The sequence below is a fragment of the Pseudomonas sp. GW821-FHT05H12 genome (assembly GCF_059419385.1).
Genome location: NZ_JBWKRS010000020.1, coordinates 55,391 through 113,061, shown reverse-complemented (window position 1 = coordinate 113,061; position 57,671 = coordinate 55,391). Strand labels below are relative to the sequence as shown.

Here is a 57,671-nt window from a genome sequence, read left to right as displayed (position 1 = left end):
TACGGCACCGAGCACGCCTCATCCAGAAACTTCACCACCGTGCCCATGCACGCCTGGCGTTCTTCCACGTGGGGCATGTGGCTCGAGTCTTCGAACAGCGCCCAGCGTACATCCTCGATCTCATCCAGGAATGGCTTGACCACCAGCGGTGTGGCTTCGTCGTGACGGCCGGAGATCACCAGGGTCGGCACCTTGATCGCCGACAGCCGGCCTATCACATTCCAGTCCTTCAAGCTGCCGATCACGTGGAACTCGGTGGGGCCGCTCATGGCGTGGTACACCGTTGGGTCGGCATCGACCTGGGCGAAGGTGCGCGCCACTTCTTCCGGCCACGGGTTGACCCGGCACACATGCTGGTCGTAGAAAATCCGTGAGGCCGCCTGGTACTCGGGGTCGCTGTAGGTGCCGGCCGCTTCGTGCTTGAGCAGGGTTTCATGTACGCCTTCGGGCAGCAACTGGCGCAGGCGGTTGGCTTCGCTGACCCAGGTGCGCATGCAGGTCGGCGAGTTGGCCGGGATGAATGCGCGCAGGCCCTTGGGTTGCAGGATGGCGTGTTCGCTGCCGAGCATGCCGCCCCAGGATTGCCCGAGGATCGCGTAGTTGTCGCTGATTTGCAGGTGGTCCAGCAAGTTGTTCAGCTCTTCGAGGAACAGGCCGATGGTCCAGAAAGACGGGTCTTTGTCGGGCAAGTGGGTGGAGCGGCCATTGCCGATTTGGTCGTAGTGAATCACCGCATGGCCGCTGGCGGCGACGTCCTTGAAGGCATCGACGTAGTCATGGGTGCAGCCGGGGCCGCCGTGAATGATCACCAACGGTGTACGGCCGGTGGTCAGGTCGCCGGTGACGCGATACCAGGTCTGGTAGGCGCCGAAGGCCGCAAAGCCTTCGCGGATTTTCTCGATGAATTCCATTTCGTACCCTGCTCTTAAAAAAAGGATCAGGGACACCATAGTCGGCAGGGCAGGTTTAGGTAACTAGCAAAACAGCTAGGTTTTGCCGAAGGGTCAGTCTTCCAGCAGGCGGTAATGGGTGGCGCGCACCACCGCTTGCACGCGGTTCTTGGCCCCCAGCTTGTGCATCGCCGAAGCCAGGTGCAGGGTCACCACCGCCAATGACCGGCTCAGTTGCGTGGCGATTTCAGCGGCGGTCAGGCCGTCGGCGGCCCATTTCAGGCATTCGCGTTCGCGCTTGGTCAGGTGAATGTGCGGGTAGGTGCGTAGCTCTTTGCTGAACAGCGGGTAAGCCGCTTCCTGCAACGCATGGGTAATCAGGCTGAAATCCGCCAGGGTCTGCTGGGCATCCTGCAATACGGTGCGCGCCTTGCCGGTGCGCAGGCCGGTCAGCGAGGCGAAGCCGCCACGGGGCAGGTGGATGGGCACACTGACGCCACAGGTGAGCTGGCGCTCGTGCAGGTAGGACGACACCGGGGCATGGCAAGGGTCGATGATCTTTTGCAGCGCGGTCTCGGCCTTGGCCTCATAGGACCAGACAAACGGCGATACCGTGCTAAGGGCCAGGTGCTGAACCGGGTCGATCTGGTAGAACCCTTCGCTGCACCACAAGGCGTGCCAGTCCGACGGGGTGTTGCGCAGCTCCAGCACCGACGGCGTGATGAGTGAGCCATCCTGGTCGATGGGCACCGGGGTGTAGTCGTACACCAGTGCATCGAAGCCCAGTTGCTGGGCGAGAATAAACGTATTGTCCATCTGCTCGTCCAGGCTCCTGCCCGGCATCAGACGATTGTTGAAGGCAGTAAGCTTGGCCAGCATCCGTTCTGCTCCCGAATTCATTTGAATCTCGACTTGCGGCAAGTAGAATGCCACGCCCCGGCGAAGGACTGCCAGGCCAAACCTATAAGAAATACTAGGTTATGGACGCACGGCATCCTCGGTAGTGTTGGCCTGATAAACGGCCGCTACCTGCCAGGCCGATACAACACAAGGAATGTATGCATGTGGCGTGAAATTGCCCCCGACCAGCAGTACAACGTGCAAGTCGACGGCCATAACCTCGTGGTCTACAGCTTTGGCGAAGGCGATGAGGTGCTCTTGTGTCTCAACGGCGGCCCGGGCCTGCCGTGTGACTACTTGCGCGACGCCCATGGCTGGCTCAAGGACCATAACCTGCGAGTGGTTGCATTCGACCAGCTTGGCACGGGCGCTTCAGCCAGACCGACCGACGTTTCGTTGTGGGATATCCGCCGTTATGTCGAAGAAGTCGAAACCGTACGCCAAGCCCTGGGCCTGGGCCGCGTGCACCTGCTGGGGCATTCCTGGGGCGGCTGGCTCGGCATCGAGTACGCCATTTATTACCCAGACGCGCTGAAAAGCCTGATCCTCGAAAACACCGTCGGCGACATTCCGCACCTGTCCCAGGAACTTGAACGCCTGCGCGGCGCCCTCGGCAGCGAAACCGTGGCCATGATGCAGCGCCACGAAGCCATGGGCACCCTGGATCACCCGCAGTACCAGGCCGCAATCACCTTGCTCAACTACCGCCACGTATGCCGCCTGGACGAATGGCCGGAGCCGGTTAAACGCTCCCTGGGCGACTGGAACATGGGCCCTTACGAGGCCATGCAAGGCCCCAACGAATTCCTCTACATCGGCAACCTCAAGGACTGGAACCGCATCAGGGAGATGGGCGAGTTCCGGATGCCGATCCTGATCACCACCGGCCAGCACGACGAACTCACCCCGGCCTGCGCCCACCGCATGAAGCTCGCGGCCAGACACGCGGAGTTGCACGTGTTCCCCAACAGCAGCCACATGCCTTTTTATGAAGAGCCCCAGGCGTACTTTCCAGTGCTGCTGGACTTCCTCGCTCGTCACCGGGGCTGACGGATGAACCTGGCGCGTTACCGTTTTGTGCTGTCCCGGCCGCTGCAATTGCTGCCGGTGCTGTTTGGCATCAGCCTGATCACCTTTGTGCTGGTGCGCTCGATCCCGGGCGACCCGGCGCGCGCGTTGCTCGGCTCGCGCAGCACGCCGGATGCCTTGCTGAAGATTCGCGCCCAGTACGGCCTGGATCAGCCGTTGTGGCTGCAATATTTCTACTTCCTCAAGAACCTGCTCAAGGGCGACCTTGGCCAATCCCTGTTGTACAAGGTCGATGCTTTGAAGCTGATCGTCACGCGCATCGAACCCACCCTGGTGCTGGTGCTCGGCAGTGTGGTGCTGGCGCTGTTGATTGCGCTGCCGCTGGCGACTCTGGCGGCACGCAATAAAGGTGGCTGGGCGGACAACCTGATCCGCGTGTTCACCACGGTCGGGCTGGGCATGCCGGCGTTCTGGCTGGGCTTGATGCTGATTTTGTTGCTGAGTGTGCAGTGGGGCTTGTTTCCGGTGTCTGGTTACGGTCGCACCTGGCTCGACAAGGCCCACCACATGGTGCTGCCATGTCTGACCATCGCCCTGGCGCTGTCGGCGGTGCTGGTGCGCAACCTGCGCGCAAGCATGCTGATGGAGTTGCAGGCCGACCATGTCACGGCGGCCCGGGCCCGTGGGTTGTCGGAAGCCGCGGTGTTTCGTCGGCATGTGCTGCCCAATTCCCTGGTGCCGGCGGTCAACCTGCTGGCGGTGAATATCGGCTGGCTGATCAGCGGCACCGTGGTCATCGAAAGCCTGTTCGCCATTCCCGGCATCGGCCAATTGCTGGTGCGCGGCATCTTTACCCGCGACTACATGGTGGTGCAGGGCGTGGCCATGGTGCTGGCGTGTGCCACGGTGCTGGTCAACTTCATCGCTGACGTGGTCACCGTAACCCTCGACCCACGGGTGAAAATGCAATGAGCAGCCGCCCGTTGATTGCACCCTGGCGCCTGCGCTTGCGTTTCGGTTTTCGCAATGGCCGCCTGACGGCCGCGTGGGGGTTGCTGATTCTGCTGGCGTGGTTGGGGCTGGCGCTGTTCGCCCCGTGGATTGCACCTTATGACCCGATAGCACAGAACACGGACATCAGTTTGCTCGGGCCGAGCCTGGCCCATCCGTTCGGTACGGATAACTACGGCCGCGACATTCTGTCGAGGGTAATTTGGGGCGCGCGCATCGACCTGCAACTGGCCATTGTCGGCGTGATCTTCCCGTTCATGATCGGCACCTTCGTCGGCGCGGTGTCCGGTTACATCGGCGGGCGCTTCGACAGCTTTTGCATGCGCGTGATCGACGTGATCCTGGCCTTTCCCTTCCTGGTGCTGATGCTGGCGATCATGGCCATCCTGGGGCCGGGCTTGAAGAGCTTCTACATCGCCATGGCGCTGGTGGGCTGGGTGTCTTACGCGCGGCTGATTCGCTCGCAGATCCTGGTGCTCAAGGAAAGCGACTTCGCCCTGGCGGCCAAGAGCCTGGGCTTTGGCCATGGGCGCATTCTGTTTCGGCATTTGCTGCCCAACGCGATGTTTGGCTCGATCGTGTTTTCCATGTCGGACGCCGTGCTGGTGCTGCTCAATGGCGCTGCCGTCAGCTACCTGGGCCTGGGCGTGCAACCACCGACCGCTGAGTGGGGAACCATGGTGGCTGAAGGGCAAGCCTTCATCACCACTGCGTGGTGGATCTGCACCTTTCCCGGCCTGGCCATCGTGACCCTGGCCATGGGCTTCAGCCTGCTGGCTGACGGTGTGGCGCAGGTATTGGGAGATCGCTCATGAGCCTGCTGCAAGTGCGCGACCTCAGTGTGATTGCCCATAACGCCGGGCGTGATGTCACCCTGGTCGAGCGCGTGTCGTTCGACCTGGGCGAAGGTGAAATCCTCGGCCTGGTGGGCGAGAGCGGCTCGGGCAAGACCATGGCCTGCCGTGGGCTGATGCGCCTGCTGCCGTCGCCCAACCTGCGCGTGCAAGGCGGTTCGGTGCGCCTGGCCGGCCAGGACCTGCTGCAACTGGATGATGCCGGTATGCGCGCCGTGCGGGGCGGGCAATTGGGCATGATCTTCCAGAACCCCAGCAGCCACCTGGACCCGTTGATGCGCATCGGCGAGCAGATCGCCGAGGGCATCCGCCTGCATCAAGGCGCCTCGAAAAAAGACGCACGCCGGCAGGCCATCGAGGTGCTGCGTCAGGTCGGCATTCCCGACCCCCAGGCCCGCGTCGACAACTACCCCCACGAGTTTTCCGGCGGCATGCGCCAGCGCGCGATGATCGCGGTGGCGCTGGGCTGCAACCCGAAAGTGCTGATCGCCGATGAACCGACCACGGCCCTGGACGTCACCGTGCAGGCGCAGATTTTGCGGTTGTTGCTGGCGCTGCGTGACGAGCGCGGCCTGTCGATCATCATGATCACCCACGACCTGGGCGTGGTGGCACAAACCTGTGACACCATCGCGGTGATGTACGCCGGGCGCTTGTGCGAGCACGGCAGCAAATACGAAGTGCTGGCTCATCCGCAACATCCGTACACAGCGGGTTTGATCGACTGCCAGCCCGCCCATAGCAGCGGTCACGCCTTGCTGCGCACCATCGCCGGTCAACCGCCGTTGCTCGATGCCTTGCCCTCGGGGTGCCGCTTCAACCCGCGTTGCCCGCAGGTCGGCGCGTTGTGTACCCGCGTGTTGCCAGAAGGTGCGCGGGTGGCGTGCCACTATCCCCTGGGAGGCCAGCCATGAGCTTGTTGCAGATCAAGGACCTTGAGGTGAAGTTTGCTGCGTCCGGCACGGGCGTGTTCGGCCTGAACAAGCAGTGGGTGAGGGCGGTCAATGGCGTGTCGCTGAACCTGGCGGCGGGCGAAACCCTCGGGCTGGTGGGCGAGTCCGGCAGCGGCAAAAGCACCCTGGGCCGGGCGATCCTGCACCTCAACCCCATCAGCGCCGGCCAGGTCTTGTTTGATGGCATCGACATGGCCCATGGCAGCGCCATCGACATCGCCCGCCTGCGCCATGAAACCGCGATGATCTTCCAGGACCCGTACGCCGCGCTGAACCCGCGCCATACCATCGGCGAAACCATTGCCGAGGTGCTGCGGGTGCAACGCAAAGTCGCGCCAGGGCAGATCCCAACACGCGTGAATGAGCTGCTTGACCTGGTTGGCCTGCGCCCCGAATTGGCCAGCCGCAAGCCTGGCTCCCTCAGCGGCGGCCAGTGCCAGCGCGTGGGTATCGCCCGGGCGCTGGCAGTGGAGCCGCGCCTGATCATTGCCGACGAATGCGTGGCGGCGCTGGATGTGTCGATCCAGGGCCAGATCATCAACCTGTTGCTGGAACTGCAACAGCGCATGAACCTGGCGATCCTGTTTATTGCCCACGACCTGGCCATCGTGCGGCGCCTGTGCGACCGCGTGGCGGTGATGTACCTCGGTAAGATCGTCGAGGAGGGGCCGGTGGAGGCGGTGTTCACGGCGCCGCGTCATCCCTATACCGCCGCGTTGATCGAGGCGATTCCCGAGATCGATCCGCATCGGCCGTTGCCTGCCGAACCCTTGCCGGGTGAGCCACCCAGCCCACTGAATTTGCCCACAGGCTGCGCCTTTCACCCCCGTTGCCGGCATGCCCGGACGATGTGTTCCGTGGTGTTGCCGCCTACCCATTTCCTGCACGAGCATCGGTACAGTTGCGTGCTTGAAGAACCGTTGCTCTAACCCTCTGCCATTCATTAACAAGGAGTTGTGATATGCAATCGCGCCATTTGAAATTGCTCGCCGCCGCTACATTGACTGCATGGTCCCTCACTGCCGGGCTGGCACACGCCGCTGGCGTACTGACCATTGGTTGCCGTGAAGACAGCACCACGTTCGACCCGATCAAAAGCGCGCAAAACCGCGACACCTGGGTGTTCGCCAACGTCTACGACACCCTGGTACGCGTGGATAACCTGGGCACCAAGATGGAGCCGGGCCTGGCCGAAAGCTGGGAGATCTCCAAGGATGGCCTGACCTACACCTTCAAGCTGCGTGATGCGAAGTTCTCGGATGGTTCGGCGATCACCGCCGATGACGCAGCGTTCAGCTTGCTGCGTATCCGCGACAACAAGGCGTCGCTGTGGGCCGACCCGTTCAATTTGATCAATACGGCCAAGGCGTCAGACCCGAAAACCCTGGTGGTCACGCTGAAGACTCCGGCTGTAGCCTTCCTCTCGCAACTGGCGTCGCCGACGGTGTCGATCCTGTCGGAAAAAGCCATGACCAAAATGGGTGAAGACGCCTACTCGGAAAATCCGGTGACCTCCGGCGCGTTTACCGTGGATGAATGGCGCAAGGGCGATCGTGTGATCCTCAAGAAAAATCCGAACTTCTGGCAGGCCAAGAACGTGAGCCTGGATGGCGTGGAATGGGTGTCCGTCACCGATGACAACACCCGCATGCGCATGGTGCAGAACAATGAGCTGGACACGGCGATCTTCGTACCGTTCTCCCGCGTTGAAGAGCTGAAGAAAGACAAGAACGTGGTCATCCACGCCGACCCGTCCACCCGCGAAGATCACCTGCTGATCAACCACGCCCACGGTCTGCTGGCCAAGCAGGAAGTGCGTGAAGCGCTGGACATGGCCATCGACAAGCAGTCGCTGGTCAAGACCGCGACTTACGGTCAGGGCACCGTGGCGTATTCCTACATTCCAAAGGGTTCGCTGTACCACTACGCCAACAACCTGCAGCGCCCGTACGACCCGACTGCTGCCAAGAAGCTGCTGGAACAAGCCGGTGCCAAGGACTTGAAGCTCAACTACGTGGTCAACGCCGGCAACGAAGCCGACGAGCAGATTGCGGTGATCATCAAGGACCAACTGGCCAAGGTCGGCGTGACTGCCAACCTGCAGAAGGTCGACCCGACCCAGAGCTGGCAGATGCTGGTGGACGGTGAGTACGATATTTCGGTGATGTACTGGACCAACGACATCCTCGATCCGGACCAGAAGACCACCTTCGTGCTGGGCCACGACACCAACCAGAACTACATGACCCGCTACAAGAACGACAAGGTCAAGGCGCTGGTGGCGCAGGCGCGGATCGAGGCGGACCCGGCCAAGCGTGAGCAGATGTATGTCGAACTGCAGAAGCTGGCGAAACAGGACGTTAACTGGATCGACTTGTACTACAGCCCGTACATCAACATCTCACGCAAGAACGTGAGCAACTTCCTGCAGAACCCACTGGGCCGATTCACCCTTGAAGAAGTGGTGAAAAACTAAGCTACAAACCAATGTGGGAGCCCGGCTTGTGTGGGAGCTGGCTTGCCTGCGATAGCATCGCCTCGGTGTATCAGGTACACCGCGGTGATGCCATCGCAGGCAAGCCAGCTCCCACACAGACCAGCTCCCACATTTTGTTTTGCGTGGTGTCAGGTGTTACTGCGCGTCAAACGCCTGCCCATTGATGCCGGTACTGTCCGGCCCCATCAGGTACAGGTACACCGGCATGATCTCTTCCGGTGTCGGGTTGTCCGTCGGGTTTTCCCCAGGGTAGGCCTGGGCCCGCATGCTGGTGCGCGTGGCGCCCGGGTTGATGCTGTTGGCCCGTACCGGTGCGACTGTGTCCAACTCATCGGCCAGGGTTTGCATCAGGCCTTCGGTGGCAAACTTCGACACCCCGTAAGCCCCCCAATACGCCCGACCCTTACGCCCGACGCTGCTGGAAGTGAACACCACCGAAGCATCCTGGGACAGCTTGAGCAGCGGCAGCAAGGTGCTGGTCAGCATGAACATCGCGTTGACGTTCACGTGCATCACCCGCATGAAGTTCTCACCGGACAACTGCTCGATCGGCGTGCGCGGGCCGATGATCGAGGCGTTGTGCAGCAGGCCGTCGAGGTGGCCGAACTCTTTCTCGATCATCGCGGCCAGCTCATCGTATTGATGGGGCAGGGCGGTTTCCAGGTTGAACGGGATCACCACTGGCTGTGGCTGGCCTGCGGCTTCGATCTCGTCGTATACCTGGGCCAGGTTGGCTTCGGTCTTGCCCAGCAGCAGCACGGTGGCGCCGTGGGCGGCGTAGGTTTTCGCGGCGGCCGCGCCGATCCCGCGACCGGCACCGGTCACCAGGATCACCCGGCCTTTGAGCAATTCTGGGCGTGCGGAGTAATCAAACATAAGCATCCTCGGCAGAGTTCAAGGCAATACACCTCTCAACATGGAATCCATTTCCTGTAGGAGCTGGCTTGCCGGCGATGACGGAGTACCTGTCACCAAAAGTGTTGGCTGACAGACCGCCATCGCCGGCAAGCCAGCTCCTACATCGACATCAGTGTTTTTGAGATTTGTGAACAATCAGCAACTGCACAGTGCGTTATCCAGCACCTTGCGCAGTTCCAGTGGGTGGTCCACCACCACGTCGGCACCCCAGTTGCGCGGGTTGTCGTCCGGGTGGATGTAGCCAAAAGTGACCGCGGCGGTGCGCGTGCCAGCGTCGCGGCCGGATTCGATATCGCGCAGGTCATCGCCCACGAACAGCACGCTGGCCGGGTCCAGGTCGAGCATCTTGCACGCCAGGATCAGCGGCTCCGGGTCCGGCTTGCTGTTTTTCACATGGTCCGGGCAGATCAGCAGCGCCGAGCGCTCGGCCAGGCCCAGTTGCTGCATGATCGGCTCGGCAAACCGCAGCGGCTTGTTGGTGACCACGCCCCACACCAGCTTGGACTTCTCGATGTCTTCCAGCAGCTCGGCCATGCCGTCGAACAGTTTGCTGTGGATCGCGCAGCCTTTCAGGTAGCGCTCCAGAAACTCCTGGCGCAGTTCTTCAAAGCCTGGGGATTCGGGGTCCATCGAGAAGGTCACGGCGACCATCGCCCGTGCACCGCCGGAAATTTCATCGCGGATGTGCTGTGGGTTGATCGGCTCAAGGCCGCGGTCGGTGCGCATGGCCTGGCAGATGGCGATGAAGTCCGGCGCGGTGTCCAGCAGGGTGCCATCCATGTCGAAGAGTACGGCTCGCAACTTCACAGGCTCACTCCTCGCGCAGGGTCTGGATCATGTAGTTGACGTCCACATCGTTGGCCAGCTTGTAGTGCTTGGTCAGCGGGTTGTAGGTCAGGCCGATGATGTCCTTGACGGTCAGGCCGGCCTGGCGGCTCCAGGCACCCAGCTCGGACGGGCGGATGAATTTCTTGAAGTCATGGGTGCCGCGCGGCAGCAGCTTCATGATGTATTCGGCGCCGATGATCGCGAACAGGTAGGCCTTGGGGTTGCGGTTGATGGTGGAGAAGAACACCTGGCCACCTGGCTTGACCATGCGGAAGCAGGCGCGGATCACCGAGGACGGGTCCGGTACGTGTTCGAGCATTTCCAGGCAGGTGACCACGTCGAACTGCTCGGGCATTTCTTCGGCCAGGGCTTCGGCTGTGATCTGGCGGTACTCGACGCTCACGCCGGATTCCAATTGGTGCAGCTGGGCCACGGCCAGCGGCGCCTCGCCCATGTCGATGCCCATGACGGTGGCGCCGCGCTGGGCCATGGCTTCGCTGAGGATGCCGCCACCGCAACCGACGTCCAGTACCTTCTTGCCGGCCAGGTTGACGCGTTCGTCAATCCAGTTGACGCGCAGCGGGTTGATGTCGTGCAGCGGCTTGAACTCGCTCTCGCGGTCCCACCAGCGGTGGGCCAGGGCTTCGAATTTGGCGATTTCGGCGTGGTCGACGTTGCTCATGGTGAATCCTCTAAACCTGATAAATCGTTTGGTCAGTCCTGAACCCGTGGGTTCAAAACCTTCGTTATTCGCTGTGCCCGCTGATGCGTTGGCCCCAGGCGATGGCCGTGGCGGTCAACTGTTGTTCATCCATGCGGGTCAATTGCAGGTCGTCGAGCAACTGCTTGCCGGCGACCCAAAGGTGTTTCACGCAATCGCGTCCGGTGGCATATATAAGCTGTGAGACCGGATCGTAGATCGGTTGTTGCGCCAGCCCCGACAGGTCGAAGGCGACGATGTCGGCGGCCTTGCCCACTTCCAGCGAGCCGATCTCGCTCTCCAGGCCCATGGCCCGCGCGCCGTTGAGGGTGGCCATACGCAGGGCGCGATGGGCATCCAGGGCGGTGGCCGAGCCGGCGACGGCTTTGGCCAGCATTGCGGCGGTACGGGTTTCGCCCAGCAAATCCAGGTCATTGTTGCTGGCTGCGCCGTCGGTGCCGATGGCCACATTCACGCCAGCCTGCCACAGACGCTCCACCGGGCAAAAGCCGCTGGCCAGTTTCAGGTTCGATTCCGGGCAATGGATGATGCTGGTGTTGCTTTCTACCAGCAAAGCCAGGTCGTCCTCGCTGATTTGGGTCATGTGAACGGCCTGGAAGCGTGGGCCGAGCAGGCCGAGCCGACCCAGGCGCGCCAGTGGGCGCTCGCCGGTCTGTTCGACAGCTTGCTGCACTTCGAAGGCGGTTTCGTGAACGTGCATATGGATCGACGCGTCCAGCTCTTCGGCCATGACCCGGATCTTTTCCAGGTTTTCATCGCACACGGTGTACGGGGCATGGGGGCCGAACACGATTTTGATGCGCGGGTGGTGCTTGAGGTCGCCGAACAGCTCGACACCCTGGCGAATGGCCTCATCGGCGGTGCTGGCGCCCGGGATCGGGAAATCGAGGATCGGGAATGCGATCTGGGCGCGGATGCCACTGTTGTGCACGCAGTCGCTGGCAACCTTGGGGTAGAAGTACATGTCGGAGAAGCAGGTGATGCCGCCCTTGAGTTGCTCGGCGATGGCCAGGTCGGTGCCGTCGCGCACGAAGGCTTCGTCGACCCATTTGGCCTCGGCGGGCCAAATGTGCTTTTCCAGCCAGGTCATCAGCGGCAGGTCGTCGGCCAGGCCGCGAAACAGGCTCATCGCCGCGTGGCCATGGGCGTTGACCAGGCCGGGGCTGAGCAGCATGCCCGGCAGCTCGCGGACTTCGCTGGCCGCGAGCTTCAAGGCAGCGGCCCGTGGCCCGATAAAGGCAATGCGCCCGTCCCGGATGCCCAGGGCATGCTCCTTGAGCACCACGCCGGCAGGTTCGACGGGCACCAGCCAGGTCGGCAGCAATACCAAGTCAAGCGGGGCGGCAGTGGCGGTCATCGCGGGCTTCTTCCCAGGCAGCTATAAAAGAAGGGCGAAGTATACCCGAGCGTCCCCGCTGGCGGATCGCTATAATCGGCGGCTTTGTTCATGAGTGCGGGGTAAGGGATGCGCGATCGACTGTTGGCAGCGGAGAAGGTGAAGGCCATCGATTGGCGTGATGGCGCACTGCACCTGCTCGATCAGCGTGCCTTGCCGGCCGTTGAGCGCTGGGTGACCTGCACCTCGGCCGACGAGGTGGCTGCGGCCATTCGCGCGATGGTGGTGCGCGGTGCGCCGGCCATCGGCATCAGCGCCGCCTATGGCCTGGTGCTCGCTGCGCGTGCGCGGATCGCCGAGGGCGGCGACTGGCAGGCTGCCTGGGAAGAAGACTACGCACTGTTGGCTGATGCCCGACCTACCGCGTCGAACCTGTTCTGGGCGTTGAAGCGCATGCGCGACCGCCTGGACCGGGTCAAAAAGCACGCCGACCCGCTGGCGGTGTTGGAAGCCGAGGCCATTGCGATCCATGAAAGTGATCGGGAAGCCAACCTGACCATGGCCCAACTGGGCGTCGAGCTGATCCGCAAGCACCAGGGCAATGCCCAGGCGATCCTCACCCACGGCAACGCCGGTGCCCTGGCGACGGGTGGTGTGGGTACGGCGCTCGGGGTGATTCGTGCGGCTTACCTGGAAGGTATGGTCGAGCAGGTGTATGTCAACGAGACCCGGCCGTGGCTGCAAGGCTCGCGGCTGACGGCCTGGGAGCTGACGGGCGAGGGCATCCCGGTGACGGTGAATGCCGATTCGGCCGGTGCGCATATCCTCAAGACCAAAGGCGTGACCTGGGTGATTGTCGGCGCCGACTGCATAGCGGCCAATGGTGATGTGATCAGCAAGATCGGCACCTACCAGCTGGCGGTGTGCGCCATGCACCACGGTGTGCGCTTTATGGTAGTGGCGCCGAGTTCCACGCTGGACCTGATGATGGCCACTGGCGATGACGTTGCGCTGGAAGAGCGGGGTTCGGGGGAGTTGCTGGACATTGTCGGGCAGCGATTGGACGTGGAGGCCTTCAATCCGGTGTTTGATGTAACGCCGGCTGACTTGATTGACGTGATCGTGACGGAAAAGGGCATTGTCGAGCGGCCGGATACGGCGAAGTTGGCGAAGTTGATGTGCCGTAAGCGGTTGCATTGAGGGGTGTGGCGCCTGTGGAGTCGCCATCGCAGGCAAGCCAGCTCCCACACGAAATGTGTTCACAGAACAACCTGTAGGAGCTGGCTTGCCAGCGATTGACCGCCAGCGTCAACAAAACCTTTGGATCCAGCCCCAAAAAATACCGCGAATTCGCCTCTGAGCCCCTCTCGTCCCCCTCAAGCCTGTCATCCGTCAACTAACTATGCTCCATGCGCATCAGGGGGATAGGTGCGTGGCGGCGATTGTGATAACATCCGGCGGTTTCCAGGGTTGCCCCGAGGGGCTGCCTATAACGTGCAGATCCGTGTCATAACTCGTTGATTTGTCGTAAGTCGTTGTCAGGCACTTGCCGGCAGCGGCGAGCTTCGTTCGTCCCATATGGATGTGACGAGGTTTCACCCGAAAAAGGAATCAGGCTTCTCATGGGCGAACTGGCCAAAGAAATCCTCCCGGTCAATATCGAAGACGAGCTGAAACAGTCCTACCTCGACTACGCAATGAGCGTAATTGTCGGTCGGGCACTGCCTGATGCGCGCGATGGCTTGAAGCCCGTGCACCGGCGTGTGCTGTTCGCGATGAGCGAGCTGGGTAACGACTGGAACAAGCCGTACAAGAAATCTGCCCGTGTTGTCGGTGACGTGATCGGTAAGTATCACCCTCACGGCGACACTGCGGTGTACGACACCATCGTTCGGATGGCCCAGCCGTTTTCCCTGCGCTACCTGCTGGTAGACGGCCAGGGCAACTTCGGTTCGGTCGACGGCGACAACGCCGCGGCCATGCGATACACCGAAGTGCGCATGACCAAGCTGGCGCACGAGCTGCTGGCCGACCTGCACAAAGAAACCGTGGACTGGGTGCCGAACTACGACGGCACCGAAATGATCCCGGCCGTCATGCCGACCAAGATTCCCAACCTGCTGGTCAACGGCTCCAGCGGTATCGCCGTGGGCATGGCCACCAACATCCCGCCACACAACCTCGGTGAAGTCATCGACGGTTGCCTGGCCCTCATCGACAACCCTGAGCTGACCGTCGATGAGCTGATGCAATACATCCCCGGTCCGGACTTCCCGACCGCCGCGATCATCAACGGTCGTGCCGGCATCATCGAAGCCTACCGCACCGGTCGCGGTCGTATTTACATGCGTGCCCGCTCGATCATCGAAGACATCGACAAGGTCGGTGGCCGCCAGCAGATCGTCATCACCGAACTTCCTTACCAGTTGAACAAGGCGCGTTTGATCGAGAAGATCGCCGAGCTGGTTAAAGAGAAGAAGCTCGAAGGCATCACCGAACTGCGCGACGAGTCTGACAAAGACGGTATGCGCGTGGTGATCGAGCTGCGTCGTGGCGAAGTGCCTGAGGTGATCCTCAACAACCTCTACGCCCAGACCCAGCTGCAAAGCGTGTTTGGTATCAACGTGGTTGCCCTGATCGACGGCCGCCCGCGCATCCTGAACCTCAAGGATCTGCTCGAAGCCTTCGTGCGTCACCGTCGCGAAGTGGTCACCCGCCGCACCGTGTTCGAACTGCGCAAGGCCCGCGAACGCGGCCACATCCTGGAAGGCCAGGCGGTTGCGCTGTCGAACATCGACCCGGTGATCGCCCTGATCAAGGCCTCGCCAACGCCGTCGGAAGCCAAGGAAGCGCTGATCAGCACCCCTTGGGAATCCAGTGCCGTGGTGGCCATGGTTGAACGTGCCGGCGCCGATTCGTGCCGTCCAGAGACCCTGGACCCGCAATACGGCCTGCGTGAAGGCAAGTACTTCCTGTCGCCAGAGCAGGCCCAGGCCATCTTGGAGCTGCGCCTGCACCGCCTGACCGGCCTGGAGCACGAGAAGCTGCTGGCCGAGTACCAGGAGATCCTCAACCAGATCGGCGAGTTGATCCGCATCCTCAGCAGCGCCGTGCGCCTGATGGAAGTGATCCGCGAAGAACTGGAAGTGATCCGTGCCGAATACGGCGACGTGCGCCGCACCGAAATCCTCGATGCGCGCCTCGACCTGACCCTGGGTGACATGATCCCGGAAGAAGAGCGTGTGGTGACCATCTCCCACGGTGGCTACGCCAAGACCCAGCCGCTGGCTGCGTACCAGGCCCAGCGTCGTGGTGGTAAAGGCAAGTCGGCTACCGGCGTCAAGGATGAGGACTACATCGCTCACCTGCTGGTCGCCAACAGCCACACCACGCTGCTGCTGTTCTCCAGCAAGGGCAAGGTGTACTGGCTGAAAACCTACGAAATCCCGGAAGCCTCCCGTGCCGCCCGTGGTCGCCCACTGGTCAACCTGCTGCCGCTGGACAGTGATGAGTACATCACCACCATGCTGCCGGTCGAGGAATACACCGAAGGTCACTTCATCTTCATGGCCACCGCCAAAGGCACCGTGAAGAAGACCCCGCTGGAATCCTTCAGCCGTCAACGCAGCGTGGGCCTGATCGCCCTGGAGCTGGACGAAGGCGACGTGCTGATCTCGGCTGCCATCACCGATGGCGAGCGTGAGGTCATGCTGTTCTCCGACGGTGGCAAGGTGACGCGCTTCAAGGAATCCGACGTTCGCGCCATGGGCCGTACCGCCCGCGGTGTGCGCGGCATGCGCCTGCCAGAAGGGCAGAAGCTGATTTCGATGCTGATCCCGGAAGAAGGCAGCCAGATCCTCACCGCCTCGGCGCGTGGCTACGGCAAGCGCACCGCTATCAGCGAGTTCCCAGAGTACAAGCGTGGCGGTCAGGGCGTGATCGCCATGGTCAGCAACGATCGCAACGGCCGTCTGGTCGGCGCGGTCCAGGTGCTCGATGGCGAGGAGATCATGCTGATTTCCGACCAGGGCACCCTGGTACGTACCCGTGTGGCTGAAGTGTCGAGCCTGGGCCGTAACACCCAGGGCGTAACGCTGATCAAGCTGGCCAGCGACGAGACGCTGGTAGGCCTGGAGCGTGTCCAGGAACCATCGGAAGTCGAAGGTGAGGAGCTGGAAGGCGAAGAAGGTGCGGTATTCGATGGCGAGGTGATCGCAGCAGGCGATGACAACGTCGACGAGCCAACCCTCGATGCTGCCGCAGACGAAGAAGAACCGCAGGAATAAGCGGACACACAGGGGGCGGATGAAGATTCGCCCCCTTGTTGTTTGTCCCCTTTGAAACATGTGGGAGCTGGCTTGCCTGCGATGGCATCACCGCGGTATCACTGAAATACCGAGGTGCCGGCATCGCAGGCAAGCCAGCTCCCACAACGGTCCGCTCCAATAAGAGCGTGTTGCCGAACATGATTGCAGCCCCACCAGATCAGAGTGAGATTGGATGTGAGCAAGAGAGCCTATAACTTCTGTGCCGGTCCCGCGGCGCTTCCTGAAGCAGTCCTGCAGCGTGCGCAGGGTGAACTCCTCGACTGGCATGGAAAAGGCCTCTCCGTGATGGAAATGAGCCATCGCAGCGATGAGTTTGTATCAATCGCCACCAAGGCTGAGCAGGATCTGCGCGACTTGCTGGACATCCCATCAAACTACAAAGTGCTGTTCCTGCAAGGCGGCGCCAGCCAGCAGTTCGCCCAGATCCCGCTGAACCTGCTGCCGGAAGACGGCACTGCCGACTACATCGACACCGGTATCTGGGGTCAGAAGGCCATTGAAGAGGCCTCCCGCTACGGCAATGTCAACGTGGCGGGCACTGCCAAGCCTTACGATTACTTCGCGATTCCAGGTCAGAACGAGTGGAAGTTGTCGAAGGATGCGGCCTACGTGCACTACGTGGCCAACGAAACCATCGGCGGCCTGGAGTTCGACTGGGTGCCGGAAGTCGGCGACGTTCCGTTGGTGTGCGACATGTCTTCGGACATTCTCTCGCGCCCGATCGACGTGTCGAAGTACGGCATGATCTACGCTGGCGCGCAGAAGAACATTGGCCCGAGCGGTATCCTGGTCAATATCATCCGTGAAGACCTGCTGGGTCGCGCGCGTTCGCTGTGCCCGACCATGCTCAACTACAAGGTCGCAGCTGATAACGGCTCGATGTACAACACTCCGCCGGCCTTCGCCTGGTACCTGTCCGGCCTGGTGTTCGAGTGGCTTAAAGAGCAGGGCGGTGTCGCCGCGATGGGCAAGCTGAACGAAGAGAAGAAGCGCGTCCTGTACGATTTCATCGACGCCAGCGGCCTGTACAGCAACCCGATCAACCTGACTGATCGCTCGTGGATGAACGTGCCATTCCGCCTGGCTGACGACCGCCTGGACAAGCCGTTCCTGGTCGGTGCCGATGCGCGTGGTCTGTTGAACCTCAAGGGTCACCGTTCGGTCGGTGGCATGCGCGCCTCCATCTACAACGCCGTCGACATCCACGCGATCAATGCGCTGGTTGCCTACATGGCAGAGTTCGAAAAGGAACACGGCTAATGTCTGAGCAAGAACTCAAGGCTCTGCGCGTACGCATTGACAGCCTGGACGAGAAAGTCCTGGAACTGATCAGTGAGCGCGCGCGGTGTGCCCAGGAAGTGGCGCGGGTGAAGATGGCGTCCCTGGCGGAAGGCGAAGTGCCGGTGTTCTACCGTCCCGAGCGTGAAGCCCAGGTGCTTAAGCGTGTGATGGAGCGCAACAAGGGTCCGCTGGGTAACGAAGAGATGGCGCGGTTGTTCCGCGAGATCATGTCCTCGTGCCTGGCCCTGGAGCAGCCGCTGAAAGTGGCTTACCTCGGCCCGGAAGGCACCTTCACCCAAGCCGCCGCGATGAAGCATTTCGGTCACGCCGTGATCAGCAAGCCGATGGCGGCGATTGACGAAGTGTTCCGTGAAGTCGCAGCCGGTGCGGTGAACTTTGGCGTGGTGCCGGTGGAGAACTCCACCGAAGGCGCGGTGAACCACACCCTCGACAGCTTTCTTGAGCACGACATGGTGATCTGCGGTGAGGTTGAGCTGCGTATCCACCACCACCTGCTGGTGGGCGAGAACACCAAGACCGACAGCATCAGTCGTATCTACTCCCACGCCCAGTCCCTGGCCCAGTGCCGCAAGTGGCTGGATGCGCATTACCCGAATGTCGAGCGCGTGGCAGTGTCCAGCAACGCCGAGGCAGCCAAGCGGGTCAAGGGTGAGTGGAATTCGGCGGCGATCGCCGGAGATATGGCGGCAGGCCTGTACGGCCTGATGCGTCTGGCCGAAAAGATCGAGGACCGCCCGGACAACTCCACGCGCTTCCTGATGATCGGCAGCCAGGAAGTGCCGCCGACTGGCGACGACAAGACGTCCATCATCGTCTCCATGAGCAACAAGCCCGGCGCGCTGCATGAGCTGCTGGTGCCGTTCCACGATAACGGGATTGACCTGACGCGCATCGAGACTCGTCCTTCGCGCAGCGGTAAATGGACTTACGTGTTCTTTATCGACTTCATCGGCCATCACCGCGACCCACTGGTCAAGGGTGTGCTGGAGAAAATCAGTCAGGAAGCCGTGGCACTCAAGGTGCTGGGCTCTTACCCGAAAGCGGTTTTGTGAGGCTTTAACATGAGTGGCAACTTCCTCGCCCTGGCTCAGCCGGGCGTGCAACAACTGTCGCCTTACGTCCCGGGCAAGCCTGTGGACGAGTTGGCGCGTGAGTTGAACCTGGATCCGGCGAATATCGTCAAGCTGGCCAGTAACGAAAACCCGCTGGGCCCAAGCCCAAAAGTGTTGGCGGCGATCCGTGAAGAGTTGGCCGAGCTGACCCGTTACCCGGATGGCAATGGCTTTGCGCTCAAGACCCTGCTGGCTGAAAAGTGCCGGGTCGAGCTGAACCAGGTCACCCTGGGCAACGGCTCCAACGACATTCTTGAGCTGGTCGGCCGTGCTTACCTAGCCCCGGGCTTGAATGCGGTGTTCAGCGAGCATGCGTTTGCGGTCTATCCGATCGTGACCCAGGCCGTGGGTGCCGACGCAAAGGTAGTTCCAGCCAAAGAGTGGGGGCATGACCTGCCGGCCATGCTGGCGGCGATCGATGCGCAAACCCGTGTGGTGTTCATTGCCAACCCGAACAACCCGACTGGTACCTGGTTCGACGCCCAGGCGTTGGACGACTTCCTGCAGGACGTACCTGAGCAGGTGCTGGTGGTGCTGGACGAGGCCTACATCGAGTACGCCGAAGGCAGCGACCTGCCGGACGGCCTGGACTTCCTGGCGGCCTACCCGAACCTGCTGGTGTCGCGCACGTTTTCCAAGGCATACGGCCTGGCGTCGCTGCGGGTGGGCTACGGCCTGTCCACGGCCGTGGTTGCCGATGTGCTGAACCGCGTGCGCCAGCCGTTCAACGTCAACAGCCTCGCCCTGGCGGCGGCCTGTGCGGCGGTGAAGGATGCCGAGTACCTGGAAGAGGGTCGTCGCATCAACGAAACCGGCATGCTGCAGTTGCAGGACGGCTTCCGCGAGCTGGGCCTGGGCTGGATTCCGTCCAAGGGCAACTTCATCTGCGTCGACCTCGGCCAAGTGGCGGCTCCGGTATTCCAGGGTTTGCTGCGTGAAGGCGTGATCGTGCGTCCGACCGCCAACTACGGAATGCCGAATCACCTGCGTATCACCATTGGTCTGCCGGCAGAAAACGCCCGCTTCCTGGAGGCGTTGGCCAAGGTTCTGGCTCGTGGTTGATGTCACTGCATTGCAACCTGCTGTGCCTATGATCGGTCGCCTGGTGGTGGTCGGCCTGGGGTTGATCGGCGGCTCCTTCGCCAAGGGCCTGCGTGAAAGCGGCCTGTGCCGCGAAGTGGTCGGTGTGGACCTGGACCCGCAATCGCGCAAGCTGGCGGTTGAGTTGGGCGTGGTGGATCGCTGTGAGGCCGACCTGGCGCTCGCGTGCCAGGGTGCTGACGTGATCCAGCTCGCTGTGCCGATCCTGGCCATGGAGAAGTTGCTGGCGTTGTTGGCTGGCATGGACCTCGGCCAGGCGATCCTCACGGATGTCGGGAGTGCCAAGGGCAATGTGGTGCGCGCCGCGCAGCTGGCCTTTGGCGGCATGCCGGCGCGTTTCGTGCCGGGGCATCCGATTGCCGGTTCCGAGCAGAGCGGGGTGGAGGCGTCGAATGCGCAGCTGTTCCGCCGTCACAAAGTGATCCTGACACCGCTGGAACAGACCGATCCGGCTGCGCTGGCGGTGGTGGATCGCCTGTGGCGAGAGTTGGGCGCGGATGTCGAGCACATGCAGGTCGAGCGTCACGACGAAGTGCTGGCGGCGACCAGTCATCTGCCGCACCTGCTGGCGTTTGGCTTGGTGGACTCGTTGGCCAAGCGCAACGAAAACCTGGAGATTTTCCGTTACGCCGCCGGTGGCTTTCGCGATTTCACGCGCATTGCTGGCAGCGATCCGGTGATGTGGCATGACATCTTCCTCGCCAATCGTGAGGCAGTGTTGCGCACCCTGGACACCTTCCGCAGTGATCTCGACGCCTTGCGCGACGCGGTTGATGCCGGGGATGGCCACCAATTATTGGGCGTGTTCACCCGTGCGCGGGTGGCGCGTGAGCATTTCAGCAAGATCCTGGCGCGCCGGGCCTACATGGAAACCGCAGTGAACGCCGATGAATTGACCTTTCTCGCCGAACCGGGTGGCCGCTTGAGCGGGCGCATCCGGGTGCCGGGCGACAAGTCGATCTCCCATCGGTCGATCATGCTGGGGTCGTTGGCTGAGGGGGTGACCGAGGTCGAAGGTTTCCTGGAGGGCGAAGATGCCCTGGCGACCTTGCAGGCGTTTCGCGACATGGGCGTGGTGATTGAAGGGCCACACCATGGTCGCGTGACTATTCATGGCGTGGGCTTGCATGGGCTGAAGGCGGCGCCGGGGCCGATTTATCTCGGTAACTCCGGTACGTCCATGCGTCTGCTGTCCGGCTTGTTGGCAGCGCAGCGCTTCGACAGCGTGCTGACCGGTGATGCTTCCTTGTCCAAGCGCCCGATGAGTCGCGTGGCCAAGCCATTGCGGGAAATGGGCGCGGTGATCGAAACCGGGCCGGAAGGGCGCCCGCCGCTGACCATTCGGGGCGGTCAGGTGTTGAAGGGCCTGAATTATGTGTTGCCGATGGCCAGTGCGCAGGTCAAATCCTGCGTGTTGCTGGCGGGGCTGTACGCTGAGGGCAAGACGTCAGTGACGGAGCCGGCGCCGACCCGTGACCATACCGAGCGTATGTTGCGTGGCTTTGGTTATCCGGTGGCGGTGGATGGCGCTACTGCGTCCGTAGAGTCCGGCCACGCGCTGACCGCTACCCATATTGAAGTGCCAGGGGATATTTCTTCCTCGGCGTTTTTCCTGGTGGCGGCTTCGATTGCCGAGGGCTCCGAGCTGTTGCTGGAGCATGTCGGCATCAACCCGACGCGTACCGGGGTGATCGACATCCTGCGCCTGATGGGCGCGGATATCACTCTGGAGAACCCGCGTGAAGTGGGTGGCGAGCCTGTGGCTGACCTGCGCGTGCGCGCCGCTGCGTTGAAGGGGGTCGAGATCCCCGAAGCGCTGGTGCCGCTGGCGATCGATGAATTCCCGGTGCTGTTTGTGGCGGCGGCCTGTGCCGAAGGGCGTACCGTGCTGCGCGGTGCCGAGGAGTTGCGCGTCAAGGAGTCCGATCGCATCCAGGTGATGGCCGACGGTCTGCTGGCGCTGGGGGTCAAGTGTGAACCGACCCCCGATGGGATTATCATTGACGGTGGCCTGATGGGTGGTGGTGAAGTCCATGCCCATGGCGATCACCGGATTGCCATGGCGTTCAGCGTGGCTTCCCTGCGGGCGGCGGCGCCGATTCGTATCCGTGACTGCGCCAATGTTGCTACGTCTTTTCCGAACTTTCTTACACTGTGTGCCCACGTTGGCATCCGTGTTGCCCAAGAGGCTCAATTGTGAATATCAAAGCACCGGTGATTACCATCGACGGGCCAAGCGGCTCGGGCAAAGGCACGATCGCCGGCATCCTGGCCAAGCGCCTGGGCTGGTGCCTGCTGGATTCCGGCGCACTGTATCGCCTGCTGGCGTTTGCTGCGCGCAACCATGGCGTCGACCTGACCAATGAAGAATCCCTGAAGCTGCTGGCGGCGCACCTTGATGTGCAGTTCGTCGGCGCGACGGAAGGTCATCCGCAGCGCATCATCCTGGAAGGGGATGATGTGACCGATGACTTGCGTAACGAACAAGTCGGCTCCTGGGCTTCCCAGGTTGCCGCGCTGCCGGCCGTGCGCGATGCGCTGCTGCAGCGTCAGCGGGCTTTTCAGGAGCCGCCGGGCCTGGTGGCTGATGGGCGTGATATGGGAACCGTGGTGTTCCCGGACGCGCCGCTGAAGATTTTCCTGACCGCCAGCGCCGAGGAGCGGGCTCGCCGCCGCTACTTGCAGTTGAAGGGCAAAGTCGATGGTGTTAGTCTGTCGAGTCTGCTAGATGAGATCCGTGCACGCGATGAGCGTGATACCCAGCGCGCAGTAGCCCCGCTAAAGCCGGCGGCTGATGCCATACAGCTGGATTCCACGGAGCTGTCCATCGAGCAGGTGCTGGAACGCATCTTGAGCGAAATCGCCATTCGCGATATCGCCGGGTGATCAAGAAGGCCGCAGGGGACCAGTCATAGTCCTGCGGTGGCTTCTTTTAACTGAAACTGACCCACACCGTCTGGGGTGTGGAGATGGGCGTATTCTTCGCCCTTATCAACAGGAATTAAAATGAGCGAAAGCTTTGCGGAACTCTTTGAAGAAAGCCTAAAAACCCTGAACCTTCAGGCAGGCTCCATCATCACCGGTGTTATCGTTGATATCGATTACCAAGCTCGCTGGGTAACCGTTCACGCTGGTCTGAAGTCTGAAGCTCTGATCCCGCTGGAACAGTTCTACAACGATGCTGGTGACCTGACTATCAATGTCGGTGACGAAGTTCACGTTGCTCTGGACTCGGTTGAAGACGGTTTCGGTGAAACCAAGCTGTCCCGTGAAAAAGCCAAGCGCGCTGAATGCTGGATTGTTCTCGAAGCAGCCTTCGCAGCTGAAGAAGTGGTCAAGGGCGTTATCAACGGTAAGGTTAAAGGCGGCTTCACTGTCGACGTTAACGGCATCCGTGCGTTCCTGCCAGGTTCTTTGGTCGACGTTCGTCCTGTGCGCGACACCACGCACCTGGAAGGCAAAGAACTCGAATTCAAGGTCATCAAACTCGACCAGAAACGCAACAACGTTGTCGTTTCCCGTCGCAGCGTCCTGGAAGCAGAGAACTCCGCCGAGCGTGAAGCTCTGCTGGAATCCCTGCAGGAAGGCCAACAAGTCAAAGGTATCGTCAAAAACCTCACCGACTACGGCGCATTCGTCGATCTGGGTGGCGTGGATGGCCTGCTGCACATTACCGACATGGCTTGGAAGCGTATCAAGCATCCTTCCGAAATCGTCAATGTTGGCGACGAGATCGATGTCAAGGTTCTGAAATACGATCGCGAGCGCAACCGTGTTTCCCTGGGTCTGAAGCAACTGGGTGAAGATCCATGGGTTGCTATCAAAGCCCGTTACCCAGAAAGCACTCGCGTAACTGCACGTGTTACCAACCTGACTGACTATGGCTGCTTCGCTGAGCTGGAAGAAGGCGTTGAAGGCTTGGTACACGTTTCCGAAATGGACTGGACCAACAAGAACATCCACCCTTCGAAAGTCGTACAAGTCGGCGACGAAGTGGAAGTTATGGTTCTGGACATCGACGAAGAGCGTCGTCGTATCTCCCTGGGCATCAAGCAGTGCAAATCTAACCCATGGGAAGATTTCTCTGGCCAGTTCAACAAGGGCGATAAAATCTCCGGCACCATCAAGTCGATCACCGATTTCGGTATCTTCATTGGTCTGGACGGCGGCATCGACGGCCTGGTTCACCTGTCCGACATCTCCTGGAACGAAGTGGGCGAAGAAGCTGTTCGTCGTTTCAAGAAGGGCGACGAGCTGGACACCGTTATCCTGTCGGTTGACCCAGAGCGCGAGCGCATCTCCCTGGGTATCAAGCAACTGGAAAGCGATCCGTTCTCCGAGTACGTTCAAGAGAACGACAAAGGCGCAATCGTTAAGGGCACTGTGAAAGAAGTTGACGCTAAAGGCGCCATCATCACTCTGGCCGACGATATCGAAGCGACTCTGAAAGCCTCCGAAATCAGCCGTGACCGCGTTGAAGACGCGCGCAACGTTCTGAAAGAAGGCCAGGAAGTAGAAGCCAAGATCATCAGCGTTGATCGTAAGAGCCGCGTAATCCAGCTCTCCATCAAGTCGAAAGACGAAGTTGAAGAGAAAGAAGCTATCCAGAGCCTGAAATCGGCTCCGGAAGCTGCACAAGGCGAGACCACCATGGCCTCCCTGCTGCGCGAAGCAATGGCTAAGCAGAACTAAGTTCTGTAAAGCTATAGAAAAAGGGCGACTTCGGTCGCCCTTTTTTGTGCCTGAAATTTGTTGAATCACCGCCCGAGAACCTTGGGCTATCGAGCGGGGTCAGATCTAACTATAGTCTTTGAAGAAATCGCACTTGTGTCGCTGATTCAATAAGGATCTGAATGAATAGGCTTATAGTTGTATTCGCCATGATGTTGCTTGCAGGGTGCTCCGCTACCAGCGCCAAGACTCACGCCAGGCACGGTGTCAGTGGCATTGAGATCGACTGCTCGGGTCTCGGTTCCAATTGGGACAAGTGCGAGAAGCGCGCTGCCCGTGAGTGCAAGCAGCAGGGCTACAAGGTCATTACCAGGTCCAGCGATGCCAAGGATGATGAGGGTGATTACCTGTTTGGCTGGAACCCTGCGGGTGCGGTGACCCGGACGATGCTGGTGATGTGTAATTGAGTATGGAAGGCGCGTTTTATCGGTATGAATTGATCGTGCAGATAAGTTGGCGTGTGGGCTGTTCAAATTCATCAAGTCATGCTAAAACCTTCGAAGCGCTTTTCCTAGCTGCTTGAAAAAGAAGGGAAAAATATGACGAAGTCGGAGTTGATCGAACGAATTGTCACCCATCAAGGGCTGCTCTCATCCAAAGATGTGGAGCTGGCTATCAAGACCATGCTTGAGCAAATGTCCCAGTGCCTGGCCACCGGCGATCGCATCGAGATTCGCGGTTTTGGCAGCTTTTCTCTACACTACCGCGCCCCCCGCGTAGGACGTAATCCGAAGACCGGCCAGTCCGTCAGCCTGGACGGCAAATTTGTACCACATTTCAAGCCGGGCAAGGAGCTAAGGGATCGGGTGAATGAAGAGGAAGAGTAGGGGGGGGGCAAGGTATCAGCCACCTTTAGCGCTGGTTTCAAATAGCTCTCGGATATTTTTCGATCCGATGCAGTGGGTTAACGAGCCCCATCTGTTTGGCGAATTTAAGGGCCTTGGGCCCTGCAATTTCCATCTTCCCTGTTTTCGAGCGCCAGAACGCTAAAGATAAAACCTCAATACTAGTATAATGAAGTGTTGTTATTTTCGCGGCTGGACTATTTTATTTTAAGGCCTGTTAGGGCTTTTTTTGTTTTTAGTGAGAATGGTTTTCACCCTTTGTGCTGCATCTGCGGGGTGAAGGCATGAAGGTAATGGCTTTATAAAAATCGCAGAGGCGATTTTTACGACAACGGATTAATGGATATACACATGCTAAAACTGGATGACATCAAACTGGCTGTAATAGGCCTTGGTTACGTGGGGTTGCCACTGGCTGTTGAATTTGGCAAGCAGCGTCCGGCGATCGGATTTGACATCAACCAGGCAAGGATTGATGCGTTGAAGGCTGGGCATGACGCCACACTGGAAGTCTGTACTGCGGAGCTGAAAGAGGCTGGTTTGTTGTCGTTCAGCTCGGATCAGGAAGATCTAGTGGCTTGTAATACCTATATCGTCACTGTGCCGACGCCAATCGATAGTTACAAGCAGCCGGACCTGACGCCTCTGATCAAGGCTTCGGAAATGCTCGGTAAAGTGTTAAAGAAAGGCGATATTGTTATCTATGAGTCTACAGTTTATCCCGGCGCCACCGAGGAAGTCTGTGTTCCTGTGTTGGAGAGAGTTTCAGGTTTGAAATTTAACAGGGACTTTTATGCTGGCTATAGCCCGGAGCGGATTAATCCAGGTGATAAAGTTCACCGGCTGACAACTATCAAGAAGGTGACTGCCGGTTCGACTGCGGAAGTCGCCGAGTTGGTTGACGAGCTTTATAATCAAGTTGTGATCGCGGGGACGCACAAGGCTTCCAGTATAAAAGTGGCTGAAGCGGCCAAGGTGATCGAAAATACTCAGCGTGACTTGAATATTGCTTTGATCAACGAGCTGGCAATTATCTTCAATAAGATGGGGATTGATACCGAGGCGGTCTTGGAGGCGGCAGGAACGAAGTGGAACTTTCTACCATTCAGGCCAGGGTTGGTTGGCGGGCACTGCATTGGTGTCGACCCTTATTATCTGACGCACAAGGCGCAATCGATCGGATATCACCCGGAAATTATATTGGCCGGACGCAGGTTGAATGACGGAATGGGGGCGTACGTTGTCTCGCAGATGGTCAAGGCCATGCTCAAGAAGCAGATTCAGGTAGACGGTGCGCGTATTCTACTGATGGGTCTTGCGTTCAAGGAGAATTGCCCTGATCTGCGAAATACCCGCATCGTCGATATTGTTAGTGAGCTGGCTGAATACAATATCGCCGTTGACGTGTACGACCCTTGGGTGAGCAAGGAAGAGGCTGGGGAAGAGTACGGCATTCGTCCTATAGCCGCTCCCGACGAGTCTGCATACGATGGTATAATATTGGCGGTAGCACATGAAGAATTCCGTCAAGCGGGCGTAGCAAAAATACGCAGTTACGGCAAGACAAAGCACGTACTTTATGACCTGAAGTATCTATTGAAGGCCGAAGAGTCTGATTTGCGTCTATAGAACACTCGGTTAAGATAATTACTAGGGTAGGTGCAGCATGAATGAATATAAGAAGATTCTTTCGAAAATTTCGACGTCCCCCAAAAAATGGTTGGTGACAGGCGTTGCCGGTTTTATTGGCTCGAATCTTCTGGAAGCACTGCTATTGGCCGAGCAGTGGGTGGTTGGAATAGACAATTTTTCTACGGGGCACAAGAAAAACCTTGAAGAAGTGCAAGGTCTTGTCAGTGTCGAACAATGGGCACGCTTTACCTTTGTCGAAGGTGATATAAGGTCTCTGGAAGACTGCAACTCAGCTTGTCAGGGGGTTGACTACGTCTTGCATCAAGCAGCCTTGGGCTCTGTTCCGCGCTCGATTAATGACCCGATTAACACCAATAGCACCAATATTGATGGTTTTCTCAACATGTTGGTTGCTGCCAAAGATGCAGGGGTGAAAAGCTTCACCTATGCAGCCAGTAGCTCCACTTACGGCGATCACCCTGGGTTGCCTAAGGTTGAGTCTATCATCGGCAAGCCTCTTTCTCCCTATGCTGTGACAAAGTATGTAAACGAACTCTATGCTGATGTATTTTCTCGCTGCTACGGTTTCAATACTGTAGGACTTCGCTATTTTAATGTTTTCGGTAAGCGCCAGGATCCCAATGGTGCTTATGCAGCGGTTATCCCGAAGTGGATTTCTTCGATGATATCCGGTGAGGATATCTATGTTAACGGCGATGGTGAAACCAGTCGGGATTTTTGTTTCATCGAGAATACTGTCCAAGCCAACTTGCTCGCGGCGACGAGTACAAGCGCTGAGTCCTTGAACCAGATATATAATGTTGCTGTGGGCGACCGTACGACATTGAACCAATTGTTTGCGTTGCTGGCTGCAGAACTCTCCAAGAATGGTGTTGTTCGTCAGCGTAGTCCGGTGTATCGAGACTTCAGGGCAGGCGATGTCAAGCACTCACAAGCTGACATTGGGAAAGTCAAGGCGCTGTTGGGGTATGCCCCCGAGTACAGCGTGGAACAAGGTATTGCTGTGGCCATGCCTTGGTACGTTAACGCCTTGGCGCAAGGTGTGAAATGAATAGCTTAGAGTGGGTCAGCTTTCCACCACTAGGTGATGATCGTGGGTCTTTGGTTGCGATAGAGGCCGAGAAGACCGTTCCCTTTGAGATTAAAAGGGTCTATTACATCTTCGGTACACAAGAAGGTGTCGCTCGAGGTTTTCATGCGCACCGTAATCTTAAGCAAGTAGCGGTGTGCGTAATAGGCCATTGTGAAATGATTCTGGACAACGGCTCTGTCCGAAGTATGGCTAGGCTGGACTCGCCGACCAAAGGGCTGGTCATTGGGGACTTGGTTTGGCGAGAAATGCACAATTTCAGCGAAGATTGTGTATTGCTGGTTTTGGCCAGTGAACATTACGACGAGAGTGATTACATAAGGGATTATTCCGAGTTTTTGGCCGCCGTAGCGGATAGCCAGCCGTCGGTCTGATGTAAATGCCTGAGTCAATTTAGTAACTAAGATGTTTCATAAGTATCAAGTGAATGTGAGTGACTTTACAATGATTGAGTTTTTGAATCTTAAATCTGCCAATGCATCGATGCGTGACGAGCTGATTGGCGCGTGCACAAGGGTTGTAGACTCTGGTTGGTATATAGCGGGTCAAGAGCTGAATCAATTTGAGGCTTCATTCGCCGAATACTGTGGCGCAAAGCATTGTGTTGGGGTGGCCAATGGCCTCGATGCGCTGGTTTTGACACTGCGTGCCTGGAAGTTGATGGGTAAACTGCAGGACGGTGACGAAGTTATTGTGCCGGCAAATACCTATATTGCCAGTATTCTCGCAATTACAGAAAACAACCTGGTGCCCGTACTGGTTGAACCCGATGAGCAGACGTTCAATCTATCGCCTGAACGCACGCGTGCTGCTTTGACTTCTCGAACCCGCGTTATCCTTGCTGTCCATTTGTACGGGCAGCTTGCATGCATGCCTGAGTTGATGGACATTGCCAAATCCCACAAATTGCTTGTACTGGAGGATGCAGCGCAAGCACACGGCGCTAGCTCAAATGGGAAGAAAGCTGGTTGCTGGGGCGATGCGGCAGGGTTCAGTTTCTACCCAGGAAAAAATTTGGGCGCATTGGGCGATGCAGGCGCTGTTGTGACCAGCAGTGATGAGTTAGCGAATGCGCTCCAGGCACTTAGAAATTATGGCTCGCATCAGCGTTACCATAACATGTACCAAGGCGTTAATAGTCGTCTTGACGAAATTCAAGCGGCCATGCTGAGTGTCAAACTCAAGTATCTGGATGTACAAACCGCGCACCGGCGGGAAATTGCCCAGTTCTACATGGATCATATCGATAATCCGACTATCGCGTTGCCGTTGCGGCCAGTTGTGGATGTACGGAATATGAAGTCTCATGTCTGGCATCTTTTTGTGGTGCGCAGTGAACAGCGAGAGGCACTCCAATCACATTTACTGAAGCACGACATACAGTCGTTGATTCACTATCCTATTCCACCGCATAAGCAAGCAGCCTATCAACACCTGAATGGACTATCCTTGGATATAACGGAAAATATCCATCGAACAGTCCTGAGCCTACCGATCGGGCCGACTCTGAGCATCGCGGAGGCAACGCAGGTTGTTGAGGCGTGCAACAGTTTCAACGGCGTTAGTGCATAATGACTTTTGTAAGAACCAGTTTGCTCAATGCTGTCGCGGTTGTAATTAAAATGCTGACCTTGCTAGGGATAAATAAAATATTGGCCGTGTATGTCGGTCCTGCAGGGTATGCGGCATTAGGGCAGTTTCAAAATTTGGTTCAGATGATCACCACCTTTGCCGGTGGTTCAATGAATACGGGTGTGACAAAGTACACGGCGGAATACGCAGGAGATAGCGATCGGCAGCACAGGATATGGGCCACAGCAGGCATTGTCTCTTTAGTTGGGGCTTGCATTGCAGCCTTACTGATCGCTCTATTTGCCAGACCTCTGGCGCGTTACTTTTTGAGCATTGAAACCCATTACACGGTCTTTTATTGGCTTTCCTGCGGTTTGATATTCTTTGTTCTAAATTCATTGTTGTTGGCGATACTGAATGGCAAGAAAGAAGTGGCGGCCTACGTGACTGCCAATATTATTGGCAGTTTGCTGAGCTTTGTAGTTGTCGTTGTTTTATCCGTTTATTTTGGGCTGTACGGTGCGTTGGTGTCACTTTCGGTCTACCAGTCTATCGCCTGTGTCGCAACGGCTTATATCTGCTCGCGTAAATCCTGGTTCAGCTTTCGATTGCTGGTCGGTGCAATTGATCAGCAGGCGTTATTTAAGCTATTGAAGTTTTCGCTTATGGTCGGAGTATCGGCTGCGTGTGTACCCTTGTCGAGTATGATGGTTCGCGATTATTTGATCGGCGCCTACGGTATTGATTTTGCCGGCTATTGGGAAGCGTTGACTAGGCTTAGCGGTGCCTACCTGATGCTGGTAACTACGACCTTAAGTTTGTATTTTCTTCCTAGATACTCGGAAATCAAATCGATCACAAAGCTTAGGCTTGAAGTTGTGAAAGCGCTGTGCATGATTGTTCCCGTTGCACTATTGGGAAGTGCCAGTGTTTATCTGCTAAGGGAGTGGTTGATAAAACTGCTATTTTCCAGTGATTTTTTACCGATTGAAGGTTTGGTCGCTTGGCAAGTGGTTGGCGATACATTGAAGATAACGAGTTGGGTGTTGGGTTTTTTGTTGTGGGCGAGGGCATTGGTCATTCCTTTTATCGTTACTGAAGTTATGTTTTCATTTGGTTTTTTCTTTGCGACAAAGTTTTTTTCGGCCTATTACGGCAGCGATGGAGTAGTCATAGCTTACGCGGCTAACTATTTTTGTTATTTGATAGCGCTAGCCCTGTTTTTCTTTTTGTGGTTTCGAAAGCATAAAATTCTAGAAGCAGGCGAGGGGCACAAGGAATGTTGAAGGTAAGTATTATAGTGCCGTCGTATAATCACTCGAGTTTCGTCTGTGCAACAATTGAGTCGATAATGAATCAAACGGCAGCGCGTAGCAGTTATGAATTGATAGTGGTTGATGATTGTTCTCCGGATGACAGTGTTCAGAAAATCAGATGTCTTCAAGAGAAATATGATTTTGTATTTATTGAAAGTAAAGTAAATACTGGTGTAAATGGTGCTATCGAACGCGCCTTGGAAGTGTGCAGGGGTGCATATATATCGCTGATTGGTTCGGACGACGTGTTGCTGCCTAATAAAATAGCAGCTCAAGTGAGCTTCTTGCATGAAAATGATGTTGATTGTGTTTATTCGTTGGGAGAAATAATCAACGAACAAGGTAATGTTTTTACAAGGCAAAACCTATCTGAATTCGAGCGTGCTTTAAAATCCGGTCAAGGGTACACATTTTGTGCCGTCGATGACACCTCTGCACCTTTGCTACAGTCTGCGATGATGAAAGCAGATTTAATGCGAGAGGTTTCGGGGTTGAGAAGGAAGTTTAAATCAGATGACTGGGTTGTACTGCTGTATTTTCTAAAAAGTTATAAAGTCGGATTTCAGAACTTGGCAACCTTTCAATATCGACTTCATTCTGGAAATACCCATTCGGACTGTTGGAAAACTCTTCCAATGAGGCTTGAAGTTCCCTGTATGTTTTTTTCGGCAGAAGAGTCAGGTTTACGTAACAAGTCTATATCTAATATATTTTTTTCGCACTCGGCAAGCCTGTTTAGAGGGCGTAAGTATTTGACTGGTTTGCGCTTTTTGCTGGCCGGCCTTTGCTTTGGTATTCCTTTTAAAAAGCTGGTTCGGTTGATGAGCAAGAGGCTTGTAGGATGAGTGTGCTATCAGTTTCTATTATTATTCTTACCTATAATCACGAGTCATTTATTTTGGAGGCGTTGCAGTCGGTTGCACTCCAGGAATATCCTGGCGTTCAACTGGTTATCGGTGATGATGCGTCAAGCGACCGAACGTGTGATGTGATTGATCAGTTCGAGCAACAATCCGCAATGAATATCGATAAGATTTATTTCGATGCGAATGTTGGTATTACCAGGAATTTTAATGCGTGCCTGGAACGTTGTCAGGGAGATGTGATTTTTGTGCTGGGTGGTGACGACGTTTTCTGCCCTGGAAAGATCGCGGCGCAAGTGCAGCATCTTGAAGACAATCCAAACGTTACAATTTCGTATCATGATGTTGAGGTATTTGACTCTGACTCAAATCGAGTCATGTATCTCTATAATGACATGCATGGTAAGCACGAAGGTGGAGCGGCAGAGCTGGTCCGACGTGGGGCATTTGGTTGTGGTTGTTCGGTAGCGATCCGAAATAAAAAACTGCCAGCCTGCGATGAACGCATAAAATTTGCGTCAGACTGGCTTTGGTATATTGAAGTTTTGATGCTTTCTGGTGGTGAGATTAAGTACCTTGAAGGTGTCTACGCGCGTTATCGCAGGCACGCCAATAATATTACGGGGGGTAGTCATTTGCGGCAGCAGTATGCAGAAGTTATGCAGACGCTGGATATCGTTGCTGAGAAGTATCCCTCGCTCAAGGCGGTCGCTAGTAAATCTGTTTCCGAACGAAACATAGCATTCTCTATGAAGTTTTTTATTGCTGGTGAGTATTGGCGAGGATTGTCGTTGTTCAAAAAGGCTATGTCTACGAACAGTCTTGCGCCCCTGTTTTTTTTACGTATTAGGATTAGGCGCATATTGAGGTTGTTTCAGTAGTTAGTGGTTGAGGTGCTTGTTGTTGATTTGTTTTGTAGTTGATGCTGGCAATGTGAGCTGTCGGGGGTGTAGATGGATGTCAAAAAAGCTAAGAAGATAGTGGGTGCCGTTGTTTCGTTATTCTTACTGGCAGGGCTTATGTTTTACTTGAGCCCTGCGGATATTCTGTCCCACGCACAACAGTTTCCTCCTGCCTTATTAGTGTTGGTCTTTGCCCTTATGGTTGGGAACGTGGTCGTAGTGACCTTCAGGTTCTGGCGTATTTTATCTCATTTTGATCATCCGCTGTCCTGGCTGTTGGTGTTTAAAGCCAGTGCGGCTGCCAATATTGCATCTTTATTAGTGATTCCTTTATTTGGACAAATGGCCGGTCGTCAGGCAGTTTTACAATCTGCGGGTGTATCGGCGGTTGAAAACGCGGTCATTGCAGCCTATGAGCGGACAGTCGTCGCGGTAATCAGCGCTGCGTTTGCCATGTTGGGTGCTTTGTATTTACTCGAAGGGGTGGTTAGCAAGTATCTAGATGAGTTACCGGTTGTCGAGATTTTCTCAGTACTGCTGTTCGCGTTGGTTTTAAGCTTGGCGTTGGGCATCGGTAGGTTTGAAGTTAAAATTGGCAGTAGTTTACTCGCAAAAAGGAATGCCAAGCGACTGTTGGAGGTCGCGTTAATATCCTCCACAAGCAACATTTTGATGCTGACGTGTTTTGCCTGCCTTTTTTCTGTAGTAGCTCCAAATGTCAGCATGCTGCAGTTGTTTTCTGCTGCTGCCATTGTATCGTTTGCCGCAGGGTTGCCCGTTAGCTTTGGTGGTTGGGGGCTGCGCGAAATCGTTTCGGTTTCTGTCTTGGGGACATTCGCGGTGAGTGCCGAACAAGCCCTTGCAGCTTCTATACTATGTGGCCTCTTATCTATACTTTCGGTGATCAGCTTGGCGCCATTTGCCTTACGTAAAGGTAAGCATGCAATGGCCCAGCCAGTGAATGGGGGGGAGGTGGACATCCCTTTAGCTCAGCGTAAGCTTGGGGGGGCTTACCTAGAGCGCTCTGCGGCGTGGGTGCTTTGTTTCTGTGTATCATTGTTTATTTTTTTCCAGATAATAATAAAATACGGTGAAAGTGCTATCAGCGTGAACTTGGCTGACCCATTTGCGATACTTGCACTGTCGGTTGTTCTCTTGAATGCAGTCTTTAATCGTTCAGCCCCACGCTGGCGATTTATTCGGGTCAACTCCTTATTGTTACTTGTCACACTTGTTATGTTCCTAGGTTATGCCCATGGTTTCTATAGTATTGGAACTAACGGTTGGGCGCTGGGTAAAGTCTTTGGCTGGTTTGTTTTGTTGGGTTTTGCGTCCGCTGGTTACCTCGCTGCCGCATACTATGGTTTGCCGGGGACTAGGCGAATAGTTGAAACTATGGTTGCAGTTATCTGTGTGATCATCATCCTGCAGATTGCACTTAGGATTCTTCATCTGTACGGAGTCATTCATTGGTCCGGCTTTACCTACTCAATTGATGGATACGTCGGTAATAGGAATGCACTGGCATTTCAGATCATCTGTGTTGCTGCAGCGTTTATTAGCTTGTCTCCGCTTTATCAGGGGAGATACTTGCGGGCGTTTCCGTCCATCAAGTGCAGTGTTTTTGCTGTTGTGGCGCTGACGATAATGACAGTCGGAATTTTCTATACATCTTCGCGTTCTGGTATTGTCACTATTTTGATGCTCCTGTTGTTCGCTGGCGTCTTCAATGTGATGAAGCGCTCTCATTTAATGGCATCGTTTTTCGTTTCCTGTGTCCTCTATGCTTTCATAATTTACCTTCCTGCGGTGCTTGATTTTTTCAATGATCTAGTCACTTTCGTGTTTGGTTATGATTTGTCATTTCCGCATATACAAATTCAACCCGAATTTTCAATGTCTGAAAGTGACGCAGGTAGAGCCTCTATCAATAGTGCGGCAATAACCGCCTGGCTACAATCTCCTTGGTGGGGTAATGGCTTGGGCTACTTTTTTAACAAGAGCAGCCAGCTTGTCGGTTTTCCTGTGATTATTCACAACACTACGCTGTGGGTACTCACTGAGTTTGGCATTGCCGGATTGAGTTGTTTTGCCTTGATGTTTGTTTATCTGTTTATCAGTGCATTCTTTAAAAAGAAACGCAGTGTTAGAGATAATGCAATTATTTTATTGCTGTTAGGTTTTGCATTGATGAGTCTTTTTCATGAGGTTATGTATCAGCGAGTATTTTGGTTTTTGCTCGGTCTGATGCTCGCGTCGCAATTTGTCCGTGCGCCAATCAAGCTAAGTACAGCAGCTCTCGCGACTTCCCCTGCTCAAACGGATTAGTAGGTATTCTTCATGTGTGGTTTAGTAGGTTATCTGGCACAGAGCAGCGTCCCATTGGATGAGGCCGTGTTGCAACGAATGACATCAACCCTGACTCACCGTGGTCCGGACGCCGCCGGCTACTGGACGGATCGCGAAGACGGTATTGCCTTGGGGCATACAAGGCTGTCAATTCTGGACCTGTCTCCCGCGGGCAGCCAGCCTATGGTTTCTCATTGCGGTCGGTACGTTATCGCTTTCAATGGCGAGATTTATAACCATCTTGATCTTAGAGCCACACTGCAGTCGATTGATCCAGGCCTGCAGTGGAGAGGGCATGCGGATACCGAGACCCTGCTCATAGGCTTTAGTTTATGGGGGGTGGAAAAGACGCTTCAGGCAGCTGTAGGCATGTTCGCAATTGCTTTGTGGGACAGGCAGGAAAAACTGCTCACCCTGGCCAGAGATCGCACTGGTGAAAAGCCGCTCTATTACGGCTGGCAAGGCGATTTTTTTCTCTTCGGCTCCGAATTGAAAGCGCTCAAGGCACACCCTGCTTTTTGCGCGGATGTTGATCGAAACGCCTTGGTGCTGTTGTTGAGACATAATTGTGTGCCCGCGCCCCATTGTATTTATGAGGGCATGTTCAAACTGATGCCGGGCACTTACATGCAGCTTCGGGTTGATCTTCAGGGGAGAGCCGAGACTTTAGGGACCCATACTTATTGGAGCCTCAACACAGTAGTTGCGCAAGGCTTGTCAGCACCCTTTGTCGGTACTGATAGCCAAGCAGTTGATTTACTGGAATCTCGACTTTTGCAGAGCCTTGAAGGACAAATGCTGTCTGATGTTCCGTTAGGGGCCTTTCTCAGTGGGGGGGTCGACAGCAGCACTATCGTTTCTCTGATGCAGGCACAATCCGCCAGGCCCATACGCACGTTTACCATAGGTTTTGAAGAGGGCGGGTATGACGAGGCCGTGCATGCCAAAGACATTGCTCGTCACCTTGGCACGGAGCACACAGAACTCTATGTGCGTCCGGAAGATGCGTTAGCTGTTATCCCTCAGCTGCCATCCATATACTGTGAACCATTCAGTGACAGTTCACAGATTCCCACTTATTTACTCAGCAAAATGGCGCGTGAGCATGTGAAGGTCGCCCTTAGCGGTGATGGCGGTGATGAGCTGTTTGGTGGCTATAACCGCTATTTGAGCGCGCGCAAGGTATGGGGGGCCATGCAGCGTTTGCCCCGGCCTGTGCGGGCCGCGGCTTCGTCGATGTTGAAAGCAGTCCCTCCCGTCACATGGGACAAGCTGTTCAAGTTAGGCAAACCACTGATACCCAAGCGGCTGCATATCACGACCCCCGGCGACAAAGCGCATAAGCTGGCTGATGTTCTTGGGTTGGGTACTGGGGAGGAGTTCTTCTATCGATTGGCCAGTCACTGGGACGATCCTGCAGGCATAGTGTTGGGGGCATCCGAGCCAGAGACGCTTTTTACCCGATCATCTGACTGGCCTGTTACTGATAGTTTTGAGCATTGGATGATGGCTATGGATGCCCAGACGTATATGGCTGACGATATTCTGGTCAAGGTGGATCGCGCGGCGATGGCCGCCAGTCTTGAAACGCGTTCCCCATTGCTCGACCACCGTGTGGTGGAGCTGGCTTGGAACATGCCATTGCACTACAAGATTCGTGCGGGTGAAGGTAAGTGGCTGCTCAAGCAGGTCCTATATCGTCATGTGCCTAAAAACATGATCGAGCGGCCAAAGCAGGGCTTTGGTATTCCCCTTGATAGTTGGCTGCGAGGGCCGCTTAGAGAATGGGCTGCTTCCTTGCTCGACTCGTCCAGACTTGAGTCTGAGGGGTATTTCAGACCTGCGCCGATTCGAAAAATGTGGGAGGAGCATTTAATGGGCGTGCGTAATTGGCAGCATCAGCTATGGACTATCCTGATGTTTCAGGCTTGGCTGGAGGAGCAGCGAGCATGAGTATTCTGGTCATCGCCAGCTACCCTGACTCACTGGTAAATTTCCGAGGGCCGTTACTGGACGCTTTGCTTGCCAAGGGGTTGGCTGTGCATGTTGCCGCCCCCGATCTGACTTCAAGTCATCCCGTGCGTTCTTTGCTGGAGCGCAAAGGTATCACCGTTCATTCAATCTCATTGAATCGCACCGGGATGAACCCCGTCTCTGATTTTTTCACTTTAATTCAGCTGTGGAAGTTGCTCAGGGCCTTACGTCCGGATTACGTATTGGCTTATACCGTTAAACCCGTTGTCTACGGTTTGATTGCAGCCCGTTTCGCCAGTAAAAAAATAATACGAATAGCGCTGATCACCGGCCTGGGTTATGCGTTCCAGAAACAGCACAGCGGCGGGCGCTTGAGCCTGATGGTCAAAACGCTTGTGCAGCGTCTCTACAGGTATTCTTTGTCTGGCGCACACGCTGTATTTTTCCAGAACCCGGATGATCAGGAATTGTTCCTGAACATGGGTATTCTCAGTGCAGAATCGAGATCTACGGTAGTTAACGGTTCTGGCGTTTGTCTGGATGATTTCACGGTTGCTCCTTTTCCTGAGCAGACACGGTTCCTGTTGATCGCCAGGTTGTTAGGTGACAAGGGGGTGCGGGAATACGCGATGGCAGCGCGGAAAATACGCATGCTTCACCCAGAGGTAGCTTTTGATCTAGTGGGTTGGATCGACGATAACCCTGATGCCATCAGTGAACAGGAGCTTCAAGGCTGGATTGCGGAAGGAACGCTGGAGTATCACGGCAAGTTGAGCGATGTCAGGCCTGTAATTGCAGCGAGTAGTGTTTACGTTCTTCCTTCCTACCGGGAGGGAACACCGCGTACTGTGCTTGAGGCTATGTCCATGGGGCGGGCAATCATTACAACAGATGCTCCTGGTTGTCGTGAAACAGTAATCGAGGGGCTCAACGGTTTTATGGTCACGGTCCAGTCGGTTGATGAGCTGGTGAGCGCAATGTCTAAGTTTGTTCAATGCCCACAACGGATTGTCAGTATGGGCGCAGCCTCGAGAAAACTTGCCGAAGACAAGTATGACGTTAATAAAGTCAATAACGTTATGCTCGCAGTGATTGGCCTGTAATTTTCATGGCTACGTCCCATTGTTCATTCGGTTGATTAAAGTGCAGGGTGTTAGAGTGCAATCATGTTAAAGCGTATATTTGATGTTATCAGTGCTGGGCTGGCAATCGTCTTGCTATCACCTGTTATCCTGGTTGTGGCCCTGCTCATACGCGGGAAGCTCGGTTCGCCGATCATTTTCCGGCAAATGCGCCCGGGATTGGCGGGTAAACCCTTCGAAATGATCAAATTCCGTACCATGAAAGACGCCGTCGGAGGCTCCGGTGCTCCTTTGCCCGACGCTGAACGGCTTGGCCCCTTTGGTCGACTTTTGCGCTCTTCAAGTCTGGATGAGTTGCCGGAGTTGTGGAACGTACTCAAAGGTGATATGAGCCTGGTGGGGCCACGACCTTTGTTGATGGAATACCTCCCGCTGTATTCCGCTAATGAGTTTCGGCGACATGAGGTTCGTCCCGGAATCACTGGTTGGGCGCAAGTAAATGGCAGGAACTCCCTCGGGTGGAAGGAAAAGTTTGAACTGGATGTTTGGTATGTTGAAAATCAAAACTTCTGGCTTGATCTGAAAATTTTGTTCCTGACAGTGAAGAAGGTTATTAAGCGAGATGGTGTAAGTGCAGAGGGTGAAGCGACAATGTCAAAATTCACGGGGGATCAGCAGTGATGCGGCTTGCCATCCTCGGTGCCGGTGGCCATGGCAAAGTGGTTGCGGACACTGCTGAGGCTTGCGGCTGGAAGGAAGTAGTGTTTTTTGACGACTCATCGGCGCAGTTGACCCGTTGCGGTGTCTGGCCCGTACTGGGTGACTCCGCATGTCTGCGCAATACACTTTCTCAGTTCGACGGTGTTGTGGTAGCTATTGGCGACAACAAAACCAGGTTGAGAATCACGCTGGAGCTACAAGCGTCCGGTGCAAAAATTGCGACTATTGTTCACCCGCGCGCGAACATTAGCCGCTACGCAAAAATTGCTGCTGGCAGCGTCATATTTGCCGGTGTTTCAGTCAACGCCGGTGCGGTCGTTGGGCAAGCCGCGATACTCAATACGGGGTGCAACGTGGACCATGACTGTCGATTGGGACAGGGCTGTCATGTCAGTCCGGGTGCGAGCCTTGCGGGAGGAGTATTGCTGGGCGACCTCTGCTGGGTTGGAATAGGGGCTTCTATCCGGCAGTGCATACATATCGGGTCGGCGGTTGTGATTGGTGCTGGAGCAGCAGTAGTTGCTAACGTGATGGATGATGTCACCGTTGTCGGAGTGCCAGCCCGACCGCTCAAGTAGCACAATTTATGCCCTAACCTTTGTATCCTCAATGAGCTATATTTCATAATCGCCATTTTATCTATAGGGACTTGACAGTGCTGAATTCTCCATTTTCTCCTTGGCCGTCTTTTTCGGAGGAAGAAGCCAATGCCGTTAAAGAAGTGATTTTGTCAAACAAAGTCAATTATTGGACTGGTCAGGAATGTCGAGAGTTTGAAAAAGAGTTTGCGGCGTGGGCAGGTACTTCATATGCGGTCGCACTTGCCAACGGTACTGTTGCACTTGACCTCGCACTGCGCGCACTAGAGATTGGTCCTGGTGATGAAGTCGTGGTTACTTCCCGGACTTTTCTTGCCTCTGTTTCCAGCATTATTAATGCTGGTGCCACGCCCATATTTGCTGACGTAGATCCTGACTCACAAAATATTACTGCGCAGACAATACAGGCGGTTCTTACGGCGCGTACACGCGCAGTTATCTGTGTGCACCTTGCTGGTTGGCCCTGCGACATGGACCCCATTATGCAGTTGGCACAAACGCATCAACTCAAGATCATTGAGGATTGTGCCCAAGCTCATGGTGCTACCTATAAAGGGCGCCCGGTTGGTTCGATCGGTCATGTCGGAGCCTGGTCCTTCTGCCAGGACAAGATTATGACCACGGGCGGTGAGGGGGGCATGGTAACGACAAACGACCAGCATTTATGGTCGTTGATGTGGTCTTTCAAAGATCATGGTAAAAGTTGGAGGGCTGTTTATGAAGATTCCCACGCTCCCGGCTTTCGCTGGGTTCATGAGAGCTTTGGCACCAATTGGCGCATGCTTGAAGCTCAAGGTGTTATCGGCAGGATCCAGCTTAAGCGTATGCCAGAATGGCAGCGCCAGCGTCTGGCTTTCGCGGAGAAAATTTGGTCTTGTGCTCGAGATATAAACGCTTTACGTGTGCCTGCGCTACCAACAGAAATTTCTCACGCCGCTTATAAATGTTACGTGTTTGTTGAGCCTGCGGCCTTGGCGGACGGCTGGAGTCGCGATCGCATCATTCAAGAAATCAATGCGCTCGGCGTTCCATGTTTTTCAGGTTCTTGCTCCGAAGTCTACCTTGAGAAGGCCTTTGAAAGAACTTCATTTCGCCCGCAACAGCGTTTGTCAGTGGCCAAGGAGTTAGGTGAAACGAGTTTGATGTTTTTGGTCCATCCAACGCTCAAAGAATCCGAAGTGGCCAAGACCTGTCAGGTATTGACAGAGGTGATGGCTTTGGCTGGTCATAGGGATTTGGCGTAAAGCCAGTATTCAATAATTACAGGTTTGGTATCAGGAGCGGTATTTAGTGTTTCAGGGCTTAATGGATAGACTGCGCCTTCAATTGCTGAGTCTCACTCGCCGTCAAAAGCGGGCGTTTCAGGTTTCTGCTGACATTTTGATTGTCTGGCTGGCGTTGTGGATGTCCTTCATCGTTCGTTTGGGGGTTGGCGATTTTGCTTACCCTCTGGTATCTCACGGCTGGTTGTTCGTGATCGCCCCGATTGTGTCCATTCCATTTTTTGTGAAGTTAGGCATGTATCGCGCCGTCATGCGGTATTTTGGTAACGATGCCCTGATTGCCATTTTCAAGGCTGTCACTCTCTCTTCATTATCACTGACCGTTGTTGTTTATTTATTTGGTAGTCAGCACACAGTTGTTCCCAGATCAATAGTTTTCAACTATTGGTGGCTGAGCCTGGTTGCCATCGGTGGACTGCGCTTTGCCATGCGCCAGTATTTTATGGGCGATTGGTTCTCGTCACCCCAAAGTAATACGCTTTCCGGCGCTGACTCACGGATGACTAAGGTGGCCATCTACGGCGCGGGGGCTGCAGGTAACCAACTAGTGGCGGCCTTGCGTATTGGCAAGGCTATGCGTCCAGTGGCGTTTATCGACGATGATCGTGGTATTTGCGATCGAGTTATTTCAGGTTTGCAAGTGTATAAACCTGATCATATTCAGAGGATGCTCGACGCTACTGGTGCAGAAGAAATACTCTTGGCCATTCCCTCTTCTACTCGCGCACGACGAAGGCAGATTTTGGGTTTTCTCGAGTCATTCCCGCTTCATGTACGAAGTGTTCCTGGATTCATGGACCTCGCCAGTGGTCGCGTCAAGGTTGATGACATTCAAGAAGTCGATATTGCTGATCTACTCGGTCGCGACGCAGTGCCGGAAAACCCAGATTTACTGGCTCGTTGTATCACCGGCAAGACCGTATTGGTCAGCGGTGCTGGTGGCTCGATCGGTTCTGAACTGTGCAGGCAGATACTTTTACTCGGCCCTGTTTCGATCATTTTGTTTGATCACAGTGAGTTCAATCTCTACAGTATTTTAACCGAGTTGGAAGGGCGCGTTTCTAGAGAAGCATTGGCTGTTAAGCTGGTGCCTATATTGGGGTCGGTAAGGAATCAGGCAAAGCTACATGAGATCATGTTGGCTTGGAAAGTTAGCACGGTCTATCACGCAGCCGCTTACAAACACGTGCCGATGGTTGAGCATAATATAGCCGAAGGCATCTTAAATAATGTGGTTGGGACATTGCACACTGCTCAGGCCGCACTGCAAGCCCAGGTAGAGAACTTTGTTCTCATATCAACGGACAAAGCGGTACGACCTACCAATGTGATGGGTAGCACCAAGCGATTGGCAGAGCTCATTTTGCAGGCGCTTAGCCGTGAAGCTGAACCTGTCCTGTTTGGCGAGCAGGAGGGGGCGTGTCTCAATAAAACCCGGTTCACTATGGTTCGTTTTGGAAATGTCTTAGGCTCTTCGGGCTCTGTCATTCCTCTTTTTCATAAGCAGATCAAGATGGGTGGACCATTGACGGTCACTCATCCAAAAATCACGCGCTATTTTATGACGATTCCTGAAGCTGCACAGTTGGTTATTCAGGCGGGGTCAATGGGGCAGGGTGGCGATGTTTTTGTTTTGGATATGGGAGAGCCTGTCAGGATAATAGAGCTTGCAGAAAAAATGATTAATTTGTCAGGTTTCTCTGTTCGCTCCGAGAAGAACCCGAGCGGCGACATCTCTATTGAATGCACGGGGCTGCGCCCCGGTGAAAAGCTTTATGAAGAGTTGTTGATCGGCGACAATGTCATTTCCACTCAGCACCCAATGATCATGTGTGCCAGCGAGGATCATCTGTCTTGGGACGTTCTAAAAGGCAGGCTTGACGAACTGTTGGCTGCCGTTCAACGTGGAGATTACTCGCTCGTTCGTCAATTGCTGCGACATACCGTTACAGGCTACGTTCCGGAAAGTGATATCGTTGATTGGCTCTACCTACAGGCATCTGGACCCAATCAAGTGGACTGACCTATATTCAATTTATCGGGGGGGGGGCGCGTTCGTCACTTGCAGGCGGTGGGGCATTGGAGTATTGAACGGCGATTAATGCTCCAAACATGAACCAGAAAATTCGCTGGTATAAAACTTCGTGAAACAGACTCATGATGATAAGTGTCATCAGTAGTAGCGTAACGGCTTTGTTTCTATAACCAATATTAATATTCTTCTTTAATTGCCAGCCGATACCGATCAGGGCCGCCAAGAAAATGCCGGCCCCGACAATTCCAAACTCTGTAAGTAACCACAGTAGTGTATTGTGTATGGTGACCTTGAAGCCCACTAGTTCATTGCTTTTTTCGAAGTAATATCCGAGCCCCTGCCCAAAAATAGGTTGTTTTAACCATTCCGTAATAACGCTGTTGATCAGTACCATACGGGCTGTGTCACTTGATGTGCCCGTAAAGTTTGGGGTTGCGTTCAGTAGGTTAAAGTGCTCGCTGTCGCCGCTCATAAAGCTGTGCTTGGTGAAAAGTACTACCATCACGGTGATGACGACGGTAGTTAATATACCTATTTTCCGAAGATGTTGTTTCATTTTTCGGTCTCCTACCGAGTACTTGCTGTAAGCAACAACGTGCAGAGTAGCAGTGCTAGCAGTGTCGAGTTAACGAGCTCTCTCCAGGACATGCTCTTGAGTATGCAAGCGCTAATTAATATAGTGGCGAGGGTCAGTATTCCTGATCTCGAGGCTGTGAATAGAACACCTACTATCATGATGCTCAGCGCAATTATCGGAATGTTGATGCCATGGCCGTTTCTGCCAGCCTTCCTGTAAATAGATAGGTGGGACGAGAATACTGAAATTAACGCGATCAGTTGAAATGCCAAGGCGTTACGATTGCCTGAATAACCCTGCAGTTCGCTCGAAAAGCTTTCCCATTGTATCAAGCCGCTGAAGTGCATTGCCCTGAGGGTCAGTTGCAGTACAATAATCGCACAAGCAATCGCTACCATGTGTTCTATAATGTGGCGGAATGCTTTAATTCCTAAGTTTGATACGCACAAGTATCCTGCGCTCATAAAGCCGAGCAATACAAACCAACCTGCCAGCTTGGTTACTGCCCAACTGCTAATGCCGAATGCGCTCCAGCCAATCAAGAAACTTACTAGCATTGCTGATGTGATAAGGCACAGGTATAAGTTGACTTTTTGCACGTGCCATCTTGGAAGTTTTCTTTCGCTAATGCAGTATAAGACTGTGGCTGTTAATGCCATAACGGCAAAAAGATCGGAAAGATTAATGTTGACTGATGTGTTTGCTAGCGTTATGTGTAGTTGAAAAAATATAAGTAGTGCAATCGCCATTGCAAATATCCATGCCGCAGTGTTTGGCATAGATATCCCCTGAGTAGCCTTTTGTGTTGTTGTGGGAGACGAGTCGTTCTTGTGGTTGTAACGTTCCCTCGTCAGGCCCCACGGACTTAATAGAAGCACGCTAATTATCGATAGCACGCCGCATAGTATTGATGCACTCAGTGCTTCCTTTGAGGGCACTCCAAATAGTCCGAGTGTATAGATGGCTGCCAACTCACGTGGCCCCCATCCGGCAAAGCTGATGGGTAAGCTTGCAACGAAGGACGTGATAGCCGCTGCGGACAGCAGCGAAGTCAATTCAGTGTTGGGTGCGGCAATGTAAAATATTAGGGTAAAGCTCAATATTGTTAATGATAATGTTAGTATTGTGATGGTTAATATTTCCAGTAGCTTTATTAGATTTTTTAACTCCAATGTTTTGCTGATCAGCTCTCGCTCCAGTTTGCTAGTGCTTGATATAAGTTTTAACAGAATACCTGTTGTAATGATGCAGAATATTTCAATGTATGGAATTTGCTCAATGTAGCGCTGCACTTTCGATTCTATCAAGTAGGCACTACCGATAAGGGCAAATATCGCGCTTACGCCTCCAACGGCCAAACGTTCATAAATGGCGATTAACGCATTTTCAATGCTGGTTACACCCGCGCGGCGGAGTAGGGCTTGTCTACCAATCAATTGTCCCAGCAGTGGAATGATCACCAATGATGCTAGATTTGCCGCAGCGCAGGCCCTGTAGACGACTCGCCAGGAAAGGCTGTGACCGAAGTGATTGAGAATTCTCCAATAACGGAAGGTAACCATGACGATGCTGGCACCAATCAACATAATATTTAGCACTACTATCTCTAGCGGGAATCTTTTGAGGCTTTCAATTAATTCCCAAAGCGACGCGTGGTAGGCAAGTGCTCCAAGCAATATTAGGGATATTAAAGCTTTAAGCAGCTGGTGATTGTTTAAGGTTTTTTTCATTGCTATGAGCTGCCGTCATGACGTCGAGGAATAATAGGCTTGAACAGTTGAACGTATGGTAGCGCGTTTTTTAGTAATAAAATCATACGATTCCCGGTGCAAGAATATTCCCACATCAATATAGTTATATTCCTACAGCGCAATGCGTGTCTAATTATTTGTTTGGTATTTGTTTGCGCCACTCAATGATGATGTTTTGTGGTTGTTTCTTTTTATAAGCTTGCTTTGGACGGTAGGGGCTGTAATCAATCGTTGTTTGACTAAGCTATACAAACTAAGAGGGTGGCAGAGAGGGGTATATCTTGAACGTTGCTAGCTATCAATTTGACTTTTTAGGTTGTTATTTTTGGATAAAACTCCTGGCGTCAAATTGTCTGCTCAAGAGTATATACAGCGCCAGCCTCTCATCCATGAGGTTCGAAACAGTGCGGTTGCGCGGTGTGAGTTGACTGTTTGATCATTTACCGTTTTATTGTAAAAAATAGTGTAATAATTCTCGCTAGAGCGCGATTTACCAATTTATTATGATGGCCACTGCGTGAGTAGGGAGGGTCATATCTTGTACCTATGTTTTCAATATCCCTTGTGCGCTCTGAAGCTGCTCCTCGTCAAAAAATAGGCATTTTCCAGACGATCGCAGTTTTCCTTATTGAACAGGTCAATGCTCTCGGATTTGCGCTGGCACCTGCCTCTCTATTTGTGCTCTTCCCAAAGAAAGCCCCTTGGTCGTGGGGCTTTATCACAACCTCAATATTGGATTATTTGGGATTGACTTGGACGCTGGGTGACCATCTGAACTTACTATCAGCCTCTTGTTGGTGTCGCTAGGGATTAGGAAGCGTAAACTCCGACGCGAAATTCAGAATCGTTGTGGGTGAATATTGCTCTAGTGCTTGTCTGGACATAAAACCACTCAGAACTGCGCAGGTATTGATGCCGAGCGAGTGTCCTGTATTTACGTCTTTTCCGGTGTCGCCGACCATCCAGTCGGAAACAGCTATATTTGATACTTGCTTACTGATCAGAGACTCTTTCGAGTCATACTGTCCAGTCACTATGGCTTTTCTAAAATACTGCAGCAGCTTTAGCTCCTCCAGTTGAATCAAGGCTTCTCTCTCAAACTGACGTGCGGTACAGACATAGAGGTCTGCTTGCGTTGAAAGTGTTTTTAGTGTGCGCTCTATGTTGGGGAATGGTGTGTCTAGTGCAAGATAATCTGGCGTCTCTATAAGGCTCATCCATTTGTCTGTAAAGATTTCTATATTTGTATGTGTATACATCAGCTTTTTTGCAAGGATGTCTTGGTTGCTAAAGCGTGCGTGCTTCAAACTCCAGTATTCATCAAAGGTCAGCTGAGATGAACTGGCTAGCGCTTGGAATAGATTGTAGAGCCGGTATTTTGAGTCTATTAGGGTTCCGTCAAGATCAAAAAAAATCTTCATTTGATCCCCTCGAAATACTCGATTTCTGACTTCAACCCTAGTTCAAAATCTGTTTCTGTATTCAGTAGGTATTTTTTTATAAGCGTCGTATCGAAAATAAAATCTCTTGTGGTGGCGCTGGATGGTTTTTGCGTCACTTGCACGTCTCGGCCGCTGATCGATATCAGTTGATCTAGCAGGTTTTTTATTGAAACGGCATGCCCTCCCACAATGTTTATTATATCAACGCGCTCGGTAAGCTCGACGCTGGCTAGTATTGCTGAAACAACATCATCAATATAGATGAAGCTTCGTAGTTCTGATCCGTCGCCATAGAGTTCTACTTCTTCGCCAGCTAATATTCTGCCAATAGTCTTTGGCAAGAACTTTTGATACTGGTCCTCTCCTGGGCCGTACACATGACCGATTCTGAGTGTGTGACTGTTTATGGACTTTTGCTTGGCGTAGTTTGCTATGATCTGTTCGCAATAAAGTTTTGACCAGCCATAAAGCGTACTTGGGCCAGTTGCCGAGCTTTCTGATATTGGTGTCGTATTTTCGTAAACGTCCAGTGTGCTTGTAAAAATTATTTTGCTCAGTTTTTTGAAATCTATCGATAGCAGGTTGTTGGTAAACACTACGTTGCTGTTGCATTCATTAATAGCATTTGCAGTCGCTGCTGACTTGGGCGTGTAGGCGCCCGCGTGAATAATGACGTCAACGTCTTGGATACGCTCGATTTCGGCGTTGGTTAGGCCAAGGTCCTGCTGATGATTTTTAAATATAATGCTTGTCTCATTGAGGTTGGGTGTTGCAGTCAGCGCAATAACGTTTCCGGCCCCCCATTTTTTTATAGCTGCTTTCATTAGGTTCTTGCCGATGAACCCTGATGCTCCCGTAATCAGCAGTTTCATGGGAATATAATCCCATTATCAATTTCACTGGCCGTTGTCAGTTTTGGCGGGGTGTCCATGCCTCTCAACCACATCAATTCATTTGGCAGAGGGTTGATGATTTTATTGAGGGTTGGGAACTCATTATACAGTGCAATGTCCTTGAATATTTTTGGCATGTTCAGTCCGGCTTCTGTGAAAAACTGTACTGTCGTAAAAAATCTGGAAATATTTATTTCCGTAGGGTTTGGTGTGCCAGATTTGTCGTAGGCCATATCTACGCCAAATATTCCATGGGGCTTTTTCGATACGGCTTTAACTGACTGTATAGCGATTTCTGTGGCTTCGTTGTTTTCACAGGTTACACCGACTTTCGTCACGCCAGTCACCCCGGAAATGCTTCTGTTTCCGTGTGTCCAGGCTCTGCGCTCACGTGACTGGGCTACTACAAGCTCTCCTTCGTGCCAGATAGACAGCCAAGTGATTGTGCTGGGTGTCAGCATTTGCGCAGCAACGAAATCGCCCCAGCCGTTATAGTGGTCTATCCACGATTTGGCGAGCATGAAGTCATTGGTTGGAATTGCGCCTTTTCCGCCACCGCCGATGGATGAGGCCCGTAACCATATTTTTCCATCGTCTCCAGCCAGTGTGCTGAATGCTTCCTCTAAGTCAGAGACGTTATTGATCATCTTGTTGCTTGGAACAGGAACTCCTGCAGCTTTGAACGCAAGATAGGACTTGTATTTATGGACGCAGGTATCAATAACCTCGTGGTCCGGCATAAACAAGCGTGTGCCTGTGGCCAGAATCTCATCTCTCATCAGGGATGCATGATAAATTTCCAGGTCATTCTGGAAATGTACCAAGTCGGGTTTTTCCTGATTTAAAATGTTAAGCAGCGCATTTTTGTATTCAGGTGTATTGGCGTAGGGGATATATAGTTTTTTACTGGCGTTGGATAACACTAGGTCAGAGGGTTCTGATCCCATTCCAATAATTGTTTCTTTTTTGTCATCCTGTTGCAGGGATTTGATCACACCTTCCGAGGGCGCTCCGCCAGCACCTGCTATCAATATTTTTGACATTGTGAACTCCTTTGTTCTCTAGGGCCTGTCGTCTTTGTGCCCTGGTTTGAATTTAATGTGTATTCTTCAGTTGAAAATCTTGAGTCGACTGCCTTTTAATTTTTAAAAAGGCGGGCGATCGGCTATCGCGTGCTTGTGGGTATTGACGTTTGGCTGAGTATGTTTATGTGGCCAGTGTTGGCAGCATCAAAATACCTTGTAATCTAATTGATTTTGACGCGTTGAGCTCATCATCTACGGTTAAAAAGCAGCTCAGGAGCAGCTGTTCATTTTTTGTACACCAAGGAGTTTTGCCATGATTCAACGTTTCATTCTGCCGTTTGCGATGTTTTGTGTGCTGGGCATGAGCGGGGTTGTTGTAGCAGCCGCTGAGGTTCATCCCTCCAAGCCCGAGAGGGTGGCGACTAGCTCAGGCATATCAACCAAGCTTAATCTAAACACCGCCGACGCCCCAACCCTAACCACCCAACTCACCGGTATCGGCGAAGCCAAGGCCAAGGCCATTGTCGCTCACCGTGAGGCCAATGGCCCCTTCACCTCGGTGGATGAGCTACTGGAGGTGAAGGGAATCGGCAAGTCGTTGCTGGATAAAAACCGCGACAAGCTTACCGTCAATTAACCTGCAGTAGGAGCCTGCAAGGGCCGGGTTACGGCCCTTGTATGAGATCTAGTCCTCTACCTGGCCCTTCAAACGCGCTCGCGTTACTTCCAGTATTTTCCGTGCCAGCGCCTGGTCTTCGGCGCTGCGCGACAATACAAGTGCCCCCACTAGGGTGGCCAGCATGACGATGCTCAGGTCTTTGGCGTCGGGGCCTTCGCCCAGGGCTTTTTCCAGTTGTTTCAAGCGTGCTTCGATGACAGCATCGCTTGTGGCGCTGGGGTCGCCGCGCTGGCCCAGTTCCGAGCACATGGTCGGTAGTGGGCAGCCCTGGTGTGGGCTGGTGACGTGCCATTCGGAGAGATAGCTGTCGATGAAGGCCTGTACCGGTTTGTCCTGGCTGAACAACATCTCGCAGTGCGCGTCCAGTTCTGCCGCTGCGACTTGTAGGGCCTCTTCCACCAGCTCGTCCTTGGACTTGAAGTGTGCGTAGAAGCCGCCGTGGGTCAGGTTCAGCGCTTTCATCAGGGGTTGCAGGCCCGTGGCCCCGATCCCGTCGCGGCGAAAGCGTACAGAAGCTTCTTTAATGATGCGTTGGTGGGTCTGGGCTTTGTGGTCAGGTGAATAACGCATAGGGCTGCCTCGGTTACAGGCTGGCATTCTAACTAACTTGTATCGATTTACACGTATGTCCTCTATCGGGGACGTTGGCATGGAAAGTGATTACCTCTATGCAGAAGATTGTTCAACAACCGTGAGATAGGCATGGCGCTCAGCTTGTCTTTAGCCGACCAGATTGCTCTTGAGTTGCGCGCTGACATCATCGGCGGGCGGCTTTTTCCGGGCATGCCGTTGGTTGAGGTTGAACTGGTGAAGGCCTATAACGCATCGCGCAATACGATTCGCGAAGCCTTGCATCGACTAGGCCAGGAAGGGCTGACCCGTTATGTGCGTAATAAAGGGGTCATGGTCCGACGGCTGGAGCGAGAGGAGGTGCGCGATCTGTTTGTAGTGCGTCGCACCCTGGAGTTGCAGGCCATTGCCCAGAGCGGCCCGCTGTCAGAGGATCAATCCGAGCGTATGCAGAACGCCATCGACGCTACCACATTGGCCCGCGAGCGTGAGGACTGGCGTGCGGTTGCCACTCACAGCCTGATGTTCCACCAGCAGATTGTCGGCTTGATGCGCAGCCCTTTGTTCGATGAGTTTTTTTCCCAGGTCATCGCCCAGTTGCGGTTGGTATTTTGCGCAGCCCCCGACGAGCAGCGTTTCCAGTTGCCATGGTTGGAGCGCGATCGCGAGATTTACACGTTATTGGTCCAGCAGGATCAAACGGCGGCAGGGGAGGCTTTGAGCCTGTACCTGGATGATTCGGAACATCTGTCCCTGGCCTTGTTTAGCCACCCTTGATCGAGGATCTGCATCATGTACAAAGACTATCCGGCCGCTTATCAGGTCAGTAAGGGTTCAGCGCTGCAGGTCGATACAGCATTTTACGAGCGCATTCGTGACCAAAAGCAGCAACGTACGTTGATCGAGCAGTTCGAAGTGCCGATTCGCACGGGCAGGGCATGGAAGGTGCCGGCCGGGCATGTGTTTCGTGTCACCACACCGGTGGGGCCTCAGGTTGGCGACTTCAACGTGTGGAACGCCAATGACCCCCGCGAACGCCTGTGGGCGGCACGCACGCGCCAGTTGCAGGGCGCTCATGTGAGTACCCATGACCGCTTGTGGTCGAACCTGCCGTTTCTGCGTCCGCTGGTGACGATCACCGACGACAGCCTGGCCGGTTATGGCATCGACGAGCATGGCGGGCGGCTCCACGACCTGCTCGGCACCCGCTGCGATCCGTATGTGAACCGCATGCTCACCGGCGAAGACTTTCACCACCACTGCCATTCCAATCTGACGCGTGCGGTATTGCCCCACGGCCTGACGGAGTTTGACGTGCATGATGTGCTGAATATTTTCCAATGCACCGGCCTTAACCATGACGACATGTATTTCATGAAGGCGTGCCCGGCGCAGAAGGGCGACTATCTGGAGTTTTTTGCCGAGATTGATCTGCTGTGTGCGTTGTCCACGTGCCCGGGCGGTGATTTATCGCTGCCGATGTGGGGGCCCCAGGCGCAGGACCCGCTGACGGTGTGCCGGCCTTTGGGGGTTGAGATCTACAGGTTGGAAGAGCAATTGCTGAGCGGCTGGAGCCAGCCGGAGCGTGCGGCCTATAAAGGGCAGCATGGGTTGCAGATTGCCAAGGCGGCTTGGGAGTGATTGGCGGAGGGGCTGCTTCGCAGCCCGGCGCGGGGCGAACCCGCTCACTACAGTGAACGACGTCATTGGATCGGTCAGCGGTCCTGCGCATCCTTGGCATCCGCCTGGGCGTTGCGCTCGGCCACGCGCTTGCGTTGTTCGTCGGTGAGTTCCACCTTGTTGGCGCTGTCACGCAGCATCATCAAACCACCGACGATCGAACCGATCGCGACCACCATAATCAACCACGCATACCACGGCATAAGGCTCTCCTTGAGGCGGATCACCGTGGGAGAATTTTCCCACGGTAATAACTGCTTTGAGCAACAGGCGTTCTGAGTAGTTCATTGTAGGCCTGTTCCGCCTCCTTAACTCAGAGCCCGGTCAACATCGCATCCGCCGGTGCATCGGCGCGGTCTTGCGCAGTCATTTGGAAGTAGATGAACCCCGCCAGCATGAAGCCCAGGAAGATCAGCCCGATCAGCGCGTTGAACCACGCCATCGCCACCAGGCACACCACCGCCAGCACCAGCGCAATGCCGGGCACGATCGGATAACCCGGCGCCCGGAAGGTACGCTCCAGCAATGGCTCGGTCTTACGCAGCTTGAACAGGCTGAGCATGCTCATGATGTACATCACGATGGCCCCGAATACGGCCATGGTGATCATCGCCGCGGTCAGCGTCATGCCGCCCAGGTTGATCAGGCCGTCGCTGTAGATGGCGGCAATGCCGACTACGCCACCGGCGATGATTGCCCGGTGCGGTGTCTGAAAACGCGACAGTTTGGCCAGGAACGGTGGTAAGTAGCCGGCGCGGGCCAGGGCGAAGAACTGGCGCGAGTAGCCCAGGATGATGCCGTGGAAACTCGCCACCAGGCCAAACAGACCGATCCATACGAGCATATGCAACCAGCCGGAGCTGTCGCCCACCACGGTTTTCATCGCTTGAGGCAATGGGTCGTTGATGTTCGACAGGGTGCGCCAGTCGCCAACGCCACCGGCGAAGAACATTACACCCATGGCCAAGAGCACCAGGGTCAGGATGCCGCTGATATAGGCTTTTGGAATGGTGCGCTTTGGATCTTTGGCTTCCTCGGCCGCCATGGCCGCGCCTTCGATGGCCAGGAAAAACCAGATCGCAAACGGAATCGCCGCAAACATCCCGGCAATCGCCGGTGCGCCGAAGGTGTCAGAGCCCGCCCAGCCATTCAGCGCAAAGTGGCTGAAACTGAAGGCCGGGGCCACCACGCCCATGAACACCAGCAGTTCTGCGACGGCCAATACGCACACCACCAGCTCAAACGTTGCTGCGAGCTTCACCCCGAGGATGTTCAAGCCCATGAACACGATGTAGGCACCCACGGCCGCGTGTTTCGGATCCAGTGCCGGAAACTGCACATTCAGGTAGGCGCCGATGGCCAAGGCAATGGCGGGCGGGGCGAAGACAAATTCGATCAAGGTGGCGAGGCCGGCGATCAGGCCGCCTTTTTCGCCAAAGGCGCGACGGCTGTAGGCAAACGGCCCGCCGGCGTGAGGAATGGCGGTGGTCAGCTCGGTGAAACTGAAGATAAAGCAGGTGTACATGGCCGCGACCATCAGCGAGGTCACCAGGAAGCCCAGCGTACCCGCCACACCCCAGCCATAGCTCCAGCCGAAGTATTCGCCGGAAATCACCAGCCCGACCGCAATGCCCCACAAATGCAGGGTGCCTAAAGTGGGTTTGAGTTGTGTGTTCATCGTGTTGCTCTCCCTGAACCGGTTGGAATGATTCAGGGTGTTGCAGTGGGCATGCCAGCCTGAGAATCATTGTCGTAAAGCGGCGCAACTGTCGCCACGGGGACGGTTTGGCGTTTGAAATTTTCCAGCGTTGCACCAGATAGGGGCGGTGGTGACTGAGCTGGCGCCTTCGCGGGCAAGCCCGCTCCCACATTGGACCGTGCATATCCTGCTCAAACGCTGTCCAGTGTGGGAGTCGGGCTTGCGCGCGATGAGGGCCTCAAATTCACCACAAATCCCCCTGTAAACCCCGCATAAACCCACTCTTTACGCCGTCTTTACGCCCCACCCATACCCTCGCTCTCGTTCCTTTACGCCACTCCTGCCGACAATTGCCTCACACGCGGCAATCGCCGCACAACGGAGAGACTTCCATGAGCGTTCTGGACGGGGTGTCACTGCTATTGGCCGTGGCGCTGTTCATTTATCTGCTGGTTGCGCTGTTACGCGCGGATCGGAACTAGGAGCTGGCCATGCACAGTTATGACTATTGGCTGATCATTGCCTTCTTCGCCGTGGTGCTGGTGCCCGCGCCGTTCCTGGGGCGGTTCTACTACAACGTGATGGAAGGCCAGCGTACCTGGCTCACGCCGCTGCTTGGGCCGGTGGAACGCGCCTGTTATCGCCTGTCGGGCGTGGATGAGCATCAAGAACAAAGCTGGCAAAAATACACGCTGGCCTTGCTGGCATTTAACCTCGCAGGCTTTGTGCTGTTGTTCGCGATCCTGCTGTTCCAGGACTATCTCCCACTAAACCCGCAGAAATTGCCCGGCCAGGAATGGACGCTAGCCTTCAACACTGCGATCAGTTTCATGACCAACACCAACTGGCAGTCCTACAGCGGTGAGGCTTCCCTGAGCTACCTCAGCCAGATGGTTGGCCTGACCGTGCAGAACTTCGTCAGCGCTGCCACGGGGCTCGCCGTGCTGGTCGCGTTGTGCCGTGGGATTGGTCGCAAGTCCACCAAGACACTCGGCAACTTCTGGGTCGACATGACCCGCGCTACCCTCTACGGCCTGCTGCCACTGTGCCTGGTGCTGGCGCTGTTCCTGGTGTGGCAGGGCGTGCCGCAAACCTTCGCCCATTATGTGAATGCCGTGACGATGCAGGGCGTGGACCAGGTGATTCCACTGGGCCCAGCGGCCAGCCAGATTGCGATCAAGCAACTGGGCACCAACGGTGGCGGCTTCTTCGGTGTCAACTCGGCGCACCCTTTTGAGGATCCGACGGCGTGGGCCAACCTGTTCGAAATGGCGGCGATCATCCTGATCCCGGTGGCGCTGGTGTTCACCTTCGGCCATTACGTGAAAGACCTGCGCCAGAGCCGCGCCATTCTCGGCTGCATGCTGGCGTTGTTCATCATCGGCGGCGCGACCTCGCTGTGGGCCGAATACCAGCCAAACCCGGCGCTGAGCAACCCGGCTGTCGAACAGACCGCCCCGCTGGAAGGTAAAGAAGCACGCTTCGGCACCACCGGCACCGTGTTGTGGTCGGTGGCCACCACGGCGGCGTCCAACGGCTCGGTCAACGGCATGCAAGACAGCGTCAACCCGCTCACCGGCATGGTGTCGCTGGTCAACATGATGGTCGGCGAAGTGATCTTCGGCGGTGTCGGCGCCGGTATGTACGGCATGTTGCTCAACGTGCTGATCGCCGTGTTCCTCGCCGGCCTGATGATCGGTCGCACCCCGGAATACCTGGGCAAGAAGCTCCAGGCCAAGGAAGTGCAGTTGCTGGTGGTGACCTTGTTGGTGATGCCAATCGGCACTCTGGTACTGGGCGCGATTGCTGCCAGTCTGCCTGGCCCGGCCGGTGCCATCAGCAACCCTGGCCCCCATGGTTTCAGCCAGTTGCTGTACGCCTACACATCGGCCAGTGCCAACAACGGTTCAGCGTTCGGTGGCTTCAGCGCCAACACAGCGTTCCACAACCTGATGTTGAGCCTGAGCATGTTGCTCGGTCGCTTCGGCTACATCCTCCCGGTACTGGCCCTGGCCGGCAGCCTGGCGATGAAGAAAACCGCACCGATCGGCCAGAACAGCTTCCCGACCCATGGCCCGCTGTTCGTGACCCTGTTGACCGTGACCATCTTGCTGGTGGGCGGCCTGACTTTCCTGCCGACGCTGGCGTTGGGGCCCATTGCTGAACACTTGAGCATGGGCTTCTAAGGGGATATGAAAATGAATATGCCTGCAAAAAATGCTGCCCCTGTGACCACTCAGGAGTCAGCCAAGACTGCAATCTCCGCCCTGTGGCGCCCGGCGCTGGGCCAGGCGTTCGTCAAGCTGGACCCGCGCCAGTTGCAACGCTCGCCTGTGATGCTGGTGGTCGAACTGACCGCCATCCTCACCACCGTGCTGTGCTTTGTGCCCGACACGGCGGTGCCAACCTACGTCGCGGTGCAAATCGCCGTGTGGTTATGGTTCACCGTGCTGTTTGCCAACTTCGCCGAGGCCCTGGCCGAAGGTCGCGGCAAGGCCCGCGCCGACAGCCTCAAGGCCGGCAGTGAAGGCCTGAGCGCACGGCGCAAGGAAGCCGATGGCAGCTTCAAGGTGGTGCCGGCCACCAGCCTGCGCAAAGGTGACGTGGTGCGCGTCGCCGCCGGGGAAATGATCCCCGGTGACGGCGAAGTTATCGAAGGCATCGCGGCGGTCAACGAAGCGGCGATCACCGGTGAATCCGCGCCGGTGATCCGCGAGTCCGGGGGCGACCGTTCGGCCGTCACCGGCAACACCCGGCTGGTATCCGACTGGCTGCTGATCCGCATCACCGCCAATCCGGGCGAGTCCACCCTCGACCGCATGATCGCCCTGGTAGAAGGCGCCAAACGCCAGAAAACCCCCAACGAGGTCGCGCTGGATATCTTGCTGATCGGCCTGACGCTGATCTTCCTGCTGGTGGTGGTGACCCTGCAGCCGTTCGCCCACTTCGCCAATGGCAGCTTGCCGTTGGTGTTCCTGGTCGCACTGCTGGTGACGCTGATTCCTACCACCATCGGCGGCTTGCTGTCGGCCATCGGTATTGCCGGTATGGACCGCCTGGTGCGCCTCAACGTGATCGCCAAATCCGGTCGTGCAGTAGAGGCGGCGGGCGACGTGCACGTGTTGCTGCTGGACAAGACCGGCACCATCACCTTCGGCAACCGTCGCTGTGCGGCGGTGATCGCAGCACCCGGTGTGAGTGGCCGGGACCTGGCCGAGGGCGCTCTGTTGGCGTCGTTGGCGGACGACACGGCGGAAGGCAAGTCCATCGTTGAATACCTGCGTGCCTTGCACCCTCAGGCCGAACCGACCCTGGATCAGTTGACCTCCGTGCCGTTCAGCGCGGAAACCCGGTTGTCCGGTGTCGATTACCAGGGCCGTGTGTTCCGTAAAGGCGCGGTGGATTCGCTGCTCGCTTTCATCGGCCAACAACGTCGTGACTTGCAACCTGCGCTGTCGCGTGAAATCGACAAGATCGCCCAGAGCGGCGGTACCCCGTTGCTGGTGTGCGCCGATGGTAGATTGCTGGGCGCGATCCACCTCAAAGACGTGGTCAAACCCGGTATCCGCGAACGTTTCGCCGAGCTGCGCAAGTTGGGGATTCGCACCGTGATGGTCACCGGCGACAACCCGTTGACCGCCGCGGCGATTGCCGCTGAAGCCGGTGTGGATGACGTGCTGGCCGAGGCCACCCCGGAGAAAAAGCTCGCGCGCATTCGCCATGAGCAGAACGACGGCCGCTTGGTTGCCATGTGCGGCGACGGCGCCAACGACGCCCCGGCGCTGGCCCAGGCTGACGTCGGCATGGCCATGAACGACGGCACCCAGGCCGCTCGTGAGGCCGCCAACATGGTCGACCTCGACAGCGACCCGACCAAGCTGCTGGATGTGGTGCAGATCGGTAAAGAGTTGCTGGTGACCCGTGGCGCGCTGACTACCTTCTCCATCGCCAACGACGTGGCCAAGTACTTCGCGATCCTGCCGGCGCTGTTTGCCTCGATCTACCCGCAACTGGGCGTGCTCAACGTGATGCACCTGCAGAGCCCGCAGAGCGCGATTCTCTCGGCCATCGTGTTTAACGCCTTGATCATCGTGGTGCTGATTCCCCTGGCGTTGCGCGGTGTGCGCGTGCAAGCGGCGAGTGCGGCAGCGTTGCTGCGTCGCAACCTGCTGATCTACGGGCTGGGCGGGATTTTGGTGCCGTTCGTGGGCATCAAGGCCATCGACATGCTGCTGACGGCGCTGCACCTGGTGTAACCCTAACTCTCGTAGGAGCCGGCTTGCCGGCGATCGGTCCGACACGGTGCAACTGACCCACCACCATCGCCGGCAAGCCGGCTCCTACAGATCCAATGTGAGGAAGTTGAAATGTCTAACATCATCCGCCCAGCCCTGAGCCTGTTGGTGCTCATGAGCCTGATCACCGGCGTCGCCTACCCGCTGGTGGTCACCGGCGTCGCTCAAGTGGCTTTCCCTGACCAGGCTAATGGCAGCCTGGTGCACGACGCCAGCGGCAAGGTGGTGGGCTCCAGCCTGATCGCCCAGGATTTTACCGGCGACAC

51 protein-coding genes (2 of these 51 running past the window's edge) are annotated in these 57,671 nt (G+C 55.5%); 37 read left to right on the top strand and 14 right to left on the bottom strand.

Translation table 11 applies throughout. The features are described from left to right. Positions 1-911, bottom strand: partial view of a proline iminopeptidase-family hydrolase gene (locus tag AC07SU_RS18865; RefSeq protein WP_176995393.1) — the 5' portion only. Its footprint begins 22 nt before the window's first position; 911 of the gene's 933 nt are visible here — the first part of the coding sequence; its start codon is at positions 909-911; the stop codon falls past the left edge of the window. A gap of 93 nt (positions 912-1,004) precedes the next feature. Next, complete coding sequence (locus tag AC07SU_RS18860; RefSeq protein ID WP_176995394.1) at positions 1,005-1,769, bottom strand: LuxR family transcriptional regulator; 765 nt, start codon at positions 1,767-1,769, stop codon at positions 1,005-1,007. Between the two features lie 183 nt (positions 1,770-1,952). Here AC07SU_RS18860 and AC07SU_RS18855 point away from each other — a divergent pair, with 183 nt between their 5' ends. Genes AC07SU_RS18855 through AC07SU_RS18830 form a run of 6 tightly spaced genes read left to right on the top strand, consistent with a single transcriptional unit; the run spans position 1,953 to position 8,113 of the window. After that, positions 1,953-2,840: a proline iminopeptidase-family hydrolase gene (locus AC07SU_RS18855; protein ID WP_494997865.1), complete on the top strand. Its 888-nt coding sequence runs from the start codon at positions 1,953-1,955 to the stop codon at positions 2,838-2,840. A 3-nt stretch (positions 2,841-2,843) separates the two neighbouring features. Continuing rightward, positions 2,844-3,791 (top strand): ABC transporter permease, encoded by a 948-nt coding sequence (locus AC07SU_RS18850; protein WP_494997864.1) that lies wholly within the window; start codon positions 2,844-2,846, stop codon positions 3,789-3,791. Further along, positions 3,788-4,645 carry an ABC transporter permease gene (locus tag AC07SU_RS18845; RefSeq protein WP_176995397.1) on the top strand — a complete coding sequence of 286 codons (858 nt, stop codon included), beginning with the start codon at positions 3,788-3,790 and terminating at the stop codon, positions 4,643-4,645. The genes AC07SU_RS18850 and AC07SU_RS18845 overlap by 4 nt, the downstream gene beginning before the upstream one ends. Then, complete coding sequence (locus tag AC07SU_RS18840; RefSeq protein WP_494997863.1) at positions 4,642-5,598, top strand: ABC transporter ATP-binding protein; 957 nt, start codon at positions 4,642-4,644, stop codon at positions 5,596-5,598. Before AC07SU_RS18845 ends, AC07SU_RS18840 begins: the two co-directional genes overlap by 4 nt. Then, a complete protein-coding gene (locus AC07SU_RS18835; RefSeq protein ID WP_494997862.1) occupies positions 5,595-6,566 on the top strand; it encodes an ABC transporter ATP-binding protein in 972 nt (323 codons plus the stop codon). The genes AC07SU_RS18840 and AC07SU_RS18835 overlap by 4 nt, the downstream gene beginning before the upstream one ends. A gap of 32 nt (positions 6,567-6,598) precedes the next feature. Continuing rightward, positions 6,599-8,113 carry an ABC transporter substrate-binding protein gene (locus AC07SU_RS18830; protein WP_494997861.1) on the top strand — a complete coding sequence of 505 codons (1,515 nt, stop codon included), beginning with the start codon at positions 6,599-6,601 and terminating at the stop codon, positions 8,111-8,113. A 156-nt stretch (positions 8,114-8,269) separates the two neighbouring features. Here AC07SU_RS18830 and AC07SU_RS18825 read toward each other — a convergent pair whose 3' ends face one another. The 4 genes from AC07SU_RS18825 to AC07SU_RS18810 form a co-directional block, all read right to left on the bottom strand. Further along, entirely contained in the window at positions 8,270-9,010 is a 741-nt protein-coding gene (locus AC07SU_RS18825; RefSeq protein WP_110623284.1) for a YciK family oxidoreductase, read from the bottom strand. Positions 9,011-9,187: 177 nt separating this feature from the next. Next, the gene (gene mupP, locus AC07SU_RS18820; RefSeq protein WP_138816150.1) at positions 9,188-9,859 is read right to left on the bottom strand and encodes an N-acetylmuramic acid 6-phosphate phosphatase MupP; all 672 of its coding nucleotides are present in this window, start codon (positions 9,857-9,859) and stop codon (positions 9,188-9,190) included. A gap of 4 nt (positions 9,860-9,863) precedes the next feature. Continuing rightward, positions 9,864-10,562, bottom strand: a complete 699-nt coding sequence (gene ubiG, locus AC07SU_RS18815) for a bifunctional 2-polyprenyl-6-hydroxyphenol methylase/3-demethylubiquinol 3-O-methyltransferase UbiG (protein WP_003189760.1) — start codon at positions 10,560-10,562, stop codon at positions 9,864-9,866. A 64-nt stretch (positions 10,563-10,626) separates the two neighbouring features. Continuing rightward, the gene (locus AC07SU_RS18810) at positions 10,627-11,958 is read right to left on the bottom strand and encodes a TRZ/ATZ family hydrolase (protein WP_494997860.1); all 1,332 of its coding nucleotides are present in this window, start codon (positions 11,956-11,958) and stop codon (positions 10,627-10,629) included. Between the two features lie 108 nt (positions 11,959-12,066). Here AC07SU_RS18810 and mtnA point away from each other — a divergent pair, with 108 nt between their 5' ends. From mtnA to AC07SU_RS18690, 24 genes are all read left to right on the top strand, one after another. Continuing rightward, the gene (mtnA, locus tag AC07SU_RS18805) at positions 12,067-13,137 is read left to right on the top strand and encodes an S-methyl-5-thioribose-1-phosphate isomerase (protein ID WP_494997859.1); all 1,071 of its coding nucleotides are present in this window, start codon (positions 12,067-12,069) and stop codon (positions 13,135-13,137) included. 422 nt (positions 13,138-13,559) lie between these two features. Next, positions 13,560-16,223 carry a DNA gyrase subunit A gene (gene gyrA, locus AC07SU_RS18800; RefSeq protein WP_178919884.1) on the top strand — a complete coding sequence of 888 codons (2,664 nt, stop codon included), beginning with the start codon at positions 13,560-13,562 and terminating at the stop codon, positions 16,221-16,223. A 216-nt stretch (positions 16,224-16,439) separates the two neighbouring features. Further along, positions 16,440-17,525 carry a 3-phosphoserine/phosphohydroxythreonine transaminase gene (serC, locus tag AC07SU_RS18795; RefSeq protein WP_176998561.1) on the top strand — a complete coding sequence of 362 codons (1,086 nt, stop codon included), beginning with the start codon at positions 16,440-16,442 and terminating at the stop codon, positions 17,523-17,525. Further along, the gene (gene pheA / locus AC07SU_RS18790; protein ID WP_494997858.1) at positions 17,525-18,619 is read left to right on the top strand and encodes a prephenate dehydratase; all 1,095 of its coding nucleotides are present in this window, start codon (positions 17,525-17,527) and stop codon (positions 18,617-18,619) included. The genes serC and pheA overlap by 1 nt, the downstream gene beginning before the upstream one ends. Before the next feature lie 9 nt (positions 18,620-18,628). Beyond that, a complete protein-coding gene (gene hisC / locus AC07SU_RS18785; RefSeq protein WP_176998562.1) occupies positions 18,629-19,741 on the top strand; it encodes a histidinol-phosphate transaminase in 1,113 nt (370 codons plus the stop codon). A 28-nt stretch (positions 19,742-19,769) separates the two neighbouring features. Continuing rightward, the gene (locus AC07SU_RS18780) at positions 19,770-21,980 is read left to right on the top strand and encodes a bifunctional prephenate dehydrogenase/3-phosphoshikimate 1-carboxyvinyltransferase (RefSeq protein WP_494997873.1); all 2,211 of its coding nucleotides are present in this window, start codon (positions 19,770-19,772) and stop codon (positions 21,978-21,980) included. After that, positions 21,977-22,666 (top strand): (d)CMP kinase, encoded by a 690-nt coding sequence (gene cmk, locus AC07SU_RS18775; RefSeq protein WP_016971485.1) that lies wholly within the window; start codon positions 21,977-21,979, stop codon positions 22,664-22,666. Before AC07SU_RS18780 ends, cmk begins: the two co-directional genes overlap by 4 nt. 120 nt (positions 22,667-22,786) lie before the next feature. Continuing rightward, positions 22,787-24,472: a 30S ribosomal protein S1 gene (gene rpsA / locus AC07SU_RS18770; RefSeq protein ID WP_176998564.1), complete on the top strand. Its 1,686-nt coding sequence runs from the start codon at positions 22,787-22,789 to the stop codon at positions 24,470-24,472. Positions 24,473-24,633: 161 nt separating this feature from the next. Continuing rightward, complete coding sequence (locus tag AC07SU_RS18765; protein ID WP_176998565.1) at positions 24,634-24,918, top strand: hypothetical protein; 285 nt, start codon at positions 24,634-24,636, stop codon at positions 24,916-24,918. 132 nt (positions 24,919-25,050) lie between these two features. Then, positions 25,051-25,338, top strand: coding sequence for an integration host factor subunit beta (gene ihfB / locus AC07SU_RS18760; protein ID WP_034102647.1), 288 nt, complete (start codon positions 25,051-25,053; stop codon positions 25,336-25,338). A 369-nt stretch (positions 25,339-25,707) separates the two neighbouring features. Further along, positions 25,708-26,985: a Vi polysaccharide biosynthesis UDP-N-acetylglucosamine C-6 dehydrogenase TviB gene (gene tviB, locus AC07SU_RS18755; protein WP_494997857.1), complete on the top strand. Its 1,278-nt coding sequence runs from the start codon at positions 25,708-25,710 to the stop codon at positions 26,983-26,985. Between the two features lie 37 nt (positions 26,986-27,022). Continuing rightward, positions 27,023-28,060, top strand: a complete 1,038-nt coding sequence (locus AC07SU_RS18750; protein WP_494997856.1) for an NAD-dependent epimerase/dehydratase family protein — start codon at positions 27,023-27,025, stop codon at positions 28,058-28,060. Continuing rightward, positions 28,057-28,473, top strand: coding sequence for a sugar 3,4-ketoisomerase (locus AC07SU_RS18745; protein ID WP_494997855.1), 417 nt, complete (start codon positions 28,057-28,059; stop codon positions 28,471-28,473). Before AC07SU_RS18750 ends, AC07SU_RS18745 begins: the two co-directional genes overlap by 4 nt. A 70-nt stretch (positions 28,474-28,543) precedes the next feature. After that, positions 28,544-29,671 carry a DegT/DnrJ/EryC1/StrS family aminotransferase gene (locus AC07SU_RS18740; protein ID WP_494997854.1) on the top strand — a complete coding sequence of 376 codons (1,128 nt, stop codon included), beginning with the start codon at positions 28,544-28,546 and terminating at the stop codon, positions 29,669-29,671. Continuing rightward, positions 29,671-30,957 carry an O-antigen translocase gene (locus AC07SU_RS18735; protein WP_494997853.1) on the top strand — a complete coding sequence of 429 codons (1,287 nt, stop codon included), beginning with the start codon at positions 29,671-29,673 and terminating at the stop codon, positions 30,955-30,957. The genes AC07SU_RS18740 and AC07SU_RS18735 overlap by 1 nt, the downstream gene beginning before the upstream one ends. Continuing rightward, positions 30,951-31,832 (top strand): glycosyltransferase family 2 protein, encoded by an 882-nt coding sequence (locus AC07SU_RS18730; protein ID WP_494997852.1) that lies wholly within the window; start codon positions 30,951-30,953, stop codon positions 31,830-31,832. Before AC07SU_RS18735 ends, AC07SU_RS18730 begins: the two co-directional genes overlap by 7 nt. Further along, entirely contained in the window at positions 31,829-32,731 is a 903-nt protein-coding gene (locus AC07SU_RS18725; RefSeq protein ID WP_494997851.1) for a glycosyltransferase, read from the top strand. The genes AC07SU_RS18730 and AC07SU_RS18725 overlap by 4 nt, the downstream gene beginning before the upstream one ends. Positions 32,732-32,803: 72 nt before the next feature. Further along, positions 32,804-35,080 carry an O-antigen ligase family protein gene (locus AC07SU_RS18720; RefSeq protein WP_494997850.1) on the top strand — a complete coding sequence of 759 codons (2,277 nt, stop codon included), beginning with the start codon at positions 32,804-32,806 and terminating at the stop codon, positions 35,078-35,080. A 12-nt stretch (positions 35,081-35,092) separates the two neighbouring features. Next, a complete protein-coding gene (gene asnB / locus AC07SU_RS18715) occupies positions 35,093-37,054 on the top strand; it encodes an asparagine synthase (glutamine-hydrolyzing) (RefSeq protein WP_494997849.1) in 1,962 nt (653 codons plus the stop codon). Then, positions 37,051-38,178 carry a glycosyltransferase family 4 protein gene (locus AC07SU_RS18710; RefSeq protein ID WP_494997848.1) on the top strand — a complete coding sequence of 376 codons (1,128 nt, stop codon included), beginning with the start codon at positions 37,051-37,053 and terminating at the stop codon, positions 38,176-38,178. The genes asnB and AC07SU_RS18710 overlap by 4 nt, the downstream gene beginning before the upstream one ends. 63 nt (positions 38,179-38,241) lie before the next feature. Next, the gene (locus tag AC07SU_RS18705) at positions 38,242-38,838 is read left to right on the top strand and encodes a sugar transferase (RefSeq protein ID WP_034102665.1); all 597 of its coding nucleotides are present in this window, start codon (positions 38,242-38,244) and stop codon (positions 38,836-38,838) included. Further along, a complete protein-coding gene (locus AC07SU_RS18700; protein ID WP_494997847.1) occupies positions 38,835-39,455 on the top strand; it encodes an acetyltransferase in 621 nt (206 codons plus the stop codon). Before AC07SU_RS18705 ends, AC07SU_RS18700 begins: the two co-directional genes overlap by 4 nt. A gap of 77 nt (positions 39,456-39,532) precedes the next feature. Continuing rightward, positions 39,533-40,720: a DegT/DnrJ/EryC1/StrS family aminotransferase gene (locus AC07SU_RS18695; RefSeq protein ID WP_494997846.1), complete on the top strand. Its 1,188-nt coding sequence runs from the start codon at positions 39,533-39,535 to the stop codon at positions 40,718-40,720. A gap of 61 nt (positions 40,721-40,781) precedes the next feature. After that, a complete protein-coding gene (locus AC07SU_RS18690; protein WP_494997872.1) occupies positions 40,782-42,782 on the top strand; it encodes a polysaccharide biosynthesis protein in 2,001 nt (666 codons plus the stop codon). 7 nt (positions 42,783-42,789) lie between these two features. Here the strand turns inward: AC07SU_RS18690 and AC07SU_RS18685 are convergent, their stop codons facing one another. The 5 genes from AC07SU_RS18685 to AC07SU_RS18665 form a co-directional block, all read right to left on the bottom strand. Continuing rightward, positions 42,790-43,350, bottom strand: coding sequence for an O-antigen ligase family protein (locus AC07SU_RS18685; RefSeq protein WP_494997845.1), 561 nt, complete (start codon positions 43,348-43,350; stop codon positions 42,790-42,792). An 11-nt stretch (positions 43,351-43,361) separates the two neighbouring features. Further along, positions 43,362-45,101 (bottom strand): lysylphosphatidylglycerol synthase transmembrane domain-containing protein, encoded by a 1,740-nt coding sequence (locus tag AC07SU_RS18680; protein ID WP_494997844.1) that lies wholly within the window; start codon positions 45,099-45,101, stop codon positions 43,362-43,364. Between the two features lie 824 nt (positions 45,102-45,925). Beyond that, positions 45,926-46,543 carry an HAD family hydrolase gene (locus AC07SU_RS18675; RefSeq protein WP_494997843.1) on the bottom strand — a complete coding sequence of 206 codons (618 nt, stop codon included), beginning with the start codon at positions 46,541-46,543 and terminating at the stop codon, positions 45,926-45,928. After that, complete coding sequence (locus AC07SU_RS18670; protein ID WP_494997842.1) at positions 46,540-47,436, bottom strand: NAD-dependent epimerase/dehydratase family protein; 897 nt, start codon at positions 47,434-47,436, stop codon at positions 46,540-46,542. The genes AC07SU_RS18675 and AC07SU_RS18670 overlap by 4 nt, the downstream gene beginning before the upstream one ends. Beyond that, positions 47,433-48,500, bottom strand: a complete 1,068-nt coding sequence (locus tag AC07SU_RS18665) for an ATP-grasp domain-containing protein (protein ID WP_494997841.1) — start codon at positions 48,498-48,500, stop codon at positions 47,433-47,435. The genes AC07SU_RS18670 and AC07SU_RS18665 overlap by 4 nt, the downstream gene beginning before the upstream one ends. Before the next feature lie 295 nt (positions 48,501-48,795). Between AC07SU_RS18665 and AC07SU_RS18660 the strand changes: the two genes are divergently transcribed. Next, positions 48,796-49,119, top strand: a complete 324-nt coding sequence (locus AC07SU_RS18660; protein ID WP_494997840.1) for a ComEA family DNA-binding protein — start codon at positions 48,796-48,798, stop codon at positions 49,117-49,119. A gap of 48 nt (positions 49,120-49,167) precedes the next feature. Here AC07SU_RS18660 and AC07SU_RS18655 read toward each other — a convergent pair whose 3' ends face one another. Next, entirely contained in the window at positions 49,168-49,731 is a 564-nt protein-coding gene (locus AC07SU_RS18655; RefSeq protein WP_494997839.1) for a TetR/AcrR family transcriptional regulator, read from the bottom strand. 132 nt (positions 49,732-49,863) lie between these two features. Here AC07SU_RS18655 and AC07SU_RS18650 point away from each other — a divergent pair, with 132 nt between their 5' ends. Together AC07SU_RS18650 and AC07SU_RS18645 are read left to right on the top strand one after the other, a co-directional pair. Further along, on the top strand, positions 49,864-50,508 hold the full coding sequence (locus AC07SU_RS18650; RefSeq protein WP_494997871.1) for a GntR family transcriptional regulator: 645 nt from the start codon (positions 49,864-49,866) through the stop codon (positions 50,506-50,508). 15 nt (positions 50,509-50,523) lie between these two features. Continuing rightward, complete coding sequence (locus tag AC07SU_RS18645) at positions 50,524-51,372, top strand: urea carboxylase-associated family protein (RefSeq protein WP_494997838.1); 849 nt, start codon at positions 50,524-50,526, stop codon at positions 51,370-51,372. A 74-nt stretch (positions 51,373-51,446) separates the two neighbouring features. Here the strand turns inward: AC07SU_RS18645 and AC07SU_RS18640 are convergent, their stop codons facing one another. Both AC07SU_RS18640 and eat read right to left on the bottom strand, forming a co-directional pair. Next, positions 51,447-51,614, bottom strand: coding sequence for a DUF2897 family protein (locus AC07SU_RS18640; RefSeq protein WP_003172675.1), 168 nt, complete (start codon positions 51,612-51,614; stop codon positions 51,447-51,449). Between the two features lie 110 nt (positions 51,615-51,724). After that, positions 51,725-53,089, bottom strand: a complete 1,365-nt coding sequence (eat, locus tag AC07SU_RS18635; RefSeq protein ID WP_494997837.1) for an ethanolamine permease — start codon at positions 53,087-53,089, stop codon at positions 51,725-51,727. Positions 53,090-53,502: 413 nt separating this feature from the next. Between eat and kdpF the strand changes: the two genes are divergently transcribed. The 4 genes from kdpF to kdpC all read left to right on the top strand — a co-directional run. Further along, positions 53,503-53,592: a K(+)-transporting ATPase subunit F gene (kdpF, locus tag AC07SU_RS18630; protein WP_003218754.1), complete on the top strand. Its 90-nt coding sequence runs from the start codon at positions 53,503-53,505 to the stop codon at positions 53,590-53,592. A 9-nt stretch (positions 53,593-53,601) separates the two neighbouring features. Then, positions 53,602-55,296 carry a potassium-transporting ATPase subunit KdpA gene (gene kdpA, locus AC07SU_RS18625; RefSeq protein WP_494997836.1) on the top strand — a complete coding sequence of 565 codons (1,695 nt, stop codon included), beginning with the start codon at positions 53,602-53,604 and terminating at the stop codon, positions 55,294-55,296. Between the two features lie 12 nt (positions 55,297-55,308). Further along, positions 55,309-57,366: a potassium-transporting ATPase subunit KdpB gene (gene kdpB, locus AC07SU_RS18620; RefSeq protein ID WP_494997835.1), complete on the top strand. Its 2,058-nt coding sequence runs from the start codon at positions 55,309-55,311 to the stop codon at positions 57,364-57,366. A 111-nt stretch (positions 57,367-57,477) separates the two neighbouring features. Next, positions 57,478-57,671, top strand: partial view of a potassium-transporting ATPase subunit KdpC gene (gene kdpC / locus AC07SU_RS18615; RefSeq protein ID WP_494997834.1) — the beginning only. Its footprint extends 352 nt past the window's final position; 194 of the gene's 546 nt are visible here — the first part of the coding sequence; it begins with the start codon at positions 57,478-57,480; its stop codon lies beyond the right edge, outside the window.

Excerpts from the sequence above, each read along its gene's own strand:
- AC07SU_RS18730 (WP_494997852.1), top strand. The coding sequence starts at position 30,951 with ATGTTGAAGGTAAGTATTATAGTGCCGTCGTATAATCACTCGAGTTTC.
- kdpA (WP_494997836.1), top strand. The coding sequence starts at position 53,602 with ATGCACAGTTATGACTATTGGCTGATCATTGCCTTCTTCGCCGTGGTG.
- AC07SU_RS18720 (WP_494997850.1), top strand. The coding sequence starts at position 32,804 with ATGGATGTCAAAAAAGCTAAGAAGATAGTGGGTGCCGTTGTTTCGTTA.
- kdpF (WP_003218754.1), top strand. The coding sequence starts at position 53,503 with ATGAGCGTTCTGGACGGGGTGTCACTGCTATTGGCCGTGGCGCTGTTC.
- AC07SU_RS18665 (WP_494997841.1), bottom strand. The coding sequence starts at position 48,500 with ATGTCAAAAATATTGATAGCAGGTGCTGGCGGAGCGCCCTCGGAAGGT.
- AC07SU_RS18705 (WP_034102665.1), top strand. The coding sequence starts at position 38,242 with ATGTTAAAGCGTATATTTGATGTTATCAGTGCTGGGCTGGCAATCGTC.
- AC07SU_RS18860 (WP_176995394.1), bottom strand. The coding sequence starts at position 1,769 with ATGCTGGCCAAGCTTACTGCCTTCAACAATCGTCTGATGCCGGGCAGG.
- AC07SU_RS18845 (WP_176995397.1), top strand. The coding sequence starts at position 3,788 with ATGAGCAGCCGCCCGTTGATTGCACCCTGGCGCCTGCGCTTGCGTTTC.
- hisC (WP_176998562.1), top strand. The coding sequence starts at position 18,629 with ATGAGTGGCAACTTCCTCGCCCTGGCTCAGCCGGGCGTGCAACAACTG.
- mtnA (WP_494997859.1), top strand. The coding sequence starts at position 12,067 with ATGCGCGATCGACTGTTGGCAGCGGAGAAGGTGAAGGCCATCGATTGG.
- rpsA (WP_176998564.1), top strand. The coding sequence starts at position 22,787 with ATGAGCGAAAGCTTTGCGGAACTCTTTGAAGAAAGCCTAAAAACCCTG.
- AC07SU_RS18655 (WP_494997839.1), bottom strand. The coding sequence starts at position 49,731 with ATGCGTTATTCACCTGACCACAAAGCCCAGACCCACCAACGCATCATT.
- AC07SU_RS18735 (WP_494997853.1), top strand. The coding sequence starts at position 29,671 with ATGACTTTTGTAAGAACCAGTTTGCTCAATGCTGTCGCGGTTGTAATT.
- ihfB (WP_034102647.1), top strand. The coding sequence starts at position 25,051 with ATGACGAAGTCGGAGTTGATCGAACGAATTGTCACCCATCAAGGGCTG.
- AC07SU_RS18740 (WP_494997854.1), top strand. The coding sequence starts at position 28,544 with ATGATTGAGTTTTTGAATCTTAAATCTGCCAATGCATCGATGCGTGAC.
- AC07SU_RS18745 (WP_494997855.1), top strand. The coding sequence starts at position 28,057 with ATGAATAGCTTAGAGTGGGTCAGCTTTCCACCACTAGGTGATGATCGT.
- AC07SU_RS18825 (WP_110623284.1), bottom strand. The coding sequence starts at position 9,010 with ATGTTTGATTACTCCGCACGCCCAGAATTGCTCAAAGGCCGGGTGATC.
- kdpB (WP_494997835.1), top strand. The coding sequence starts at position 55,309 with ATGAATATGCCTGCAAAAAATGCTGCCCCTGTGACCACTCAGGAGTCA.
- AC07SU_RS18780 (WP_494997873.1), top strand. The coding sequence starts at position 19,770 with ATGATCGGTCGCCTGGTGGTGGTCGGCCTGGGGTTGATCGGCGGCTCC.
- asnB (WP_494997849.1), top strand. The coding sequence starts at position 35,093 with ATGTGTGGTTTAGTAGGTTATCTGGCACAGAGCAGCGTCCCATTGGAT.
- ubiG (WP_003189760.1), bottom strand. The coding sequence starts at position 10,562 with ATGAGCAACGTCGACCACGCCGAAATCGCCAAATTCGAAGCCCTGGCC.
- AC07SU_RS18645 (WP_494997838.1), top strand. The coding sequence starts at position 50,524 with ATGTACAAAGACTATCCGGCCGCTTATCAGGTCAGTAAGGGTTCAGCG.
- AC07SU_RS18680 (WP_494997844.1), bottom strand. The coding sequence starts at position 45,101 with ATGAAAAAAACCTTAAACAATCACCAGCTGCTTAAAGCTTTAATATCC.
- AC07SU_RS18835 (WP_494997862.1), top strand. The coding sequence starts at position 5,595 with ATGAGCTTGTTGCAGATCAAGGACCTTGAGGTGAAGTTTGCTGCGTCC.
- AC07SU_RS18725 (WP_494997851.1), top strand. The coding sequence starts at position 31,829 with ATGAGTGTGCTATCAGTTTCTATTATTATTCTTACCTATAATCACGAG.
- AC07SU_RS18850 (WP_494997864.1), top strand. The coding sequence starts at position 2,844 with ATGAACCTGGCGCGTTACCGTTTTGTGCTGTCCCGGCCGCTGCAATTG.
- AC07SU_RS18670 (WP_494997842.1), bottom strand. The coding sequence starts at position 47,436 with ATGAAACTGCTGATTACGGGAGCATCAGGGTTCATCGGCAAGAACCTA.
- AC07SU_RS18660 (WP_494997840.1), top strand. The coding sequence starts at position 48,796 with ATGATTCAACGTTTCATTCTGCCGTTTGCGATGTTTTGTGTGCTGGGC.
- AC07SU_RS18690 (WP_494997872.1), top strand. The coding sequence starts at position 40,782 with ATGGATAGACTGCGCCTTCAATTGCTGAGTCTCACTCGCCGTCAAAAG.
- gyrA (WP_178919884.1), top strand. The coding sequence starts at position 13,560 with ATGGGCGAACTGGCCAAAGAAATCCTCCCGGTCAATATCGAAGACGAG.
- AC07SU_RS18710 (WP_494997848.1), top strand. The coding sequence starts at position 37,051 with ATGAGTATTCTGGTCATCGCCAGCTACCCTGACTCACTGGTAAATTTC.
- eat (WP_494997837.1), bottom strand. The coding sequence starts at position 53,089 with ATGAACACACAACTCAAACCCACTTTAGGCACCCTGCATTTGTGGGGC.
- tviB (WP_494997857.1), top strand. The coding sequence starts at position 25,708 with ATGCTAAAACTGGATGACATCAAACTGGCTGTAATAGGCCTTGGTTAC.
- AC07SU_RS18685 (WP_494997845.1), bottom strand. The coding sequence starts at position 43,350 with ATGAAACAACATCTTCGGAAAATAGGTATATTAACTACCGTCGTCATC.
- AC07SU_RS18840 (WP_494997863.1), top strand. The coding sequence starts at position 4,642 with ATGAGCCTGCTGCAAGTGCGCGACCTCAGTGTGATTGCCCATAACGCC.
- AC07SU_RS18855 (WP_494997865.1), top strand. The coding sequence starts at position 1,953 with ATGTGGCGTGAAATTGCCCCCGACCAGCAGTACAACGTGCAAGTCGAC.
- AC07SU_RS18765 (WP_176998565.1), top strand. The coding sequence starts at position 24,634 with ATGAATAGGCTTATAGTTGTATTCGCCATGATGTTGCTTGCAGGGTGC.
- AC07SU_RS18750 (WP_494997856.1), top strand. The coding sequence starts at position 27,023 with ATGAATGAATATAAGAAGATTCTTTCGAAAATTTCGACGTCCCCCAAA.
- AC07SU_RS18810 (WP_494997860.1), bottom strand. The coding sequence starts at position 11,958 with ATGACCGCCACTGCCGCCCCGCTTGACTTGGTATTGCTGCCGACCTGG.
- AC07SU_RS18650 (WP_494997871.1), top strand. The coding sequence starts at position 49,864 with ATGGCGCTCAGCTTGTCTTTAGCCGACCAGATTGCTCTTGAGTTGCGC.
- AC07SU_RS18675 (WP_494997843.1), bottom strand. The coding sequence starts at position 46,543 with ATGAAGATTTTTTTTGATCTTGACGGAACCCTAATAGACTCAAAATAC.
- AC07SU_RS18640 (WP_003172675.1), bottom strand. The coding sequence starts at position 51,614 with ATGCCGTGGTATGCGTGGTTGATTATGGTGGTCGCGATCGGTTCGATC.
- pheA (WP_494997858.1), top strand. The coding sequence starts at position 17,525 with ATGTCTGAGCAAGAACTCAAGGCTCTGCGCGTACGCATTGACAGCCTG.
- AC07SU_RS18830 (WP_494997861.1), top strand. The coding sequence starts at position 6,599 with ATGCAATCGCGCCATTTGAAATTGCTCGCCGCCGCTACATTGACTGCA.